Annotated in this window: 58 protein-coding genes, 1 tRNA gene and 3 pseudogenes (1 of these 62 cut by a window edge); 40 read left to right on the top strand and 22 right to left on the bottom strand. The window is 59.4% G+C overall.

The window, feature by feature from the left end; genetic code table 11:
• The 6 genes from pglX to RNZ50_25615 form a co-directional block, all read right to left on the bottom strand.
• A protein-coding gene (gene pglX / locus RNZ50_25640; GenBank protein ID MDT8858345.1) for a BREX-1 system adenine-specific DNA-methyltransferase PglX crosses the window boundary here: on the bottom strand, positions 1-3,432 show its 5' portion. It extends 165 nt beyond the left edge of the window; only the first 3,432 of its 3,597 coding nucleotides appear in the window; the start codon lies at positions 3,430-3,432; its stop codon lies off the left edge, out of view.
• Positions 3,432-6,953 carry a BREX system P-loop protein BrxC gene (gene brxC, locus RNZ50_25635; GenBank protein ID MDT8858344.1) on the bottom strand — a complete coding sequence of 1,174 codons (3,522 nt, stop codon included), beginning with the start codon at positions 6,951-6,953 and terminating at the stop codon, positions 3,432-3,434. Before brxC ends, pglX begins: the two co-directional genes overlap by 1 nt.
• 4 nt (positions 6,954-6,957) lie before the next feature.
• The gene (locus RNZ50_25630; GenBank protein MDT8858343.1) at positions 6,958-7,560 is read right to left on the bottom strand and encodes a DUF1788 domain-containing protein; all 603 of its coding nucleotides are present in this window, start codon (positions 7,558-7,560) and stop codon (positions 6,958-6,960) included.
• On the bottom strand, positions 7,557-8,177 hold the full coding sequence (locus tag RNZ50_25625) for a DUF1819 family protein (GenBank protein MDT8858342.1): 621 nt from the start codon (positions 8,175-8,177) through the stop codon (positions 7,557-7,559). Before RNZ50_25625 ends, RNZ50_25630 begins: the two co-directional genes overlap by 4 nt.
• On the bottom strand, positions 8,174-8,944 hold the full coding sequence (locus RNZ50_25620; GenBank protein MDT8858341.1) for a WYL domain-containing protein: 771 nt from the start codon (positions 8,942-8,944) through the stop codon (positions 8,174-8,176). The genes RNZ50_25625 and RNZ50_25620 overlap by 4 nt, the downstream gene beginning before the upstream one ends.
• Before the next feature lie 197 nt (positions 8,945-9,141).
• Positions 9,142-10,521: an exonuclease domain-containing protein gene (locus RNZ50_25615; GenBank protein ID MDT8858340.1), complete on the bottom strand. Its 1,380-nt coding sequence runs from the start codon at positions 10,519-10,521 to the stop codon at positions 9,142-9,144.
• 174 nt (positions 10,522-10,695) lie between these two features.
• On the opposite strand from RNZ50_25615, the gene RNZ50_25610 reads away from it, so the two are divergent.
• Both RNZ50_25610 and RNZ50_25605 read left to right on the top strand, forming a co-directional pair.
• Positions 10,696-11,172 (top strand): thermonuclease family protein, encoded by a 477-nt coding sequence (locus RNZ50_25610; GenBank protein ID MDT8858339.1) that lies wholly within the window; start codon positions 10,696-10,698, stop codon positions 11,170-11,172.
• Positions 11,169-13,346, top strand: a complete 2,178-nt coding sequence (locus RNZ50_25605) for an ATP-dependent RecD-like DNA helicase (GenBank protein MDT8858338.1) — start codon at positions 11,169-11,171, stop codon at positions 13,344-13,346. Before RNZ50_25610 ends, RNZ50_25605 begins: the two co-directional genes overlap by 4 nt.
• Before the next feature lie 332 nt (positions 13,347-13,678).
• Here RNZ50_25605 and RNZ50_25600 read toward each other — a convergent pair whose 3' ends face one another.
• The 5 genes from RNZ50_25600 to RNZ50_25580 form a co-directional block, all read right to left on the bottom strand.
• Positions 13,679-14,467: an SWIM zinc finger family protein gene (locus RNZ50_25600; protein ID MDT8858337.1), complete on the bottom strand. Its 789-nt coding sequence runs from the start codon at positions 14,465-14,467 to the stop codon at positions 13,679-13,681.
• Positions 14,468-14,472: 5 nt separating this feature from the next.
• The gene (locus RNZ50_25595; GenBank protein MDT8858336.1) at positions 14,473-17,100 is read right to left on the bottom strand and encodes a DEAD/DEAH box helicase; all 2,628 of its coding nucleotides are present in this window, start codon (positions 17,098-17,100) and stop codon (positions 14,473-14,475) included.
• Between the two features lie 596 nt (positions 17,101-17,696).
• A tRNA-Met gene (locus tag RNZ50_25590) sits at positions 17,697-17,826 on the bottom strand.
• Positions 17,827-18,012: 186 nt separating this feature from the next.
• Positions 18,013-19,776: a retron Ec67 family RNA-directed DNA polymerase/endonuclease gene (locus RNZ50_25585; protein ID MDT8858335.1), complete on the bottom strand. Its 1,764-nt coding sequence runs from the start codon at positions 19,774-19,776 to the stop codon at positions 18,013-18,015.
• A 261-nt stretch (positions 19,777-20,037) separates the two neighbouring features.
• Positions 20,038-21,030 carry a WYL domain-containing protein gene (locus tag RNZ50_25580; protein MDT8858334.1) on the bottom strand — a complete coding sequence of 331 codons (993 nt, stop codon included), beginning with the start codon at positions 21,028-21,030 and terminating at the stop codon, positions 20,038-20,040.
• 44 nt (positions 21,031-21,074) lie between these two features.
• On the opposite strand from RNZ50_25580, the gene RNZ50_25575 reads away from it, so the two are divergent.
• Complete coding sequence (locus tag RNZ50_25575) at positions 21,075-21,803, top strand: hypothetical protein (GenBank protein MDT8858333.1); 729 nt, start codon at positions 21,075-21,077, stop codon at positions 21,801-21,803.
• Positions 21,804-21,816: 13 nt separating this feature from the next.
• Here RNZ50_25575 and RNZ50_25570 read toward each other — a convergent pair whose 3' ends face one another.
• Positions 21,817-23,076 carry a tyrosine-type recombinase/integrase gene (locus RNZ50_25570; GenBank protein MDT8858332.1) on the bottom strand — a complete coding sequence of 420 codons (1,260 nt, stop codon included), beginning with the start codon at positions 23,074-23,076 and terminating at the stop codon, positions 21,817-21,819.
• A gap of 574 nt (positions 23,077-23,650) precedes the next feature.
• On the opposite strand from RNZ50_25570, the gene RNZ50_25565 reads away from it, so the two are divergent.
• The 7 genes and pseudogenes from RNZ50_25565 to RNZ50_25535 all read left to right on the top strand — a co-directional run bounded on the left by RNZ50_25565 (position 23,651) and on the right by RNZ50_25535 (position 27,552).
• Entirely contained in the window at positions 23,651-23,914 is a 264-nt protein-coding gene (locus tag RNZ50_25565) for a helix-turn-helix domain-containing protein (protein MDT8858331.1), read from the top strand.
• Complete coding sequence (locus tag RNZ50_25560; GenBank protein MDT8858330.1) at positions 23,911-24,180, top strand: hypothetical protein; 270 nt, start codon at positions 23,911-23,913, stop codon at positions 24,178-24,180. The genes RNZ50_25565 and RNZ50_25560 overlap by 4 nt, the downstream gene beginning before the upstream one ends.
• Positions 24,177-24,572, top strand: a complete 396-nt coding sequence (locus RNZ50_25555) for a VRR-NUC domain-containing protein (GenBank protein ID MDT8858329.1) — start codon at positions 24,177-24,179, stop codon at positions 24,570-24,572. Before RNZ50_25560 ends, RNZ50_25555 begins: the two co-directional genes overlap by 4 nt.
• Complete coding sequence (locus RNZ50_25550) at positions 24,569-25,594, top strand: helix-turn-helix domain-containing protein (GenBank protein ID MDT8858328.1); 1,026 nt, start codon at positions 24,569-24,571, stop codon at positions 25,592-25,594. The genes RNZ50_25555 and RNZ50_25550 overlap by 4 nt, the downstream gene beginning before the upstream one ends.
• A 5-nt stretch (positions 25,595-25,599) precedes the next feature.
• Positions 25,600-26,115: pseudogene (locus RNZ50_25545) on the top strand (DNA cytosine methyltransferase).
• The gene (locus RNZ50_25540; protein ID MDT8858327.1) at positions 26,111-26,857 is read left to right on the top strand and encodes a DNA methyltransferase; all 747 of its coding nucleotides are present in this window, start codon (positions 26,111-26,113) and stop codon (positions 26,855-26,857) included. Before RNZ50_25545 ends, RNZ50_25540 begins: the two are co-directional and overlap by 5 nt.
• A complete protein-coding gene (locus tag RNZ50_25535; protein ID MDT8858326.1) occupies positions 26,854-27,552 on the top strand; it encodes a hypothetical protein in 699 nt (232 codons plus the stop codon). Before RNZ50_25540 ends, RNZ50_25535 begins: the two co-directional genes overlap by 4 nt.
• Positions 27,553-27,641: 89 nt before the next feature.
• Here RNZ50_25535 and RNZ50_25530 read toward each other — a convergent pair whose 3' ends face one another.
• From RNZ50_25530 to RNZ50_25520, 3 genes are all read right to left on the bottom strand, one after another.
• Positions 27,642-28,919: a Y-family DNA polymerase gene (locus RNZ50_25530; GenBank protein ID MDT8858325.1), complete on the bottom strand. Its 1,278-nt coding sequence runs from the start codon at positions 28,917-28,919 to the stop codon at positions 27,642-27,644.
• Positions 28,916-29,350: a S24 family peptidase gene (locus tag RNZ50_25525; GenBank protein MDT8858324.1), complete on the bottom strand. Its 435-nt coding sequence runs from the start codon at positions 29,348-29,350 to the stop codon at positions 28,916-28,918. Before RNZ50_25525 ends, RNZ50_25530 begins: the two co-directional genes overlap by 4 nt.
• Positions 29,351-29,480: 130 nt before the next feature.
• Positions 29,481-29,639 (bottom strand): hypothetical protein, encoded by a 159-nt coding sequence (locus RNZ50_25520; protein ID MDT8858323.1) that lies wholly within the window; start codon positions 29,637-29,639, stop codon positions 29,481-29,483.
• A 158-nt stretch (positions 29,640-29,797) separates the two neighbouring features.
• Here RNZ50_25520 and RNZ50_25515 point away from each other — a divergent pair, with 158 nt between their 5' ends.
• The 13 genes and pseudogenes from RNZ50_25515 to RNZ50_25455 all read left to right on the top strand — a co-directional run bounded on the left by RNZ50_25515 (position 29,798) and on the right by RNZ50_25455 (position 40,215).
• On the top strand, positions 29,798-30,292 hold the full coding sequence (locus RNZ50_25515) for a hypothetical protein (GenBank protein ID MDT8858322.1): 495 nt from the start codon (positions 29,798-29,800) through the stop codon (positions 30,290-30,292).
• Positions 30,293-30,388: 96 nt separating this feature from the next.
• Positions 30,389-30,724 (top strand): DNA cytosine methyltransferase, encoded by a 336-nt coding sequence (locus tag RNZ50_25510; protein ID MDT8858321.1) that lies wholly within the window; start codon positions 30,389-30,391, stop codon positions 30,722-30,724.
• A gap of 94 nt (positions 30,725-30,818) precedes the next feature.
• Positions 30,819-31,127: a hypothetical protein gene (locus RNZ50_25505; GenBank protein ID MDT8858320.1), complete on the top strand. Its 309-nt coding sequence runs from the start codon at positions 30,819-30,821 to the stop codon at positions 31,125-31,127.
• A 435-nt stretch (positions 31,128-31,562) separates the two neighbouring features.
• The gene (locus RNZ50_25500) at positions 31,563-32,231 is read left to right on the top strand and encodes a hypothetical protein (GenBank protein ID MDT8858319.1); all 669 of its coding nucleotides are present in this window, start codon (positions 31,563-31,565) and stop codon (positions 32,229-32,231) included.
• A 115-nt stretch (positions 32,232-32,346) separates the two neighbouring features.
• Positions 32,347-33,678: a DNA cytosine methyltransferase gene (locus RNZ50_25495; protein MDT8858318.1), complete on the top strand. Its 1,332-nt coding sequence runs from the start codon at positions 32,347-32,349 to the stop codon at positions 33,676-33,678.
• Positions 33,596-34,453: an endonuclease gene (locus RNZ50_25490; GenBank protein MDT8858317.1), complete on the top strand. Its 858-nt coding sequence runs from the start codon at positions 33,596-33,598 to the stop codon at positions 34,451-34,453. The genes RNZ50_25495 and RNZ50_25490 overlap by 83 nt, the downstream gene beginning before the upstream one ends.
• A gap of 38 nt (positions 34,454-34,491) precedes the next feature.
• Entirely contained in the window at positions 34,492-34,626 is a 135-nt protein-coding gene (locus RNZ50_25485) for a hypothetical protein (GenBank protein ID MDT8858316.1), read from the top strand.
• A gap of 105 nt (positions 34,627-34,731) precedes the next feature.
• Positions 34,732-34,905, top strand: a pseudogene (locus RNZ50_25480) (transposase).
• A 317-nt stretch (positions 34,906-35,222) separates the two neighbouring features.
• Entirely contained in the window at positions 35,223-36,071 is an 849-nt protein-coding gene (locus RNZ50_25475) for a hypothetical protein (protein ID MDT8858315.1), read from the top strand.
• A 790-nt stretch (positions 36,072-36,861) separates the two neighbouring features.
• Entirely contained in the window at positions 36,862-38,124 is a 1,263-nt protein-coding gene (locus tag RNZ50_25470) for a site-specific DNA-methyltransferase (protein ID MDT8858314.1), read from the top strand.
• Entirely contained in the window at positions 38,121-39,485 is a 1,365-nt protein-coding gene (locus tag RNZ50_25465) for a site-specific DNA-methyltransferase (GenBank protein ID MDT8858313.1), read from the top strand. Before RNZ50_25470 ends, RNZ50_25465 begins: the two co-directional genes overlap by 4 nt.
• Positions 39,482-39,991 (top strand): hypothetical protein, encoded by a 510-nt coding sequence (locus tag RNZ50_25460; protein MDT8858312.1) that lies wholly within the window; start codon positions 39,482-39,484, stop codon positions 39,989-39,991. The genes RNZ50_25465 and RNZ50_25460 overlap by 4 nt, the downstream gene beginning before the upstream one ends.
• Positions 39,988-40,215: a hypothetical protein gene (locus RNZ50_25455; GenBank protein MDT8858311.1), complete on the top strand. Its 228-nt coding sequence runs from the start codon at positions 39,988-39,990 to the stop codon at positions 40,213-40,215. Before RNZ50_25460 ends, RNZ50_25455 begins: the two co-directional genes overlap by 4 nt.
• Positions 40,216-40,236: 21 nt before the next feature.
• Here the strand turns inward: RNZ50_25455 and RNZ50_25450 are convergent, their stop codons facing one another.
• From RNZ50_25450 to RNZ50_25420, 7 genes are all read right to left on the bottom strand, one after another.
• Positions 40,237-40,797: a DUF3489 domain-containing protein gene (locus tag RNZ50_25450; GenBank protein MDT8858310.1), complete on the bottom strand. Its 561-nt coding sequence runs from the start codon at positions 40,795-40,797 to the stop codon at positions 40,237-40,239.
• Positions 40,798-40,834: 37 nt separating this feature from the next.
• Entirely contained in the window at positions 40,835-41,062 is a 228-nt protein-coding gene (locus RNZ50_25445) for a hypothetical protein (protein MDT8858309.1), read from the bottom strand.
• 103 nt (positions 41,063-41,165) lie between these two features.
• Positions 41,166-41,528: a hypothetical protein gene (locus RNZ50_25440; protein ID MDT8858308.1), complete on the bottom strand. Its 363-nt coding sequence runs from the start codon at positions 41,526-41,528 to the stop codon at positions 41,166-41,168.
• Complete coding sequence (locus RNZ50_25435) at positions 41,525-41,824, bottom strand: hypothetical protein (protein ID MDT8858307.1); 300 nt, start codon at positions 41,822-41,824, stop codon at positions 41,525-41,527. The genes RNZ50_25440 and RNZ50_25435 overlap by 4 nt, the downstream gene beginning before the upstream one ends.
• Positions 41,825-41,835: 11 nt before the next feature.
• Entirely contained in the window at positions 41,836-42,054 is a 219-nt protein-coding gene (locus tag RNZ50_25430) for a hypothetical protein (protein MDT8858306.1), read from the bottom strand.
• 12 nt (positions 42,055-42,066) lie between these two features.
• Positions 42,067-42,282: a hypothetical protein gene (locus RNZ50_25425; GenBank protein MDT8858305.1), complete on the bottom strand. Its 216-nt coding sequence runs from the start codon at positions 42,280-42,282 to the stop codon at positions 42,067-42,069.
• Between the two features lie 2 nt (positions 42,283-42,284).
• Entirely contained in the window at positions 42,285-42,470 is a 186-nt protein-coding gene (locus RNZ50_25420) for a hypothetical protein (protein ID MDT8858304.1), read from the bottom strand.
• Between the two features lie 173 nt (positions 42,471-42,643).
• Here RNZ50_25420 and RNZ50_25415 point away from each other — a divergent pair, with 173 nt between their 5' ends.
• The 17 genes and pseudogenes from RNZ50_25415 to RNZ50_25335 all read left to right on the top strand — a co-directional run.
• The gene (locus tag RNZ50_25415; protein MDT8858303.1) at positions 42,644-43,183 is read left to right on the top strand and encodes a hypothetical protein; all 540 of its coding nucleotides are present in this window, start codon (positions 42,644-42,646) and stop codon (positions 43,181-43,183) included.
• Complete coding sequence (locus RNZ50_25410) at positions 43,131-45,173, top strand: phage terminase large subunit family protein (GenBank protein ID MDT8858302.1); 2,043 nt, start codon at positions 43,131-43,133, stop codon at positions 45,171-45,173. Before RNZ50_25415 ends, RNZ50_25410 begins: the two co-directional genes overlap by 53 nt.
• Before the next feature lie 10 nt (positions 45,174-45,183).
• Positions 45,184-45,393 (top strand): hypothetical protein, encoded by a 210-nt coding sequence (locus RNZ50_25405; protein ID MDT8858301.1) that lies wholly within the window; start codon positions 45,184-45,186, stop codon positions 45,391-45,393.
• Entirely contained in the window at positions 45,393-46,907 is a 1,515-nt protein-coding gene (locus tag RNZ50_25400; GenBank protein MDT8858300.1) for a phage portal protein, read from the top strand. The genes RNZ50_25405 and RNZ50_25400 overlap by 1 nt, the downstream gene beginning before the upstream one ends.
• Entirely contained in the window at positions 46,907-48,358 is a 1,452-nt protein-coding gene (locus RNZ50_25395; GenBank protein MDT8858299.1) for a S49 family peptidase, read from the top strand. The genes RNZ50_25400 and RNZ50_25395 overlap by 1 nt, the downstream gene beginning before the upstream one ends.
• A 96-nt stretch (positions 48,359-48,454) precedes the next feature.
• Entirely contained in the window at positions 48,455-48,835 is a 381-nt protein-coding gene (locus tag RNZ50_25390) for a head decoration protein (GenBank protein ID MDT8858298.1), read from the top strand.
• 92 nt (positions 48,836-48,927) lie between these two features.
• On the top strand, positions 48,928-49,950 hold the full coding sequence (locus tag RNZ50_25385; GenBank protein MDT8858297.1) for a major capsid protein: 1,023 nt from the start codon (positions 48,928-48,930) through the stop codon (positions 49,948-49,950).
• A gap of 45 nt (positions 49,951-49,995) precedes the next feature.
• Positions 49,996-50,274, top strand: coding sequence for a hypothetical protein (locus RNZ50_25380; GenBank protein MDT8858296.1), 279 nt, complete (start codon positions 49,996-49,998; stop codon positions 50,272-50,274).
• Entirely contained in the window at positions 50,271-50,900 is a 630-nt protein-coding gene (locus tag RNZ50_25375) for a DUF6441 family protein (GenBank protein MDT8858295.1), read from the top strand. Before RNZ50_25380 ends, RNZ50_25375 begins: the two co-directional genes overlap by 4 nt.
• Complete coding sequence (locus RNZ50_25370; protein ID MDT8858294.1) at positions 50,900-51,316, top strand: acyl-CoA transferase; 417 nt, start codon at positions 50,900-50,902, stop codon at positions 51,314-51,316. Before RNZ50_25375 ends, RNZ50_25370 begins: the two co-directional genes overlap by 1 nt.
• Before the next feature lie 26 nt (positions 51,317-51,342).
• A pseudogene (locus RNZ50_25365) lies at positions 51,343-52,285 on the top strand (phage tail tube protein).
• The gene (locus RNZ50_25360; protein MDT8858293.1) at positions 52,282-52,719 is read left to right on the top strand and encodes a hypothetical protein; all 438 of its coding nucleotides are present in this window, start codon (positions 52,282-52,284) and stop codon (positions 52,717-52,719) included. Before RNZ50_25365 ends, RNZ50_25360 begins: the two are co-directional and overlap by 4 nt.
• 41 nt (positions 52,720-52,760) lie before the next feature.
• A complete protein-coding gene (locus RNZ50_25355) occupies positions 52,761-52,955 on the top strand; it encodes a hypothetical protein (GenBank protein ID MDT8858292.1) in 195 nt (64 codons plus the stop codon).
• Positions 52,952-53,953, top strand: a complete 1,002-nt coding sequence (locus tag RNZ50_25350) for a hypothetical protein (protein MDT8858291.1) — start codon at positions 52,952-52,954, stop codon at positions 53,951-53,953. The genes RNZ50_25355 and RNZ50_25350 overlap by 4 nt, the downstream gene beginning before the upstream one ends.
• Entirely contained in the window at positions 53,847-55,391 is a 1,545-nt protein-coding gene (locus RNZ50_25345; protein MDT8858290.1) for a phage tail tape measure C-terminal domain-containing protein, read from the top strand. Before RNZ50_25350 ends, RNZ50_25345 begins: the two co-directional genes overlap by 107 nt.
• Positions 55,392-55,553: 162 nt before the next feature.
• Positions 55,554-55,994 carry a hypothetical protein gene (locus tag RNZ50_25340; GenBank protein ID MDT8858289.1) on the top strand — a complete coding sequence of 147 codons (441 nt, stop codon included), beginning with the start codon at positions 55,554-55,556 and terminating at the stop codon, positions 55,992-55,994.
• A 1-nt stretch (position 55,995) separates the two neighbouring features.
• Positions 55,996-56,548 (top strand): hypothetical protein (locus RNZ50_25335; GenBank protein ID MDT8858288.1); only part of this gene is annotated, 553 nt, incomplete at its 3' end.

Raw genomic sequence — 56,548 nt, 5'->3', positions numbered from 1 at the left:
GGCGCTTGCGTCCTTCAGCGCCTTGGTGCGCTGGGCCTGTGTGGCGCTGGCGTCGTCGGCCAACTGGTCCAGACGCGCGCGCTCGGCCTCCAGCTTGGACAGATAGGCGCGCAGGTATTCGTTCAGCAGCACCGACACCGTGTCGGGGCGATAGCGGTGCATGTAGATCAGCGCCTGAAAGCTGCCCTTGGGGCTGGCGAATTGCCAGTAGATCGGGCGCTTTTTATAGCGCTTTACGTGGTCGGCGTAGAAATCCTTGGTGAAATACTTGCGGATGTCCTTGCCCAGCGCGTCTTCGATAAAGCGCAGGTTTTCGCGAAAGGTGTCTTCGCCAAAACTCACGCGCAGGAACTGGCGGAAGCGGTCGGTGATGTCATCAGCGAACCAGTCGGCGTCGAGCACGGGGATGACGTTGTCCTTGTCCGGCATGAATTGCGGGTCGGGAACGCGGGCGAGGTAGTTGGCCAGCGTCTCGCCCTGATTGGCGAGGATCAGGCCGGGGGCGTCGAGGCTGTAGCGGCCGAACATGCAGCCCACGGCGTAGGACAGGTACTCGGCCACGGTATCGGCGCGCAGGCGGGTTTCTCGGTCCGCAATGCTGGCGTTGCCGCCATAGCGATAGGCGGGGTTGCAGGTGAGGGTAATCTCGTTCAGCGGCACCTCGGGGGTCAGCTCGTCTTGCAGACCGTAGGCGTCGATGAAGATACTGTTGTTCTCTTCCTCCAGCCGCTGCATTTCATCCGTCATGCCCTGCCAATGGGTGCGCAGGGTGGTGTAGGTGTGCTCCATCGTCTCGACGCGGTGGTCGGGGTGGAGCAGCGGGAGCGTGGTGAAATCCCAGGAGGTCTCGTAGGCGTCCCAGTCGGATTTGTGAGCGCTCACGACATTTCCTACGACATCCTTTAGTTTTTCCTCTCGCTGGCGTATTTCATTGGAAAAATACGGAAGGATATTTATCTCTGAGTTTTGAGTAGACATTGTCGGGTTAATGGCCTTGATAGTAACTTTTGGAATTTTCGAATTGAGGTAGCCAAGGACCAAATGCCCCTCGTCGTCACTCGGAAACATCATCGCGCCTTTGTTCGAATCAAAGAGAGCGCCATAGTCGGACCATCTGAAGCTTAGATCGGTTGACGACAGCCCGCCCCATGTGATGCCCGTTCGGAAGTAGCAGTCTTCGTTGCTTATTTTCCAAGACAGGTTATCGCCTAGTTCAGGGTAATTTTCACGAGTAAGCTCCTTGATCTCGGAGCCGCCTGACGCCCAATTGACAACAAGATCAGCATTGCCAAACCATTTTCTAAAATCGCCCCCCTTGTTGTAAGGGAACCATTTTTTTTCTTCTGCGTAGCCATCTGTTCCAAATTTGTCTTTCGATGGTTCATACCAGAACCTCAGAAATCTATTGTTATCGCCAGTTCTCATACCAGACAGGGCCCGAGCGTGATCCTTCAGTGGGCGTTTCGCTGTTAGCGCATTACGCAGACCAACGGAAATCCAGTACGCGATCGGTGCTCCGGGCACTTCAAGCAACGCAGAAGATTTGAAGCTGAAGTAGAGTTTTTCACCTTTGGTGTCCGAGTCTTCCGGAATTTCATTTGTACCGCTCTCGTCTCGATATTTACCGAAGTCAAAGTGGAAATCAGGATCGCGGAGCGCTCTACGGTACAGGGTGGCAATATCTTCTGGCTTTATATGTTGAAAATTCCTCTTATGCAGCCTGAAGAAACTCCCTGATTTGTTCTTGGATACAATATTGTTGAGCACGAACGCAGTAGACCCCCAATCAATTCCAAAGATTCCACGTCCCATATGTAGCAAGGAAACAATCGTGGTGTTTAAAAGTAATTTTTTCCGCAGCTTTTCGAATGAACTCAAAAATAACCAAGACGGTAGGTTTATTGCACCGGAAAACCCGCTCTTTTGGGTCATGGCCACCGTTCGTTCAAGGAACATGGCGAACAAATCAGCTTTACTATCTTTATAATAAGTCTTTGAGAAAATGATTAAGTTCGAGTTCATACCGCCAGCACCCATATACGGCGGGTTGGCCACCACCACATGATACTTCGGCGACAATGCCTCTGCCATGCGCAGCACCACCACCACGCGCGCCTGCACGTCTTTCAACAGCAGATCGCCCGCAAAATCCCGCGCCGCGACAACCCGCAGCGTCTCTGCCGGATCGCTTGAGTGAGGCACGATCAGCGAGCCGAAGTTCTTGGCCTGCTCGAACTGCCCCAGCGTCTCACGCAATTCATTCGTGAACAGATCGCGCCCCACCACGGCGGCCACGTCCTGCATCTCGGCGGCTGTAAAGCTCACGTTTTGCAACACGCAGATGTCGGGCGTCACCCCCATCCGCAGGAACCGCCGCCGCCCCAGCCTGGCCGCCGCCTTCATCACCAGCGCAAAGGCCGCCAGCGCGCCCGCGCGGTCGTCAATCTCGACCCCTGTCAGGTTATGGGTCAGGATCAGCGCCGGGATCGTGTCAGCCTCATACCCCTCTTCGGCGTAAATCGCGTAGAGCAGATCGAAGGCATAGGTCAGCATATGCCCCGACCCGCAGGCCGGATCGCAGATGCGGATGTCCTCAACGCGGGTAATGCGCAGAAAGTCCGTCTCAGCCTCAACCGGCGCGATGTAATAGTCCATCCTGGAGGCGAGCGTGCTGGCGGGCCGGTTCAGCAGCCACAGCCGCCCCAGCGAGTTTTCCACCAGATAGCGCACGATCCAGTGCGGCGTGAACAGCTGCGTCGCGGCGGGGATATTCTCGGCCGTGATCTTGACGTTCTTCTTCAGGCCGGCAAAGACCTGATCCTTTTTCTCCGAGATGTAGAACTGGTAAAGCCAGCCGATGATCTCGACATCCTGGCAGGCGCCCTCGGTCATCACCTTGCGCAACTCGGCCAGGATAGAGGTTTGCGACAGCAGATCCTCGGGCATCAGCAGTTCGGTGAAGTCGTCGATCTGTTCGAACAGAAAGGGCATCGGGCCGTGCCACTGGTTGCAGGCATGGACCAGCAGCAAACGGTATGCCTCGGCTTGCGGATCGTTCGAGGGCGTGCGCCCGGACAGCAGGGCGGCAATGGCATCTGGCGCGCCATCGGGCAGGTTGCCCGCCAGTGCCTCGGACAGGATTTCAGGGCGCGTGGCCCCATCGGCTGGCGAGACAACGCGCGGGTTGGTGTAACCGTTGGCATCCATGAAACGCAGGGCGGTGAAGCGGTTGAACCAGGTATAGGCGACCTGTTCGATGACCTGTTGCTTGCCATTCTGAGCGATGGCGGCATCCAGTTTTTTGATCGCAGCTGCGTGTTCGCGCCGCACGGGCGAGGACGCATCGAGGACGAGGGCCAGTTTCGCCGTGACCTGATCGATTGCCAGGTTGCGCGCCGATTGCGCAAATTTCTTGAGGGCGTTGGTATCCATCAGACGATCACCTTCTTGCCCTGCTGGATCTGTGCCATCAGGGTCTTGCGCAGTTCATTCACGTATTCGTCGACATCGGCTTCCTCGGCCAGATAGGTCCGCGGGTACGCCACCTTGATGTCGGACGCGTTGACATAGGTCGGGGGCTTGGGGGCCGGGGCTTGTCGGTCGTTCAAGCCCGGGGTTGCAGGTGCGGGTGTGGCGGGTTGCGCCATCCGCGAGATATCCGCCAGCACCTGCTGCATCATGCTGGAGCGCGCGCCATTCGCCCGGTCCCGCAGGATCGGGATCATGGTGACGGATTCAAGGCCAGCCTTGTGGTTGTCCAGACCGTGGCGAATTTTATCCTGCTGATCAGATGTCAAAGCGAGGAACTCCGCCGTTTGGGCCACTTTGCTGGCACATTCATCCACTGCCGTGATCACCGCCTTGCGTTCCTTGAGAACGTCGAGTTCCACCTTGTCTTTCAGAGCGTAGAGGTCGGATTTCAGGGACTGGATCGCGGTGCCCTTGTAGCAGTCAGGATCGAGCAGCGCCGCGCGCAGCTTTTCACCAGCAGCGGCGTCGACATAGCTGATATTGGCCTCCTGCGTCTGGAGGAAGTCGCGGACATCGTCATAGATTTCAAGCTGCGCCCCACCCATGAAGCTGCGGATCTTGTCGAGGATGCCTTCCTTGGCATCGAGTAGCTCATTTTCCTGTTTGACCGGTTCCGTTATGTACCAGGTCGCAGGCTTGCCCATCATGGCGACGATCTGATCGCGAAAGGGCTCGAGTGCTGCGAGGAACGGATACTTGAACTTTTCGATGACACGCTGGTTCAGCTCATCCGCGAGCTTGCGAATGCTGTCTGCCCATTCGGCCCCCAGAACCCGCGCATCCGACCCGTCAGCAGGCAGGCCGAACAGCTCTTTGTACATGTCCTTCGCGGCCTTGATTTGCGACGCGGTGAATTCCAACTGCGGGGTCAGAAGCACATTGCCCAGCATGTGGCTGTTGTTTAAGGCCCGCGCCAGATCGGCGCCTTCCAAAGAGGTGCCGTCCGAGCGGGCTTCGCATTTGCCCTTTCCGGACAGGCTGGCAGCAAGGCAAAGCGTCGCCATTGTGGGCCAGCCATAAGGCTTCGCACCGAAGCGCTCGGACAAGTACTTGGCCGATACCTTCACACCGTTACGCGCCTGACCCTGAACGTGGTTCAGAACATCCTGTTCGGCTTCGGTCAGACCAGTGCCTGCGTCTCCAAAGAGGCCCCCTGTCGGGCTGGCGGCCTTGGCAATGTCTGCCTCGACATAACTCACGCCGCGCAACATCGACAGGTTGACGTAAACCTTGTCAACGAGCGCTTGGAACGCCTTCACGACGCGGTCCTGCGGCTCGTCACCTCCGATGTCGAGTTCGTCACCGCGCACGAAAAGGCGCGCAGAGGCCATCAGCTTGCGAAGCCGCAGTTCAAGGTCTTTCGCGCGGCGACCATTCTGCTCGCCCTTTTCGAGGATGATCCGGTCACGACCAGGCTGTGGCGAGCCACTGCGCGACTGCCGGATGAACTTGTCGGTTTGGCGAAACAGCGTCAGATCGCGAATAAACCGGACATCGGGCTGCAGCACGATGGCCAGCTCTTCGCGCCCCATGTTGCGCATGCGAACAGCATCAGGTGCGGCGGCATCTTCGTTGAAGGGGCTTATGATGTTGATCGAGAGCTCGTATTCCCGGCCCAGCAGGTGATCGTCGAGCTTGCGGCTGAAGGCATACTCAAAGCCCGTTGCCAGATGCTTGATCTTGCGGTGTCGAAGGATCGTGTCAAAAGCAAGGGTTTCCAGCTCCTTGCTGATCTCTGTCGGATCGACATCAAGTGCCTTAACCTCGGCCTCGACGTCCTTTTCCTCATTGGTCAGGAATTCATAGACCTCACCGTTGCGCTGGATATAGGTGTTGCGCTCGAGAACGCCCAAAGCCTCCTCAATCTTGCGGCGCTGGCCCACTTGATCGGCTTCGAACTCTGAGAGCAGCAAAATGCTGATGTTGCGAACCGACGGCTTGAATTCCTTGACGTATTTAACAAGGAACAAGGCTTTTAGAACCCGAACCGCGAACGGATCATCAAGGTTCTTTTCAGCGATCTGGATCGATTGCTGAACAGCAGATTTCAGCGCTGTGCGGATCCCCTCGAACATCAGATCGAAGGTCGCAAGCCCCCCAACCGGGCGGTCAGCAAGGGCCTTGGCTACCTCCTGGAATACGCCCAGCATCGAGCGTTCCCCGACTGAGCTGTGCTTGCCCTCAAAGGCATTGTGCTGCGAGAGCGATATGATCGCCATCTGGAACAGCGTGTATTGATAGGGTGGGAACGGGTAGCTCGCGATGAAATGCTTGCGGTCCCGGTAGTTCTTCAAGCGGATCGAACCATCCGAAAAGTCGAACAAAGTCTTGAGGTTGTTCTCTTCCTTGTCATGCAGGTTGCCCAGCATGATCTGGGCTGCATCGTTCTTGAACAAAAGTCGGCGCTGGATCACCTCTGCCACATCGGCGGAGTTCAGGGGCATGCGGTTGCTGAACCTGGCTTGGATCTTGGAGAAGTCGTTTTCCTGCTGGGCGGTCATGTCGCCCACCACTTCGGTAATCGCCTGCTGCGCCGTCACAATTATCCAAGCCTGGCCCTTGCACTTCGTGTTCAGGCTTTCGGCAATGGTCTGAAGGTTGGTCATCAGTTTGATATTGTCAGCGATGTACTGGCCGACCTCATCCACGAAGAAGTTCAGGCGGAAGTTCGGGACCTGCCGGTCGATCCAGGTTTTTACCATGTTGGCGAAGTCCTCGATCGAAACCCGCGTGTCCTTGCGGTACTGCGCAAGAATATCCTTGGCATCAGCAGCATCCGTACCTGTCGCCTGTGCAAAAGCGGCAGCGATACTGCGCCCTTCAAGCAGAGCCTCTTCCCGGCCGCGCGTCTCCCAGGGCTTGCCGGAGATCTCCTGAAACGCTGACTTGAAGGCTTCGAACTGGTTTCGCTCATCCAGCTGGCGCTCGAACTGTGCGATATGAGGCTGCTTGCCATAATAGCCGCACATCTCGTCAAACACCTTCTGGAACACCGCCAGAAGAGCATCGACGTCAGTTTTTGAGATCACATCAGCCTTCTGGTCAATATTGAACAAGATCGACTTTGACGGGATCGACACGGCCTTGCGCAACGCGCCAGCCAGCATCGGCTCATCCTTCAGCTTTTCGGCGAAAATGTCGAAGGCCTTCACCCCGTCGACTTCCCGGTTTTCCAAAAGCAGGGCAAGCATCTTCAGGAGGTGCGATTTGCCCGAGCCAAAAAACCCAGAAATCCAGACGCCGTTCGCAGTCTTGTAATTGTTGTAGGCATCAAGGAACTGCTCGAGCCGCTGCCCGATTTCGCCGGTGATGACATACTCGTCGAGTTCAACCCGGAGGCTCGCCTCATCATCAGCCTTGATGACGCCATCAATGGCGCGGTCGACGGGCTTTTCAAAAATGTCACGCATCGAAATCGTCATTGGATCAAACCTCGTAGTTCAGGATGTTGAAAGCCCGGTAATACTTGTCGTCATGCAGGCGCCCGAAGAGATCGAGCGAGGCCCCTGTTGCAAGCGCATGAGTGTAGCTGCCCGGGAAAAACAGAACGGTCGGCTTGTCCTTGGCGGTGCTTTGCAAATTGTTCAGCACGTTGTGCGACCGGATGTAGGGATAGACCTCGCCTACGCCCGACAAAAAGATGACGTCGTGTGGCGTTGCATCAATGGCCTCGCCAATCCTCGGGATTAGATTGGCCTTGGGGTCCAGCACCGACTGCAGCAGCTCCCGGACCTCACGCTTGTCAGTATCGCGTTCGATCTCGAGGATCTGCTCCAGAATGCCCCGCTCCTCTAAGATGCCGAGAGACAGGTCGTACAGACTGAGGTCCAGCACGGCGATACCTGCATGGGTAATCCGCGTGACCAGATCCAGCCGATCCTCATTCATCGACAGCCCCTCTTCTGCCGGATAGGGGCAGATGAAAAACGGCACCTCATTGCCAAGGCCCTGCTTGGTCAAGAACCGCGGGCTGGTAACCACCTTGAAGAGATGTTCTGCACGCTCTCTGCGGCTGGTCGGTTTGTTCACGAAGCACCTCCATCACGGGCAATCCCCGGAAACAGCACGAGGTCAGCAGGGCAGTCCTGCTCGAGCATAGCCCTCAGCCGAGAAGAAACGATGGCAGACTGGATCCTGCTGTCGTCCGATATGACATGTGCCTCGCGCATCATCCGAAACAAGACTTGCCGAAGCTTTGCGCGGGTTGAGGGGCTGATGCTCGCCAGTCCGTCATCCCACTCCGCTTTGGCTGCAAACAGGATGTCGAAGCTTTCCAAAGGCAGATCGAGCTGAAACGACAGATGTCGCTCGCGCAGGACGTCGGTCGCGAATTCACGGACGAAACGATACGCACGGCAGGTGGCCAGCCAAAGCAAGGCGAGTTGATCGTCGCGATCAGCCTGAGTGAGAAGGTAGTCGCGCTCCATGTCAGTGAGCGTCGATAGACGATTCACGATTTCGCGCAACGTGCGACGCTGCGAGGCCGCCTTGGGCAGCGAGGTTGCCCCCTCAGTAAGCGCCCGGCTGATTGTTACCGACCATGGCTCGCCAGCCACGTGCAGCCGCGCGACAGCCAGCGTTTCATTCAGGAATAGGCCCCCTGTCGAGAAGGACATCTTATAATGTGGCGGATCGGCGGGCGTCATACAGAAGCCACGGTAGGTTGGCGCGCGAGCACTTCGGGGTTCAAAAGCACAATTTGCTGATCCTGCGGTCGCCGCGCAGCCGGATCCGTGTCGAGTCCGAGGCGTTTTAACGCATAGAACAGGAGCGCCCGGCGCACCGGAATCTGGGCCCGGCCATCTTGCATGCCGTAGTCCATCTCGATAGCGCGGCGCTGCGTCGGCGAGAGGTCTGGATGAGGGCCAATCTCGAGCACCACTTCGCTGTGCCAATCTGTGTCGCTTTGCTGGCCGGCCGTGACCGGTCCCCGCTTGCCAATCTCGACAATCCGCGAGAGCAAGAAATCCTTGAACACCTGGTCGTTTTGGCAAAAGGCGCGCGCATGCCAGCGAAAGCCATCAAACGCCAGTGCATGCGGCTCGATCCAGCGCGCGCTGGGCTCCGGTCGTGACATCGACTGGTATGTCACTTGAAGGGCTGCGGGTTCATGGATTGCGGCCAGCACGTCGCGCAGGGTCTCTGGCGCAACACCGCGTGCAGGGGTTGGCGTCGCACCATAGCCGGGAAACACGCTGATCCAGCTCTGCTCACGTGAGACCAGACCCTGATCGACAGCACGCAACTGGGCGAAATAATCCTCTGCGCTGGGCGTGATGAAATGTGGCGTGAAATTCTTTCGCCGGACATAGGCGCGCTGGCTCTTGTCATAGACGAGGTTGCGCTTCCACTGCTCGGAATAACCAGTCAGGTCGAGCGAGGCTTGCTGAAGCGAAATGCCGAATGTTTCCATCAGGTCAGACCGGTTGATCCGGCCATACCAAAACACCCGAAACTCGATGAACGCGTTGCGGCGCTCGGCGCTCCAGTTCAGCTGTTTGACCTGTTTTTGCGGCACGCAGTTCTTTTCCAATCACTTTCAGCAAATATAGGCTTAAAAAGTAGTTTATCGCAATAAGTTGATTCACAGGGAAGAACAGTCGTTGATCGCTAGCTCGCTTTTATATCAAAGCTTTGCAAGTAGACTTCGATCTCACCGATCAGTGCCTGATCCAATCCGTCGTTTCCACGGATTTCATCAAGGGCGCGCCGGGCCTTGTCTGCGGTCATCCACTCGGTCTCCGGCGCATCTGGCGCGGACCAGCGCTCGCTTAGCCAATCCTCAAATTGCGCTCGTTCTTTGGAGGAAAGCAGCTGCGGCGCATGAAACGCCACCAGGCGGCGGCCGAGCTGGCGCAAGCGGAGATCACCCAGCGCCGCCACGAGTTCCTGCCGATGCCGCCAGTCCGCGCGCTGGAATTCCACAAGCAGGGCTTTGTCGGCACGGCTGTAAAAGCCACCGAAGATCTGCTTTTCGACCAAAGGCGTCGGGGCTGCAGGATCCTCGGGAAACCGTGCAGCCAGTGCCTGTGCGACACGCGCGCGGAATTCAGGCGCATTGGCGATGACCTCGGCACGGCGCAACTGCAGGTCGGTGGGTGTCGGGAGAGACAAGAGTGCTGGCGTCTTGTTGACCGACAAGGAACGGATGATCTTCGGCGTGGCGTCCACGGCCGCGAAGAGCGCTGCATCATCGGCAGTCAGGAAATCGGCAGGATCGCCCGCCTCCAGGTCAAAGAAGGCTGCAAGGTTTGGGTTGCTGGCCGAATAGCCACAGAAGCAGCCAAGCGTTGCACGCGGCGGTCCACCACCAAAGCGTTCGACCAGCGCCATGGGCTGGAACGCCTCAAGCCGTGCCTGCACCTGCGCCTTGTCGCGATTGGCCAGCAACTCTGCCCAAAGCGCCGGGGCGCGCTGGGCGATCTCGCGCGCGATGTGAATGGTCGCCTCGACATCGCCGAGTGCATCATGCGCGTTGTGTGCTGCAAAGCCATTCAGGGGCGTGATAAGATCAAGCTTGAAGCGCACGCGCCCGGTTTCATCGACGGGCCACTCAAACAGGTCGGGTTGGCGGTGCCAGACGGCATAGAGAGCCGTCAGCAGATCAAAACGCGCATTGCCGTTGAACTGAGTGGCGAAGATGTCCGGCTGCAGGTTCTGGTAGAAGGCCTGGCGCAGCATCTCCTCGTCAAAGCGGATGCTGTTGAACCCGGTCCAGATCGCAGGCGACCAGCGATTGATCAGCGCGCAGATCTCTTGCGTGAACTCAAAGAGCGTCGGCAGGGCTGGGTCCAGCAACTGCGCTGGGCGCACGCCAGTTACAGCCAGTGCCCAAGGCGAAGGAATAATATGCGGGGCGATCCGGCAACGCAGATTGACCCGCTCGATCTCCCTGAATTCGTCATCCGTCAAAATGGCGGCGAATTGCAGGGGCTGATCGAAAGCAGGTGAAAGGCCGGTTGTTTCGAGGTCGTAGAAAGCGAAGGTCATGCCCCACTATAGCTTGGGTCTGCACCTGCGTCAGCAACCATAGTGCGCTGGAAACGAATGAAATCCTCGTCTGCACATCAGCGTTAACATTCGCGACTCGACCCATGGCCCCCTGCGTGACAAAAGGGATTTGGCGTAGATCGTCATTCCCTGAAACCAGACACGGACATTTTGTTGCTGCGACTCGCCCTGATCCTCTGCCTGCTGTTTTTGTCCATGCCGGTTACGGCACAGACAATCACGGGTGTTGCGAGTGTGAGGGATGGTGACAGCCTGGAAATCCGGGGAATGCGCATCCGTCTGCATGGGATCGATGCGCCTGAGAGCCGCCAGCTCTGCACGCGCCCTTCTGGGCAATCCTGGCGCTGCGGTCAGCAGGCGGCGCTGGCGCTTTCAGATCAGATTGGTCGCCGCAGTGTCAGCTGCGTGGCGCGCGATACTGACCGCTATGGGCGTACCATTGCGGTCTGCTCGCAGAACGGGGTCAATCTCAATGGCTGGATGGTCGCCGAAGGCTGGGCGGTGGCTTATCAGCAATATTCGCAAGACTACGTGCTGATTGAGGCCGAAGCACGGCGCACTGGGCGCAATATCTGGTCTGGCGCATTTGTCATGCCATGGGATTGGCGGCGCGGCGCTCGTAGCCCATGAAGCATCAGGCTGACAGCGTCACAGAAGTCTTGGCCGGTCTGGTGGAGCGCGTCACGTTTCACAGTCAGGAGAGCGGTTTTTGCGTGCTGAGGATTAAGGCGCGGGGCCATCGGGACCTGGTGACTACGGTGGGTCATGCCGCGATGATATCGGCCGGGGAATGGATAACGGCATCTGGGGTTTGGCTTAACGACCACAATCACGGCCTGCAGTTCAAAGCGCATTTCTTGAAGACATCCGCTCCTTCAACCCTCGAAGGCATCGAAAAATACCTCGGCTCGGGCATGATCCGCGGCATCGGCCCGGTCTACGCCAAGCGCTTGGTCAAGAGTTTCGGCAAGGACGTCTTCGACATTATCGAGGCCACGCCCGAGCGGCTGCGCGAGGTGGGAGGTATCGGGCCGGTGCGGGCCGCCAAGATCACCGCCGGATGGGCGGATCAGAAGGTTATCCGCGAGATCATGGTGTTCTTGCACCAACACGGTGTTGGCACGGCGCGCGCTGTGCGGATTTTCAAGACCTATGGCACCGATTCCGTACAAATCATGAGCGAGAACCCTTACCGGCTCGCCAAGGACATTCGCGGCATCGGGTTTCGCACGGCCGACCTAATTGCCGAAAAACTCGGCATAGAGAAGACGGCAATGATCCGGGTGCGCGCGGGGATTTCCTTTGCGCTGACGGAGGCGATGGGGAATGGCCATTGCGGCCTGCCCCGGGCAGAACTGATCGGACTGGCTGGTAAACTTCTCGAAGTGCCTGCGCCTTTGATCGAGAGCGCTGTTTTGGAAGAGTTGGCCGAAACAACGGTCACGGCCGACTTAGTAGGCGAGGTTGAGTGCATTTTCCTGACGGGCCTCTATCTGGCAGAGCGCGGGATCGCCGAACAGATCAGACGGATCCGAAACGCGCCTCTGCCTTGGCAGCTCATTGATGCGGACAAAGCACTTCCTTGGATTGAGAAAAAGACAGAACTGACGCTTGCCGCCAGTCAGGCTGAGGCCATCCGCGCCGCGCTAAGGTCGAAAGTTATGGTAATTACGGGCGGCCCCGGTGTGGGCAAGACCACGATCGTAAACTCGATCCTGCGCATCCTGGCAGCCAAAGGCGTAAAGCTCCTGCTCTGTGCGCCGACTGGCCGAGCGGCAAAACGCATGACGGAAGCGACCGGCATGGAGGCAAAGACAATCCACCGGCTACTAGAGTTTGACCCGAAGGTTTTCGGCTTCAAGCGCGACGAGGAAAACCCCCTCGATTGCGAGCTGCTGGTCGTTGACGAGAGCTCAATGGTTGATGTGCTTTTGATGCAGTCGCTGATGAAGGCTGTACCAAGCGCAGCCGCTTTGCTCATAGTGGGCGATATCGATCAGCTGCCTTCGGTGGGGCCTGGCCAAGTGCTTGCCGACATTATCAGTTCTGGCACCGTGACCGTGGCGCGACTGACTGAGGTGTTCCGCCAAGCAGCACAGAGTAAAATCATCACGACAGCCCACGCCATTAACGCGGGTCAAATACCAGATCTGAGGTCTTCCGACGAAAACACAGATTTTTACTTCGTGTCAGCCACCGACCCGGAGGAAGCCGTGTCCCGGATCGTCGAGTTGGTGTCCAAGCGCATCCCGCGCCGCTTTGGCTTGGATCCGATCAAGGACATCCAAGTGCTCTGCCCGATGAATCGCGGCGGCGTGGGTGCGCGATCGCTCAACATAGAATTGCAGGCAGTGCTGAACCCTGCTGGTGATAAAAAGGTGGAGCGGTTCGGATGGACCTTCGCACCCGGCGACAAAGTCATGCAGATCGAGAACGATTATGACAAGGATGTCTATAACGGCGACATTGGCATGATCGAAGATGTCGACCTGAGTGAGGGCGAGGTCGCAGTTAATTTTGACGGTCGGACCGTCACCTTCGCCTTTGGCGAGCTCGACACGCTGGTGCCCGCCTATGCCGCGACCATCCACAAGAGCCAAGGTTCGGAATACCCAGCTGTAGTGATCCCGGTCATGACGCAGCATTACGCGATGCTGCAGCGGAATCTGATCTATACAGGTGTGACTCGCGGTAAGAAGCTCGTGGTGCTGGTTGGGCAGAAGAAGGCCCTCGCGATTGCCGTGAAGAACGTTTCCGGGCGGCGGCGCTGGTCGAAGCTCAATGAATGGCTTGGATCGGCATAAAAAAGCAGGCAATGAGCAGTTTTGCACTGCGAAATAACCCTGAAGCCTGAGTGCGCAATATAAGACCCTTTGCAAAGTCCGGGTAGCAATGCACGGGCGGTTGACGCTACCGGCCCAAAGCGACCGGTCGAGCCGTTCAAAATGCCGCGGCGCAACTGTCCCTGAAGTGGTCATTCTAGCCCCGCGCAGCGTATTGCCGCTGGCAGCCTAGTCGCGGGGCATTCGGCGTGGTCTCTCAGCCCGACCACGCAGACTGTTCACACAGCAGCAATGAAGTACGTTTTCTAATGCGGGTCCCTGTGAAACGCTGCGCATTGTCGCAGCAACCGAAATCAGATCTTGGTATCTTTGCGAGCGCCGCGCTTTTTCTTCGTAGCCGGGGCGGTTTTCGGAATCGGCTCCTTTACAGGTGCAGGCGCTTCCATATCTAGGCCGAACAAGGCGGCCATATCATCGGTCTTCAGAATATTATCTGGCGACGAAGAAGGTTTCGCAAGTGGAGTTTTAAGGTTGATAGCGGTGATTAATTCCTCATACTTGACCCCGCGCAGAACAAACAGCAGTTCGGGCTGTTGATCAAGACGAGCACCAATAGCGTATACAGTTGCGGCAACATGTTTGCACATGGACGCCCAGTCAGGACAGCTACAGGAAAGTTTAATCTCTGAGGGCTTAGGAAACAATCCTTTGCCTGGCTGACATAATCGCTCCATAACTGGTTTTGACAATTTTCCCTGTAGTAGATCAACCAAAGAGTCTATGCCATTAGCGCAGTCCTCGCGCAGAGCTTTCCAATGGGCATTTGGCAGAGCCTCAATTGATATTTTAACCGTATATAGCAAGGATCCTGCGACTTTCGCGCTTACCTGTCCTGAGGTGATCTGGAGGTCGACTACAGAGCCGTTACGCACATAGGTGCGACCGCGTGGCAGACGGCTGTTATAATCCCCAAAACTCTCCATGGTACTGCACCATGCCTTGCCCCACGCCGTGGTTGCGATCGTGCGGCCAGAGAGAACAACTGGTGACACGGGGTGTCCCGTCTTGCGCTGTTTGGCCATTGCCTGTTCAGCTTTTTTTCTGCGTTCAGCCACTGGCACATAACGACCCCACCGCGACATGAATGTTACTCCTTCGAAACAGCCGCAAGATCAAGGGCGACGAGGCGCAGCAGATCGTCATCGTTCATTTCCGTTAAGTTTATTTCGGCTGATCCACCCAATACTTCTTCTGATAAGAATTTTTTGGCCTCGATCATAGCATCTATCTTCTCTTCAACGGTTCCGGCGCAGACAAATTTATGGACCAGTACGTTGCGCTTCTGCCCGATACGGAAAGCTCGGTCTGTAGCCTGATTTTCTACTGCCGGATTCCACCAACGGTCAAAATGCACCACATGCGAAGCGGCGGTCAGGGTGAGACCCGATCCACCCGCCTTCAAAGATAAAATGAAAAACGGCACATTTTCGTCTTCTTGGAATGCCTTTACCAGAGCCCCTCGTGCTTTGACTGGCGTGTTACCATGCAGCACTAAGCCAGGGCGTCCAAATATTTCGGCCAAGTAGTCGTGCAGGGGTGCGGTTACTGCACGAAACTGAGTGAACACAAGCATCTTGTCCTGCCGAGCAGCTACAACCTCAGCAATTTCGCGCAGACGCAACCACTTGCCGCTATCAGCCTCATCCCAACCCCCATCCATCAACCATTGCGAGGGGTGATTGCATATCTGTTTAAGCCGCATGATAGTGGCTAGAACCAACCCCTTTCTCTCAATACCCGACGCAGCACTTAACGCATCAGCCAACTGCTCTACGGTCTGGGCGTAGAGCGCCGCCTGCTTGCGGCTGAGCATGCAATGGGCCTTGACTTCGGTCTTGTCCGGCAGATCAGAAATCACCGACGGATCAGTCTTCATTCGGCGAAGGATGTAGGGTTGCACCAATGCCCGCAATGGGCCAAAGGCATTGTGTTCACGCGCAGCAAGGGTTTTAGCGTAACGAGAGAACTGCTTGTCACTTCCTAGCAAGCCAGGATTAATCACATCGAAGATCGACCATAAATCTCCCAAATGGTTTTCCACTGGCGTACCTGTGAGGGCGATGCGTGATGTAGCCTTGATAGTCTTAACGGCCTTGGTTTGTTTGGCCTTGGGATTTTTGATAGCCTGCGCCTCATCAAGAACCAAAAACTTCCAGTCAGTGGTCGTGAATACCGGTTGGCGCAGCAATGTGCCGTAGGAAGTGATAACCAGATCAATTTCATTGAAGTCAAAAAGGTTTGTCATTTGCTCCTTTGACATCGACGAGGGATGAACGATCTGGGCGCGTAGATCTGGGGCAAAGCGGTCGATTTCTGCTACCCAATTCGCTAGTAGAGAGGCAGGGGCCACCAACAGGGAGGGGCCTTTGCCCTGGTGCGCCAGCAATAGCGCCAGTACCTGAACAGTCTTTCCAAGGCCCATATCATCGGCCAAGCAAGCCCCCAAGCCCAGCCCAGTCAGTAGGTGCAGCCAGTGGACGCCGGCCTCTTGATAGGGCCGCAGGCGTGCCTTCAGCTTGACCCTGGGACATCCATGACCAGAAGGATCGCGCAGATTTTTAAGTGTCTCGGCCAGCCATGGGCCTGCAGTGATCTGTGACCATTGGCGTGTGGCTTCGTCAACATCATCTCCCGCAATGGCGGCTCCAGACATCAGGCGCATCGCTTCTGAAAACGACAACCCATCACTTGCGGCCAGTTCTTCAGCAGTTTTGAATCGCTGCATTTCGCGCTCAAGGCGATCGCGATCAATCTCCACCCATTGCCCCCGCAGCAATACCAGCGAGTCAGTGCTAGACAGCAGAGTACTCATCTCCTCATCCGATAGAGTCTCACCGTTCAATGTGACCTCCATGCGGAAGTCCAGCAGCCCTTCGAGTCCAACAGCAGAGGGTGTTTCACTGCCGATAGAGGCAGTGACCTTAGGCCGTGTTGGGCGGGCGGCAGCCCAACTTGCGGGCATGCGTAAAACAATTCCAGCAGCACCGAGATCCGGTGCGCTATCCAGAAAGCGTGCAGCATTGGCGGGTTTCCATCTTAAAGGATGGTATATTTCCCCACCCTCCACCATTTCCTTCAGCCATGGGCATGACTGACTTGCTCGGCTGACAGGGAGTAGCAAATTCAAGAGCCGTGAATGGTCTTCGGCATAGTCATGCAGAGCCTGTCCTAGCGGCACATGCCGCGCTTGGCCACTGGCCGCGAGTTCGGTCGTATAGCTGGCCATGAACGCAAAGGGAAAGTCGAGGTCGCCGCGGTTTTCTGCCAAATTGAAATGCACCCTCCCGATTGTGTTCCATGCTGGGTTCAGGGCAGACAGAAAACCCGGTAAGTCCGGCCCCGCTTCTTTCGCTACGGCTGCCACTATCTCCTGCCAAAGACGAGACAGCACATCGGCAGTCACATATTCCGCCCCTTTCATCATCGGCACTGTCGGCACCAAGGCCGCAAGTTCGGCTTCTGGTGGAGAAACATTCGTGCTCGCCTGATGGCACAAGGCTGAAATGGCGCGGCGGGAAAAATTGCGCCACCACGCAAGGTCAGGTGACAAGCCCCTGGTTGTGCCGGCGCCCAGACGCAGGAGGCCGTAGCCCGCCCCACGAACAAACGCTTCGACCAGCGGACCACCATCGCCTGTGTCTGCAATGAGGTGCCCATGCGGTGTCAGGCGTAGAGTAAGCGAAATAGTATCAGATTGATGCCGATGCTGTGCCAATGTAGCGACCTTTTAAACTACAGTGCTTAGACATTGGGTGTCTTGCTGCATGGTTACTTGGACCCCTATTTGGGGTCGATACCCTTGTTCGATTGGATAGCGCTGATGCAACAAATATTCAATGATCACATTTACTCGGTTAGCCCGGCTGCTGCGGCGGGCCCGATGCCGCACCATTAGGGCCGGGAAATCCTTGTGATCAATGCTGCATATCAGCCCGTGCCAACTTGCAGCGGTTCAGCGAACGCCCTCCTACCAAAATCGCGTGAATGTGTGCTTCCACTTGTCTGAGGGTGTGATCGCGCAGATGCAGCGATGGCGGCTCTCCGCCCTTAATGTTGGCGACACAAAGCGAACACGCGCTACGTGATGCCCCAAGAACGAGGCTGACAGCAGACAAAGGTCGATCGCTTTAAATGGTGGGCTGGACGATTGCCTCTCAGTTCACAGGCAAATGACTGTAGCGGGCGAAACGCCTTGTTTGCTTCGCTTTTTATGCGACTTGCCAAACGTTGACATGGCGTTGACATGAAATCGCACGCACAATCCCCCAGTGTTTTGCTAAGGAACTAAGCATCTGATATATTTCAGTAATTTGGTTGCGGGAGTCAGATTTGAACTGACGACCTTCAGGTTATGAGCCTATAATTTAACGATTCCAATAAGTTATGAAAATCAATCACTTAGCCCGCAAGCCTTTGATTTCGCAAAGTTACCGACCCCGCATTCGGCGACATTCGCCCACATTCGGCCGCAAACCCAGCGTCTAAACCACATTCGACTGTTGATGTGGCGTTGATGTAGACCTTCACCCTACCCCGCCCGATCTTGATCGCAAACGGCCCAAACCTGCCATCCGTGAGCAGCGCGGCGAACGGCTGGTCTCGACTTTCGATTGAATTGGATGAAACATCACAATTTTACTCGACCGTGGACCCGTGGGAGCGCCGAGAAATGGTCCAAAACCTCCTCTATAACGTCAAGGATTGCGGAGAAGGAGGCGAAATCAATGCTCGCTTGGTCTTTTGAAACCTTCTCAGCTAAGATGCGTTTTCCATAGTGCTTTTTCTTGTCGAACGTCTTCTCATCCGGGTTGAATATCTTTCCACCAAGAACTTGCGATACGACCGAGGAAGGAAGAAAGTCTTCTATCATGCTATCTTTTCCGCCGATCAGCTTAGGGGTCGGTACGACGTAAAGATTTTTGGTGATGTGATAAAATGTCTTTGTTCCATCAACGTTCTTCTTTGCGCCCGATGCAGTCTTGACTGCCCCCCAAAGACCATCTCTCGCCCCCTGATCATTATCGACCAAGAGGATAACGGGAGAAATGAATCCTCTGTCTGCCAAGCCATCTGTGCGACCCTTATATTTATAGATAAGTTCTTTAAGGTCCCCAGTGCCGCCATTGAGGTGCTGAACCGAGCTTGGAACTCTCAATTTGCTTCCGATTTTTGGATACTGGAACAGCTTAATAGCCAAGCCGCTTGAAGACCCGGCATCTTGCAGTTTCGGCCGTGCGACTTTGCTACGCTTAATTGCGCACTGGATGTATATATTGTCGGTTACCCCCTCGCAAAGAACTACGGGCTGGGGAGAAGCCACAAAAGTTTTGTAATCTAGGAAGCGTCGATACTCCCTGTAGAAACCTGGTTCTTGGGGGCCTGTAGGTTTATTAAGTCTCCTGTAGTTAAACTCGGCACCCTTTACCCAGAAAATGTGACTAAGCATTCCTTGGAGTGCGGCCTCTGACACTACCACCTCGGTTTCCACACCTCCGATCTTAACTTTCTTAGAGCAAACGTCATCTTTAATGAAACTATGCAGCTGAGCTCGAACCTGCTTGTAGAGCTCGCGCTTGACGTTTACTTTTGTATTTACGACGAGTCCGGTTACGTCTTGTCGAGACCTTCTGAAAAGCATTCGAGTTTTATCAGGATTTACTTCAAAACCCGATCTTTTAACTTCAGAGCGAATCTTTTTAGATAACTCCCAGTCTCCAGATGGGCTACCATCATTACGATCTGCAGCAACGCCTTTCGGGAAGTCACTTTTATTTGTGGAGAACGTTATGTCGTCAGCATAGCGTGTGTAGGTGCATCTGTTCTTCGTGGCAACTCTCGAAAGTCTAATGTCCAGATGGTTGGCTACGAGGTTGGATATTACCGGAGATGTGGGCGCACCTTGAGGAAGAGCATTATTATGGCACGCCAATTGCGCAACTATAGTGGCTGCCTTCTCCTCCAGCAAGAAGTGCTTGTTCTTCATAAAAAAGCCACGCACTCTGCCAAAATTTATCGAGGGGAAGAAGTCCTTCAGGTCAAAATTCAGAACCCACTTTTTATCGACATGCCGGGAGCCATTCGTTGAGATTGACAGATGGCGCTTGAAACCATGAGATATAATGCAATTTTCGCCACTGGCTTGCTCCTTCTCAATTTCCATCAGGCAATCTTGCAGAACGTGTGCCAACCGACTTTGGACGAGTTTAAGCTCGGAAATCGGAGCAGATATCTTTCGAACGCCCTTCGTCGCCTTTGGGATTTCAAACTCCACATACTTCGACTTGTCTGGGATTTTATAGAGAATGTAGGATAACGTCTTGGGCTGATATCCGACGAGATAAGCAAGATCAGAGATGTTTTTGCACGATCTAAATCTGGATAGAGAATTCATATGACCCATCAAATATCTGTTTTGGTGAGCCCGTGGGCACTCTTAGGCAACCGAAGGGTCACATAAAATATGCTGAAGGAAACCCGAAAGGGCATATCCACCTGACGATGGTTTCATCCGTCGCGAACACACAACGGTAAAATCTGCCCACGCGCTCGGAGTTAATCTTGCCACTTCAGTAGGAGGCGTGCAACCCATTATTGCGCATTGCTGCCTTTCAAGTGATGTGCAGCGAATGACGGCTTCCCGCCCTTAGCACCATCACGGCAACACCCCCAAATCCCCCCGCTGAAACCCCGTCACCATCGCGCGCAGCTCCACCGGCGCAATCACCTCGACCTGATCGCCCCATTGGTAAAGATGCCAGACCATCTCGATCCAACCTGAGGCGGTGAACTCGACGCGCAGGCTGCCATCGGGTTCATCGGTGATCTGCTGGGTGGGATGGAACTCGAACTCACGCGCAATGGGCGCCGCGCTGGGCGAGAAACGCCAGACGACCGGCCCATATTCAGCCTCAGAGTGGAACGACCCGAAGGCCTGTGCTGCAAACGCGTCGAGGTCGAACTCTGGATCCCGCGGGAAGGATTGCCCCGTGATCCTGGCGTCCACGATGCGATCCAGACGAAACCGCCGATATTCGCGGCCATTCTCTATATCGCGGGCAACCAGATACTGCCGCACACCAAGCAGCAAGCCATAGGGTTCGACCTGGCGCGGCTTGGGCTCAGTGTCCCGAGCCCCTTGGTAGACAATATCCAGCGAGAACGGTGCCTTGATGCCAACGGCAATGGTGCCAAGGATCATTGGAGCAATCTTCGTCCGTGGGCCTGGGCGACAGGCATAGCCCTGCGCCTCCAGCATTGCCGCCGCGTCGGCCTCGGCACGACGGGCATGCGAAGATGGCATTATGGCCAGGAGCCTGTCGCGCAACGAGACCAGCGCCTTGACATTAAGCTCCGCCCCATCGCGCTGGGCGCGCCGGATGCTCATGTCGAGCGCGGCAAGTTCGCTGTCGCGGACACCCTGCATGCGCAGGAGTGGCGTGTCATTCAGCTTCCACCAGCGCCGCCTGTCACGATCGGCCGATCGGAGAAAAGCCGGGAATGCCTCTTCGAACTCGCGCATCATCCGCTGTGCTGTCCGCTGATTGACGCTGAAGGCATCGCAGACGTCATTCAGGCAAACGCCGCGATAGCGCGACCCGGCCATCTCGGCCAAGCGCATCAGGTCCTGAGCTTTTCTGAAGGCCATGGCCCGCTCCACGTCAGCTTCTTACGCCAACGCTAGTGCAGAATATGAGCGCAAGCGAGTCGGAAAATGATTCGGGGGATCGAAGCCCGACCGTCGGCTTGCACTCCCGCAACCCCAAGGCCGCCGTTGATACGAGCGGCGGCACTGACGCAAAAACAGGAACACGCATGAAGCTGCCAAAACGAGAATTCCATACGGTCCATGAAGTCGCAGCGCGATGGGGCTATACGATTGCTGACGTTGCCGGATGGTCGGCGGCGGGGCATTTCGACATTCTGACCGGCATTCCGCCCGCGATGTGCGGCGACAAGATCGTCGCTGGTGAGGTGATCATCGCAGCATTTGACATCCTGCCGATGTTCCGTCGCAGCGGCACAGGTCCGCAAACGGCTAGGGTGCGCCGAGTGCGGATCAAGGGCCAAACCGACTGGATGTTGATCACCGATCCCGCAGGGGGCGTCGAAGTGTCCATTGCCGATCTTCTGATCTCCGGCCAGCAGATGTATCGGTTTGAGGATAAAAACCAGATGTTCCACCGGGTGAGCGGTAGCACGGGGTCGGTCTCGCCCTACGATTGGGAGGGGATGCTGCAGGCCCTTGTGCTGCGCATCTACGAACGGGGCCTGCCCGCCTCTCAAGGCGAACTGGTCGCCGAGATGCAGGAATGGTTCGTGGAACACTCCGATGGCAACGACGTGCCAGACGAGCGTTCGATCCGCCGACGGATTACACCGATTTGGCGCGCGCTGACCAAGACATCCCAAAAGGCCTGACCGGACGGTGCCCTCAGGCGGATTTCCGATCCGGCACCTGATCCTGAACGACCTTCAGCCGTGGCCGGATCGCACTGGCCACGGCATCGAGCCCCGCGCGCAGCGGCGCGTCCAGCAGATGCGCATAGCGCTGGGTGGTCTGCATCTGGGTATGGCCCAGAAGCTTGCCAATCATCTCGAGCGAGGCCCCGCCGTTGACCAGAAGCGATGCGAAGGTGTGGCGGAGATCGTGAATTCGCGCGTCTTCGATCCCGGCTTCCTTTTGGACCCGTAGCCAAAAACGGCGGATTTCCTTGACGGGCTGGCCCGGCACGTCGCCGGGAAAGAGCCAAGGGTTGCCCTTGGGCACCAGTAGATGGCGCTGGCGCACAATGGCGGCCACATCCTCGGAGATCGGGACACGGTGGACCTTACGCTGCTTGGTGGTAGCGGCGGGCTTCGACCAGATGCCAAGCTCGAGGTTGAACTGCTCGAACCGCGCCTGTCGCACCTCGCCAACCCGCGCGCCGGTCAGCATGCAGATGCGGATGATACCAGCCGCGCGCTGATCGGGGTCGGCATCAAGCACAGCGGCGAGCCGGTCGATTTCGCCCTTGGTCAAGAACCGCTCGCGCGGGCTCTCGATACGTCGATAAAAACCATTGGCCGGGTTGTCCTCTCGCCATCCCCATTCGATGGCAAGATTGAACATCTTGCGCAGCACCTCACCCACGCGATTGGCGCGCACAGGCGTGGGCTTTGGCCCCTGCAGCTTGCGCGCCCGGTTGTTGGGCTTGGCCTTGTGCGGCCGCGCCCTGCCCTCGGCGATCTTTTCCAGAAGCTTCCCGACCTCCGCTTTCGTGATCTCGGTGACCAGCTTTTTGCCCCAGTGCGGGGCGATCAGCTTTGCCACCATGGATTTCTGATCGGCCGCGTTCATCGTCGAAAGTCGGGTCACGTGCTCCTTGAGGTAACGATCGATCAGATCTTGCACGCGAGGGGCCTCGCGGATCTGGTCTCGCTCCGCCAGAGGATCGTGACCCAGATCGACCTCCCGGCGCAATTCCCGCGCACGGTCCCGCGCAGCTGTGACAGACCATTCTGGCGAGCGCGCAAAGGTCATCCTGCGCTGACGCCCGGCATGGCGATAGTCAAAGGTGAAAGCGCGCCCGCCGCCCCGATAGATGCAAGCTGCAAATCCCCGAATGTCATCATCGAAGATCTGGTAGTCGCGTCCCTCAGCAGGGATGGCGTCGCGTAGAACCTTCTCGGTCAAACGAATTCGGCTTGGCATCGATGCACCTCCTTTGCATGTTCATGACGCGTAGATTCGCGACACTATCAAGGTAATCATCGCACCCGCCCGGCAGGGTGGCAGTGACCGGCAGTGACTTCGAAAATGCGTGCCACCCCTTGTTTTATTGAGGATTTGTCACCGGGGGCTTTGGAGCTGACCTGGTGCCCCGATGGTTTAATGCGGGTGACTGTCGCCCAATGCTGCCAAAACCTCAAAAAACCCAATGAAAACAGCAACCGGCACGAATTCCGGCATATCACTGCCGGTCATTGCCACCCTTGCCACCCCTGAATGCGCCCGAAAATCGCCCAAAGTGGTCGAATGTTGGCGAATGTCGTCGATTTGGAGCTGAGGTCGGCGCTGGAGACGGCACAGGACGAGTTTGCAAAATCTGCAAATCGCGCTGCAGCGCAGCGAGAAACCCAACGAAGTCAATAAAACAAGGGGTGGCACGGGGGGTGGCAAGTCACTGCCGGTCACTGCCGGTCACTGCCACCCTGCCACCCCTGCGCATGTGTTTCTGCTTTCGAATGACATTCGCCCGCACTGGGCAACAATCGGGAGAACGCAGATGACACGACTTGAACAGAGCTTCACCGCGCCGCCCAGCGCCACTTCCAGCGCCCTGCTGCAGGGCTGGATCAGCCGCACCGACCTCGCCCAGGAACTCGGCGTCTGTGATGAGACGCTTCGGCGCTGGGCCGATGCGCGGCGCGGCCCTGCGTTTGTGAAGGCGGGCAGGAAGATCCTCTACCGGCGTTCTGTCGTGCTGGACTGGCTTGAGACGCAGGAAGATATGTCGCCGCGGCGCGCCCGCGCAGGGGGCCGTCGATGAGTATCCCCCTTCCCTTTCGCAAGCGCAGCGCGCGTGATCAGGCCCGCCAAGACTGGATCGATGAGCGGCGGCACGAGGCCCGCATTGTCGTGGCCGATGTTGTCCATCATTCAGACCATCTGCTGCGCATGGCCTGCAAGGTTCTGGTCCAGCATGGCGATACCCCAGCGGAGCGCGAAGATGCGCGGATTCTGCTGGTCGTGCTCGACGCCAAGCATCCATGGCGGGGTGACAATCACCGCTCAGACCCGGAGGTGCGGCGATGAAGCAGCGCGGCACACCGGAAGCGGATTTGCAGCGCGCTGTTGTTATCGCGCTGCGCTTTGCGCTGCCCAAGGGGGCAATTGTCCATCACTGCGCCAATGAGGTGACCGAGCCTGGCCCTCGCGGCGCCAAGCGCCAGGCCATTTTGGTCGGCATGGGCGTTCATGCCGGATTTGCCGATCTGATGGTGATCTGCGACGGGCGCGTGTTGTTCCTCGAGTTGAAAGCGCCGAAGGGCCGTCTGCGCCCTGAGCAAGAGGCGTTTCGCGATGCCGTGCTGGCGCAGGGCTTTGGCTGGGCACTGGTGCGCAGCCTCGACGATGCGCTGGGCACGCTGGCCGATCATGGCTTCACCACGCGCATTGCGCCGCCTGCGCGGAGGGCAGCTCCATGAGCCATGAAGCCACCAACTGGGCCATCAAACAGCGCGGGTTGAAACCTACCACCAAGATCGTGCTCTGGCATCTCTGCGACCGGTTCAACCCGGATTACGGCTGCTTCCCCTCGCAGGTCAGGCTGGCGCATGATTGCGAAATCAGCCGCTCGACGCTGAACGACCACCTCGGCCAGCTGGAAGCCACGGGTCTGTTGCGCCGCGTACCGCGCATTGATCCGGTGACCAAAAGACAGCTGCCCACGCGCTACATCCTGAGGTTTGAGCCAAGCTTCACACCGGCGGATGTGGTTCCATGTCCAGAAACCGGACACGGGTTTTCGCCCCCCGGCGTTGCCGCTGAAACTGCGGCTGAAATCGAGCCCAATGACCCCGTTTCAGTCGAGCCGTGTCCAGATTCCGGACACGGGATTAACGGACAAGCCGTGTCCGGATTTTGCCCCGACCCGTGTCCGAAAATTGGCCAAAGCCGTGTCCGAAATCCGGACACTAACCTTGTAAGGGAACCTTTAAGTAAACCAGTAAAGGAGGAGGAGGACGCGCAAGCGCGCGAGGCCGACTTTGATCGGTTCTTCGCAGAACTGCTGACTACTCTGGGCTTTGCCGCCAACGCCACCCTGCCCGCTTGGTGGCAAGGCTGGCCAGCCAGAACGCATGTTCACCGCTGGATCGATGATCTCGGACTGTCAAAAAAGCGGATTATCGAGACAGCCACCGAGACCCGAGCCGGTCACCCCAATCCGCCCGATGGCCCCAAAGCACTCGACCGGTTCATGGAACGTGCCGCCCAGCGCGATGCGCAGGCGACCATTGCGAACGCCAAGAGCCAGAAGACAAAACGGCGGCGCAAGCGCGAAGACCCTCCCCGGATCAGCGACGACGAGAAGGCGGCGTTTTATGCCAAGCTGGTCAACGCCGATGGCTTTCTGCCGGTCAGCTCGATCAACAATAGCATCCGCGATCTGATGTTGGTGCGCGGCCTCGTCACGCCCGAACGCCTCAAGATGCGAGGGGTGCGGTGAATGGCATGGTGTCACGTCCCCGGCATGGATTATCCCTCTGCGCAGGCGGCGGCGGCCTTGATCTGGGCCTCATGCTCGCCGAGCCCAGCTATCACACCCGCGCCTTTGTCGAATGGGAGGACTGGCCCCGAGCTGTGCTCATCGCAGCCCAGCGCGCAGGGTATTTTGCGCCCGCGCCAATCTGGGATGATCTGCGCAGTTTCGACGCTCGGCCTTTCCGTGGTGCCTTCGACACGGTGCTGGCCGGATATCCCTGCCAGCCCTTCAGCGCGGCCGGAAAGCGCGGTGGTGCGGCCGACCCCCGCCACCTCTGGCCCGAGGTTGCCCGCGTCATCCGCGAATGCGCTCCAGAGTGGGTGTTCCTCGAAAACGTCTCCGGGCATGTCAGCCTCGGCCTTGAAACCGTGCTGCGAGAGCTTCGGAGCATGGGCTACACGCCTGCGGCGGGCCTGTTCAGCGCGGCAGAAGTCGGCGCGCCACATCAGCGGCTGCGCATCTTCATCCTGGCCCACACCGATGAGCCTGCATCCGGGCACGGCCACCTACAACCCGGCGGGCAACAGCGACTTCACCCGCAAGGCGGAAGCGCTGGCGCTGGGCATCACGAACTGGTCGACGCCGAAAGCGACGGATGGCGCGAAGGGTGGGCCGGGGCAGAGTTATGGCTCGGGCGGCACCCCACCCCTGCCCGCGCAGGCAGCGCAATGGCAAACGCCGGTGGCGGACGACCATGTGGACAGGCTGCGCGGCAAGAACAACAGCCGGGGCGAGCCGAAGCTCAGCGCGTCGGCGATCCAGTGGCCAACACCGGCCGCGCAAAACTGGAAGGGATCGAGCGAAGCCAGCATCACGCGGGCGGATGGCAAGTCCCGGATGGATATCCTGCACTACCGGGCCGAACAGGGCTTCATCCCCCCTGCCCCGGTGATCATGCCGGATGGGCGGCGGTTCTCGCTGCACGCCCCGATCTCGCGCCCGCTGTGGGCTTCAATGATTGCCTCGCATGGGCGGGTCGTCTCGCGGCGGATTCTCAAAGCCCGGGCGCGGCGGCGGCTGAACCCGCTCTTCGTCGGATGGCTGATGGGATGGCCTACCGGGCACGCGCTCTGCGATTGCTCGGCAACGGAGTTCACCCTCTGGCAGCAGCGCATGCGTGGCGCACTCTCGCAGCTGCCCATGGCCTTGGGCCCGTGGATCTGGCGACCAAGCGAAGGACCGAAAAGCCCAGCGCAGATGATCCTCTTTGAAGGAATGCAGCCATGAGCATGCAAGAACGGATCGGCCGGATCAGCGGCACAAAGGTGAAACGCCCGCTAGGCGTACAAGCGGCGCTGGAATGGGCGTTTCGGGTGGAAAGGGCACAGCTGGAGCTGCCGGTGCCAAAGAATGTCTCAGAGGAGGGCTTTGGCTTTGGACTGGAATATGTCTTGCTGCAACGCGGAGCGCTGGGCTGCAAGGTCGACGGCGGGCAGCACAAGATGGGCAGTTACACCCATGCCGACGCAGAGGTGATCGCCGCCACCGTCGCGGGAATGCCTGACAGCCTCGGCGGCATCCGGATGGCAATCAGCTTGGCAGAAATGGCCCAAGCCGGAATCACGCCCAACTGGATGCCCGGCGCTGTGCCGCACTGCGTGCCCGTCGACATCAAACGCAACCGCCATGGAGATCGTGCCGTCAGCGTCGTTGTCGGAACGGAAAGGGTGATGGTCAGTGGCAAATGGCGGACAATCGAAGTGCGCGCCTGTCCGGTCACCTGGCGGCCTCATCCAGAGCAGATCACCTCCGCTCGTCGCGGCTATGAGGATTGGTGGCAAGCGCTGGCTTGGGTGCGGGATGGGCTGGTGGCAGGCGGGATGCTGCGGGAGACGCTTGTGGGGGCGGCAATGCCAAAGGTACGGCCTTGGACATCAAAGCAAGTGAGACAGCCCAAAATAACAATCCTTGATCCATCATAAAAACTTAACACGCAAAATGCGGCAGCTTACTGACGCCAATCATGTGGAAATGTAATAAAAGCACTATCAGCACCCTGCTTTTACTATTTTCACCGCACCACCGGCAAGTCAGAAATACGCGTCGTATAGCGTGGGCTACGGTGTGCAGACCGCATCGCCCAAGGGCGATCCATACCTTCGGAGGCGAGCACCATCGTCTTTTTGCCGAACCGGGCATTGACCGCATCCAGCGCCTGCATCACCGCATGCGGCCGCTCAGTGGATACGTCGATCACGTCAAACAGGGTGCGGGGCCGGTCCGCCTCGGCCACCAGATCATCCAGCATCACGCCGGACTTCGCGAAGGCGTAGGGTCCGCCCTGTTTCGGCCAGGCCGCCTCCACGCAGGCCCGAACCACTCGCACAAGGTCCATTGCATCAGACGTCATCGGGGTGAGGGTCACCGTTCTGGACGCGGCATGCTGCGGCTTGCCCGTGTTGAACCGGCTGGTCTGGAAAAACACCGTGATGGAACCAGCAACCAGACCGTGCTGGCGCAGCTTTTCAGCAGCGCGGGTCGCGTGGGCGGCCAGCGCGCTCATCACCGTCTCAATATCCCGCATCGGGGCACCGGAGGATCGAGTAACCGCCATCCCCTTGCGCGGTGGCGGGGCTTCATCCAGCGCCAGGCAGGGCTCCCCTTGCAGTTCCCGGACCGTCCGCTCAAGCACCACAGATCCCAAGCCCCGCGCCTGGCGGGTGGGCATGTCTCTCAAGTCCGCCGCCGTATGAACCCCGAGCAGGGCAAGCTTGGCCTTTGTCTTACCGCCGACCCCCCAGATGTCTCCCACCGGGACGCGTGGCAACACCCAGTCCGTCACGGACCGGTCCATCATGTCCAGCACGCTCTTGAAGATCGGGTTGCGTTTGGCCACCTCATTGGCGCATTTCGCAAGGGTCTTTGTTGGGCCTATCCCGACGCGGACCGGCACGCCGACCTGCAACAGGACTTGCGCCCGCATGGCTTGCGCGTGCGCATCCCGGTCCCGGATACCACCAAAGTCAAGAAAGCTCTCATCGATCGAGTAGACTTCCACCACTGGAGAGAAGGTCTCATAGACCTCAACCACCCGGCGCGAGATATCGCCGTACAGGGTGTAATTGGACGAAAATACCCGAATCCCATGCGCTGCGATCTTGTCCCGGATCAAATGCAAAGGGGCCCCCATTTTGATCCCGAGCGATTTCGCCTCGTCCGAGCGGGCGACAGCGCAGCCGTCGTTGTTGGACAGGACAATCACAGGTACGTTCTTGAGAGAGGGGTCAAAGATCCGTTCCGCGCTGACGTAGAAGTTGGCGCTGTCCGAAATTGCGATAGGCCGGTTCATTCGATGGGGTAACGCCGAACAACACCCGCGATCACCCCCCAGATTTCGCTGTCTGCGGTAAGCTCTATGTCCGGGAATTGCTCTTTGGCGTTGGCGCTGGACAGATAATAGCGGTTGGCGGCCTTGCGCAGGATCTTTGCGGTCACAGCCCCCTCGACCACAGCCAGAACTGCTCGGCCGACCCGGCGCTTACCCGCCCGGTCCACAGCAATCAAATCTCCGTCCCGAATACCCGCATCCCATAGACAATCCCCCTCTACCCGCCACCAGAAAGTGGACGTCGGATGGCGCACAACCCAACTGATCGGGTCTATCTCCTCCTCAAGATCGTCCGCTGCAGGCGAAGGAAACCCTGCGCTCGCCGTCATCAGCGCGAGCCGTTGAGGCGCGCCAGGCAGACGTACTGGGTTCTCGATTCGATGAACGGGCATAGGACCACACTGTTCTTGATATGTTCTGATTGAGTCATCCATATCAGATTGCGGTGTCGATCCAAGCGATTCTGAGCGCGTCCCATACAAGTGAAGGATCTCAGAGCTTTTGAAGCTGCTGAAGTTCGAATTATTTCTCAAGAGATCCGAGCTTATCTCGCAGCCTGCACTGGGCATCAATCCTAAGCGTGGCGAAAATGACGCGCGTCGGAATAACGGCCAACTGAATGCCTGGCGCGGTGTCATTTTGCGTGCCGTCGAAATGCAACCCAATCGACAGGGGGATCATGCCATCAGCCCCTGCACCAGACCAAGAACTGCTATGAGTGCCGTTGGGCCCTCGACCAGAACGCGACGGCCGTCTGACAGAGTGATGTCAACGCGGATGGTCGTAAGCGGTGTCCTGTGCTGGGGGCACCTCGGCCTCCATCAAGGGAGCAAAGGCCAATGCCGACGCTTCAACCTCAATGGGGAGAAAGTCGCATTCGCCACCCCCTGCGTCTGGGGCCTCAGCAACTGGACCAAACCGTGGATCACGCAGCCATTTATGGATCAGGTTCGCATTCATTCCGTAGCGTTGCGCAACCTGCGCTACGGACACACCTGCCATCGTTGTTTGTGCACAAATTGAGCGCTGCTCGTCGTCAGGCCAAAATCGCTTCTTCTGACCGATATCAAGGTGATGCCTGGGACGGGCCGATCCGCCACTATCTCGAATACATCACAGCACAGAACGAGGGTGTGACCGTCGCGGAAATCCTCGAAAAGGCGCTGGGTATGAAAAAGACGCGCTGGACGCAAGCTGATCAGAACCGGGTTGTGCGCACCCTCACCAGCATGGGCTTTAGGCAGTACCGCGCCCGCGTAGGCGGCCACGGAAACAGCGCCCAGCGCGAACGTCGGTATCGGCGCAACAGCCTCGGCTGGGACCAGACCGCGTGATTGGGTCCGGGTCTGCCAGCTCTGGGTCCGGGTAGGGTCCGGGTAGGGTCCGGGTAGGGTCCGGGTCTACACCTCTAAAATAATCCAACAAAATCAATGCTGGGTCCGGGTGGGTCCGGGTGGGTCCGGGTCTATTACAGAAAACTTATCAGGGGGGGGGACAAGCAGACCCCCTATAAAAAGGAAGTGAAAAGACCCGGACCACCCGGACCCACTAAACAATTTCAAGGGGTTATAGTGTGCCCTATACCCGGACCCTATCCCTGCCAGCCGTTCAGCGCAGCTGGAAAGCGCGGCGGGGTCGACGATGCCCGTCACCTCTGGCCCGAGGTCGCCCGCGTCATCCGGGAATGTGCCCCGGAATGGGTCTTCCTTGAAAACGTCGCCGGTCACGTCAGCCTCGGCCTTGAAACAGCCCTGCGAGAGCTTTGAAGCGTGGGCTACACGCCTGCGGCGGGCTTGTTCAGCGCGGCTGAAGTTGGCGCGCCGCACCAGCGGTTGCGCATCTTCATCCTAGCCCACACCGATGAGCCTGCATCCGGGCACGGCGACTTACAACCCGGCGGGGAACAGCGATTTTACCCGCAAAGCGGAAGCGCTGGCGCGGGGCATCACGAATTGGTCGACGCCGAAAGCGACAGATGGCGCGAAGGGTGGTCCAGGTCAGAGTTATGGCTCAGGCGGAGCACCACCCCTGCCTGCACAGGCGGCGCAGTGGCAAACGCCAGTGGCGGACGATCAAGTCGAACGGCTGCGTGGCAAGATCAACAGCCGGGGCGAACCCAAGCTGAGTGCGCAGGCGATCCAGTGGCCGACCCCGGCGGCGCAGAACTAAAAAGGGATCGAGCGAGGCCAGCATAATGCGGGCGGATGGCAAATCCCGGATGGATGTCCTGCACTACCGGGCGGAACAGGGCTTCACCCGCCCGGACCCGGTGACCACGGCGCATGGGGAGCGGTCCTGTCCACACGCCCCGATCTCGCGCCCGCTGTGGGCTTCAATGATGGCCTCACATGGGCGAGTCGTCTCGCGACGGATCCTGAAAGCCCGGGCACGACGGCGGCTCAATCCGCTCTTCGTCGGATGGCTGATGGACTGGCCCATCGGGCACGCGCTCTGCGCCTGCTCGGCAACGGAGTTCACCCGCTGGCAGCGGCGCATGCGTGGCGCGCTCCCGCAGCTGCCCATGACCTTGGGTCCGTGGATCTGGCGGCCGAGCGAGGGGCCGGAAGGCCCAGCGCAAATGAGCCTCTTTGACAGATCGCTGCCATGAGCATGCAGGGACGGATTGGCCGCCCGGGTGGTACAAAGGTGAAACGAGCGCGGGGCGTACAAGCAGCGCTAGAATGGGCTTTTCGGGTGGAACAAGCGCAGCTGGAACTGCCTCCACCAAAGAATGTATCCGAGGAAGGCTTCGGGTTTGGCCTCGAATACGTCCTGCTGCAGCGCGCGGCGCTGGGATGCAAAGTGGACGGTGGTCAACACAAGATGGGCAGTTACACCCATACGGATGCGGAGGTGATCGCCGCCACCATCGCTGGAATGCCTGACAATCTCGGCGGCATCCGTATGGCGATCAGCGTGGCCGAACTGGCACGCGCGGGTATAACGCCAGACTGGATGCCTAGCGTCGTGCCACGCTGCGTGCCAGTCGACATCAAGCGCAACCGCCATGGCGATCGCGCTGCCACCATCGTGGTGGGCGTTGAGCGCATACGGGTTCCAGGCCCGACTGCACGCGGCACTTGGAAAACCATAGAGATCCTCGCCTGCCCAGTGACCTGGCGGCCTCACCCAGAACAGATCGCAGCCGCCCGACGCGGCTATGAGGATTGGTGGCAGGCTTTGGATTGGGTGCGCGATGGGTTGGTGGCGGGCGCCATGCTGCGGGAGGTAGAAGTGGCGGCAGCGATGCCGAAGATACGACCGTGGGCTTAGCAAAAAAATACTGGCGAGCCTCCGCGAAATAAATCTCTGTAGCCAGAACCATTCGCTTTCGCTGGCAAAATCAACCAAGCGCCTGTAACTTGACTGAGAACAAAGGGAGTGTGGCATGGGCAGACCTATCGGAGTAGACCTTTTCGCAGGTGCAGGCGGAATGAGCCTAGGCTTCGAACAGGCTGGCTTCGATGTTGCTGCTGCTGTGGAAATTGATCCAGTTCACTGTGCCGTACACAAGTTCAACTTTCCCCAGACCGCTGTAATTCCTCGTTCTGTCGAGCGACTGACAGGACGGGAAATTCGGCTGGCGGCCGGGCTTGGCACACGGACGGTCGACTGCGTCTTCGGGGGGGCTCCATGCCAAGGTTTTTCAATGATCGGCCATCGCGTTCTCGATGACCCCAGAAATCGGCTTGTCCTCGAATTCGTTCGGATCGTCAGTGAGTTGGACGCCCGCACATTTGTGTTCGAAAACGTGAAAGGCCTGACAGTTGGGCATCACAAGCAAGTTCTGAATGAGTTGGTCGCTGCCTTTGACGAAAAAGGCTATCAGGTGCGACTGCCTTGGCGCGTACTGAACGCGGGGAACTTCGGCACGCCGCAGTCGCGGGAAAGACTTATCCTGTTCGGCGCCAAGAAGGGCGAAGCCTTGCCAGATTACCCCGCAGCGTCGACTGCAATTGCTGGTCGAAGGGCAAACGGGGACCTGAACTATGGTCCGAACTGCGCAGATGCGCTCGCTGACCTGCCAGATGCAGAAATCTTCCACGAATTGACAAACGGCGACTCCGTCAAGCCCCGTCGTTTTGGCAAGCCGTCGCCCTACGCCGCAGAGTTGCGCTGCCTCTCCAATGATGCATGGCATTTCGCTCACCCGCGCAAGTGGGATCCAGCGGTCTTAACGTCCAGCGCGCGCACGGAACACACTGACATATCACGACGCCGATTTTCGGAAACAGCGGAAGGTGAAGTTGAACCTATCAGTCGACTGTTCAAGCTTCCCCAGACTGGAGTTTCCAATACGTTGCGCGCAGGAACGGATGGCGCACGCGGGGCTTTCACCAGTCCTCGTCCCATTCACTTCAAGTTCGACCGCTGTATCACGGTGCGCGAGATGGCACGGCTGCACGGATTTCCAGACTGGTTTCGTTTCAACGCCACAAAGTGGCACGGGGCGCGGCAAATCGGAAATGCCGTACCTCCTCCGCTGGCGCGCGCCGTCGCCAGCCAAGTCATCGCCGCTCTAGGGTTTTTGCCTTCACGGCCGTCAGAGGCGATAGCCTTGGGTAGCCCGGCCCTGCTTGAAATGGACGTCACAAAGGCATCGTCCCATTTTGGAATCGAACCGCCAAGATCGGGGCGTGACCGAAAAAGCGGCGCGAAGAAGCGCAAGCAAACCGACATCGAGGCAGAACGGATTTCTGCGCGCGTGGCCTATGGTTAAGTCAAATCGCTATCAGGCATTGATCTCGAAGATATTCTTCGACGGTTATCAGCCCGGCGTTCCTGCGTTTGGATTCGAACGCATTGCACTTGAGCATGGCGCAGAGACGCTGGGCATCAAGTTGCCGAAGAACCTCGGCGATGTAATCTACTCCGTCAGGTTCCGGACGGCTCTTCCAGATGACATTCTCGCCACCCAGCCACCGGGAATGGAATGGATCATCGAAGGCGCTGGCAGGGGCGCATATCGTTTCAAGCTTGTTCGCGTTAACCGAATAGTTCCGCGTACAGACCTCGTCCGTGTGTCCATCCCAGACGCAACGCCCGAGATCATTCGCGCCTATGCGCTTGATGACGAACAGGCCTTGCTTGCGATCGTCCGGTACAACCGATTGATCGACACGTTTCTGGGGTTAACGACCTACAGCCTTCAGAACCATCTCAGGACGACGGTCAAAGGCATCGGTCAGATTGAGATCGACGAGCTTTACATTGGGCTCGACAAGCGCGGCTGTCACTACGTCATTCCCGTGCAGGCGAAGGGTGGCAAAGACCAGATTGGTATTGTTCAGACGACGCAGGACATCCGCTTCGTAGAGCAGAAATTCCCGGGGCTGAGCTGCCGGGCAATAGCTGCGCAGTTCATGGAGGATCAGGTGATCGCCCTGTTTGAACTGACGCTGGAAGATGACGAAATCCGCGTTGTCGAAGAACGGCACTACCGGCTTGTCCCAGCTCGCGATCTCGACCGCCAAGCTATCCGGACCTATCGGTAATCTTTCGGGCATTCTGGAACATCGAACGATTCAAAGTAATGGAACCGGTTGTTCCCGAAAAAGGCATTTCACCGGCAACATTTCTGCGTCTGCTCGAAGACTACCAGTTAAGTGGCAAATCGCCGCACCGGGAAGTTGTGATCGATGTAACGGGCGTTGTTACACAACTCTGACCGTGGACGATTCACATCGTAAATCCATGCGGTTAGACAAGCCACATAAGCAAGCCATCACCCGCCCGCTACCGCACCACGAACTGATCCAGCTATACAGCCTCCCTGAAGAAGCGAGGCTCGCTGCTAATCTGGCTGGACAAGGAAATGACCTGGCTTGCTCCGCATGATGGCAGTCCCGGTCGGCCCGCTCTGTTCTCCGATGCGGCGATCCAGTTTTGCCTGACGATCAAAGTTCTGTTCAAGCCGCCGTTGCGGCAGACGACCGGCATGGTGGCCAAGGACGCAGATCGCCCTGCGCATCGCAAAAAACGGCACTGAATCGAAGGTCCGCGAGGCGAAATGGGCAGCAGATCATAAAAACCACGGCAACAATCGGCCAGCTGAAGGTCGCTGACGCGCTTCAGGCGGAACCTGCTCTGCCGTTGCCGCGAAAACAGTCAAAAATCGAGGTGCCCATACGTGAGTTGCGCAACAACTCCGTTCTGACCCATGCAAACGCCGCTTAGGGCCCAAAACGCTTGATCAGCAAGCGAAATCAGGAGATATTGGTGTTAATCGGCATGCCACTTGGGGAATGTCGGGTGGAGTTCGCAATGACTAATACCACAACGATAAGTCCCGGACTTTATCGTAGCCATCAAGACGAACGTGGCTTTGTATGGTTGAATTTAAAATATGAATCTGGTCGCAGCGGTTATTCTGGCAGGATTGAAGTACATGGAGGTGGGGGCGGGCGTTATCGTATTTATAGAGTCGGATCGGTTGGGCCTGAGACTTCTAGTGGCTTCGAAATGGTTCGTATTGGAAGTGCCGGTGTTGTCTTTGAGAGACGCAAGGATGCAGAAAACTATGCACTAATCGCGGCTCTGGCTATCAATGGTGATGTACGCCGCCGCGCACTTGTTGATCCGGAAGTCTTCGGCGGTGTGCGGGAATGGGAAACACCTGGGGTCGCAAGTTGGCGTACAGACTTTTGGAAAGGCGCCGACCATATTGATCCTTGCTCTGGCTGGAACAAAATAGATCCTGACAGTCTGTTGTTAAATCTACCCAAGGATAACCTTTTTTTTATTGACGAGGAAGATGATGAGTTTTCTGAATTGGCAGAAGACAGTCCGATCTTGGAAGAGGCAAGTATCTGGAGTTTGGCCGTTGCAATCAGATTATACTATTCTGAACATTTGCAGCTAGAAAGCTTAAATCGTCCGTACGATACTATCGTCCAAGAAATTGCTGAGCGAAAAGGATGCTATTTCGATCCCAAGGATGGAGAATTCACATATGCAAAGTTATTGGCACTATCGTTCCTGCGCGACAGTGCGCCAACCAATTGGCTTTTCCCGTGTCAAGAGGATAATATGCCAGCCATCATTAAGAGACTTAATGCCGAGCTGCCTATAGAGGCCCAAGAGGCCATCGCTGCTTATCGAAACCGCAAGTGAGGCTTTGCGCGTTGACATGGCCGCTGAAGATCATTGCTTCAAAAAATGCGAACTTCCACATTAGTCAATATCCAACGCGGACAAGCCGTCCACGAGCTTCACGGCCTCAAGGCTTACGTGCACAATCAAAGGGATTACCATGTACCGCGCCATTTATCTATTTTGATGACGGCGTTCGATGCGGTCAACAGTCGGTTCGGCAAAAAGACGATGGTGCTCACCAGTGAAGGGCTGTCGCGCTGGGCAGACGCGTGCAGATCATCGCAGCCCGCGCTAAATGACGCGGATCTCAGACTTGCCAGTTTTCAGGTAAAGCATAGCCAACAGCCTCAGCGCCCCCCCCTGGCATGGTTCCTCCCGGGCCCTATTCGTATACGGGGGGGCGCAGCGCGCCATTTCGCTAGCGACAGGCACTTTCACCGGGGAATCCAGGCGGAATCCACCTGCCGCTCGATTTTGGAAAAAGCGACTCATTATCAAAGGCTTGCGGAATCATGATCTTGGCGTGCTGGATTCTTTTCGGAATCCAGGGAATCCACTTTGTGGAAGCCACCCCGCCGGAAGCCAGCCAGCGGAAGCCACCCCGTAAGAAGTCATTGAATCCACGTCATTTTTTCACTTGACATTTCTAGCCCCCTTGACCTACCTATAGATCATTGAGAAATTACGCCCGGAGGATAAACCTCGCGGGCGTTTTTGTTTTCCCCACATCGCGGATGCCGATCCTGTCGCTGGCCATGTTGCCCGCGCGCGTTGGCACGTCCGCCCTGCCCCGAATGAGAACCGCCCCATGGACCTGGTCTTCGCACCGAGCCAGATCGAGACTTGGCCTCTCGACCGGCTGCGCCCCTATGCCCGCAATGCCAAAATCCACGGCACCGACCAGGTCGCCAAGATCGCCGCCAGCATGGCGAAGTTTGGCTGGACCGTGCCCTGCATGGTAGCTGACGACGGCGAGCTGATTGCCGGGCATGGCCGCGTGCTGGCGGCGGCAATGCTGGGGCTGAAGGATGTGCCGGTGATCCGGCTCAGCCACCTCGACGAGGCCGAACGCCGCGCCTATCGCATCGCCGACAATAAATTAACCGAGCTTGGCGAATGGGACGAGGCAATGTTGCGCGACGAGATCGCGGGGCTGCTGGCCGAGGATTTCGACCTGTCGCTGCTCGGCATCACCGACGAAGATCTGGATGCGCTGTTGCGGGATCCAGATGCGCTGGGCGGCGACGGGCCGGTTGAGGGCGAAGACGACATTCCCGAACCGCCGGTCACGCCGGTGTCGGTTGCGGGTGACCTCTGGCAGCTGGGATCACACCGGTTGATCTGCGGCGACAGCACCTCCGCTGATGTGGTCGGGCGGTTGCTCGGTGATGTTCGCCCCCTGCTAATGGTGACCGACCCGCCCTATGGAGTCGAATACGATCCCTCCTGGCGCAACCAGACGGGCGCGGCGAAGACCAAGCGCACCGGCCTTGTGCTGAACGACGACCGGGCCGACTGGCGCGAGGCTTGGGCGTTGTTCCCCGGCGATGTCGCCTACGTTTGGCACGGTGCGCTGCACGCAGCAGAGGTGGCAGAGAGCCTCATGGCGGTAGGCTTCAACGTCCGGTCGCAGATCATCTGGGCCAAGGAGAGCCTCGTTTTCAGCCGTGGCGACTACCACTGGCAACATGAACCCTGCTGGTATGCCGTCAAGAAGACCGGCAAGGGCCACTGGGCTGGCGACCGCAAGCAGACCACGCTATGGAAGATCGCCAACAAGGACCAAGACGCTACCACCATCCACAGCACCCAGAAGCCGGTCGAGTGCATGCGCCGCCCGATGCTGAACAATTCCAACCCCGGTCAGGCGGTCTATGAACCCTTCATGGGATCCGGCACCACGCTGATCGCGGCGGAAACCACCGGGCGGGTGTGCTTCGGGATCGAGCTGAACCCGGTCTACGTCGATGTCGCCATCGAGCGCTGGCAGCAGTTCACCGGCGCAAACGCGGTCCTAGCCGAAACCGGTGAAACCTTCGCCGACCTGAAGGCGAAGAGGCTGGCGGCATGAATGCGCCTCTGCTGCCCGGGCGGATTGAACATTGGCCCCTCGCCCGTCTGAAGCCTTACGCCCGCAACGCCAAGACCCACGATGCCGATCAGGTCGCCAAGATCGCTGCCAGCATGGCCGAGTTCGGCTGGACCGTGCCGGTGCTGGTGGCCGCCGATGGCGAGTTGATTGCTGGCCATGGTCGCGTCTTGGCGGCTGCCCATCTTGGCCTGTCCGAGGCACCGGTCATCATTCTGGGCCATCTGACCGAGGCGCAGCGCCGGGCTTATCGCATCGCTGACAATAAGTTAACCGAGCTGGGCGGCTGGGACGAGGCCCTGCTACTGCAAGAATTGCAGGCGCTGTTAGCAGAGGACTTTGACCTTGGGCTAATTGGCATCCCCGAGGATGAGCTGGAAGCTTTGCTGGCGAACGCCGACGACCGCCCGGCGATTTCAGACGATGCCGCTGATGCCATCCCCGAGCCACCCGCCGATCCGATCACCAAGCCGGGCGACATCTGGGCGCTGGGCAAACACCGCCTGTGCTGCGGCGACGCAACGGATTCTGCCGCCGTGGCCCAGCTGATACAGAGCGAACAGGCGACGCTGATGTTCACCTCGCCACCCTATGCCCAACAGCGCGACTACGGCGCGGCCAAGGAAAAGGTCAGCAATTGGGATGCGCTGATGCAGGGCGTGTTTGCTGCAGCACCGGTCACCACCGACGCGCAGCTGCTGGTCAACCTCGGTCTCGTGCATCGCGACAGTGAGTGGCAGCCCTATTGGGAAGGATGGGTCGAATGGATGCGCACCTCTGGCTGGCGACGCTTTGGCTGGTATGTCTGGGATCAGGGCCCGGGTCTGCCGGGCGACTGGAACGGCCGCCTGGCCCCGTCGCACGAGTTCATTTTCCACTTCAACCGCGCGCCCCGCAAACCGCACAAGACCGTCCCGTCCAAACACGCGGGCGAAACCCTTGGCGGCGGTGGTCTGCGCGGGGCCGACGGCATCGTCCATGCCAAAACCGGAACCGGCAATGCGATCCAAAGCCACCGCATACCGGACTCCGTGTTCCGCATCATGCGCCACAAGGGCGGTCTGGGTGCCGCCGGATCACACCCGGCAGTCTTTCCGGTGGCGCTGGTCGAGGCAGTGCTAACCGCGTTTTCGGATCCCGGCGATCTGATCTATGAGCCGTTTTGCGGCTCCGGCACCCAGATCGTCGCTGCCGAACGCGCTGGGCGGCGCTGCTTTGCGATGGAGCTGGACCCGATCTATTGCGACGTCGCGGTGCGGCGGTGGGAGATGGCGACGGGGCGAAAGGCACAGCTGGAAAATCGTAACGAGATCACCATTGGCAGGGAGACACGACAGAAATGATTATCGACGTCCCAATCTGGCGAAACGCCGACCTCATACGGATCATTCCGATCACACGCGCGGACCTGAACCAAGCCATATCCCGGAACGACTTTCGGCCGGAAGACACGCCAAAGCCCGGAAAGGCGCGCTGGTATAGCTGGAGAGATGTTGTGGCGGTTGCGGCGGCACAGGACCTGCGCAAGCTCGGCTTTGGTCCGTCTGTCGCATTCGGGCTGGTGCAAGAACACCTGTCACCTTTTCTGCAGGGTCGGATCGACGCGCCGGATGATTGCGCCGGCGTGCTTTGGCTGATCCGCCCGAGTGACGACCACCTCACCTTTGAGGCCCCGTGTGAGTTCCTGCGCCATACCGAATACGAGGAGCTGCTGATCCCGCCAAACGAGAACGCCTGCATCATCGTGAATGTGGGCCGCATTGCAGCGCGCGTGTTCAATGAATTGCAGGCGACCGAGACCGCCAAGGTCATCCGAGAGAAATTTCAGATTCTGGGACCGGTAATATGACCCAGTCGCGCCGCATGTCGCTGATCGAGGCCATTACCAATGTGGCTGTGGGCTACGGGCTGGCGGTTGCGACGCAGATCGTGGTGTTCCCATGGTTTGGGCTGCATCCGAGCTTGGGCGAGAACCTCACCATCGGCGCGATCTTCGTGGGCATCTCATTGCTGCGCAGCTACACGCTTCGCCGCTTGTTCGAACGCTGGTGCTCTCGTCCACATCGCAGGTGATCCGTGCGGTGATGCAGGGCGTCAGGCCGCATCCAGCTTGTACACGGTGCCTCTGCCCTCAACCTTTTCAGAGGCAATGGAAAGGCCCAGCTTCTTTTTCAGCCCACCTGAGATCAAGCCACGAACTGAATGAGGCTTCCAGCCAGTCTCCGCCACGATCTCGGTGATCGCCGCACCCCCGGGGCGCTGCAGCAGAGCGATGATCTGGGCCTGCTTGGTGCCTGCGCGGATATTGACCGGTGTCGGCGTCTCCGCTGCGGTCGGCTGCGGGTCAGCGTCCAGCTGCGTCTTGCGCAACGCGGTTACGGCACTGGCCATCACCGGCTCGATCCCGATGGCCAGCAACCCCGCGTCGGTAACCACCAGCGTGGTGCCAAGCCCATCGCCGGTCTCGCGCCAGAGGGGTTCGCCGCGCCGCAGGTTGGCGTCGACCTCTTGCAGCCAGCCATGTGCGATCATTTTGGTGACGGCCATCTTCGCTGCCGCACCGTGCAGCCCCTTGGGCAGCGGCAGGGCGAGGTTGTCGGGGCGCTGGGCCCCGGCGCTGAGGATGATGGTCTGAGTGTCGGTGAGTTTCGTCATGACGGGGTCCTGTTCGATCTGTTGGCGTTGGACGGGATCAAGCGGCATGTTCGCCCTCCTTGAATGCGCTGTCGGCAATCTGGCGCAGCAGGCTGGCGTAGTGGTTCAGGGTGCCAACGTCACCCCAGTTGATCTCGTCCGGGTGGGTGTTGAAATGGTCATCGCTGAGGGCCTGCAGCCGTTCCAGCATTGCGTCGATCTGGAACTTGGTGGTCATGAATGCGTCGAGGGCTTTGGTATTGTCGGTGGCGCGGCGGATGGTCATGGCTTGGTCGTCCTTCGCTGAGTTGCATCGTTTTCGTGTGACAACCATCGCTCTAGTGCAGCGATTGTCGTAGTTAAATCCAAGCAATTTCATTGCTTTGCAATTATGATATCTGGTGGGGATCGGTCAGCGCCGCCTGTTCGGCCTCGTGGCGCTGTGCCGCATCGGGTGGATCACGCCGCGCGTTGATCATGGCGACAAACAGCGCACGGGCGACGGCCGCCACCTCGTCCGCCCCTGCGTTGGAGAGCTCCACATCATGGATGGCGATGGCCTCGCCCAGATCGGTCAGGGCGTAAAGCGTGGCAAACTCCGCCTCGGGCGGGTCGCAGGTGATGGTGTCGCGGTCACCGGGCGAGACAACGACGCTGCGGCAAAAGCGCAATTCAAAACCGATGGCACACTCGCGGCGCGCTAGTTCTACGAGAGTCTCGCCTTCGGGCAGGCAATTGGGAGGCAGATTCATGGCAGGGACCTTTCCGAGAGCTCGGGGATGATCTCGGCCCAAGCGCCGTCCTGCCAGATGTAGAGGTGGCAGAACTGGCAGGTCGGGCGCGACAGCAGGATTGGGTCTCGGGGGTGCTCAAACCCCTCGATCTGATCTGCGCGCACCTGCCGGATCTCGCGGGCGGCGAGGATGTCTTCGGGGGTCCATCGCGCCAGTGCGGGCAGCATGTGGCGGGGATAGCCATCGTAGTGGCAATAAACATGGGCCCATGCATCGGGACCAATCTGAATTGCAATCTGTGCGCGGGTGCTCATGGTCGTTCCCCTCAGATCAGCTTAAGATCAGCCAGCACCGCGCTGGCGGCGGCAAGCTGGGCGGTCGGCAGCTCGATCTTGATGTGCGAGAACACATCCGAGGCTTCAGCCGTGATCCCATCCTCGCGCAGCGCGGCCTCGATGGCCTCGGCCACGGCGTTCGGTCGCGAGCGGTCGAAATGTACGGGCAGCGTTACGTAGTCGATGCGGATGGTGGTGGTGGCGGTCATGATCTTGTCCTTTCAGGATTGGGGTTTTGCAGCAGCGCCTGCGCGGCGTCCGGCTTCAAAGGCGTCTTCAAGTGCCGCGTGGATCGCCCAGACCGCGACATCGTGGAAGTCGAGACGGTCGCGGTTGCGGGTCTCCAGCGTTTCAATGAAGAACTGGCGTTGGGCGATCCCAAGGATCAAGGCCTCGCGGACGTCTTCGTGTGTAGGGGTGGTTTTGCGTTTGGCCATGATCACTCCTCCCACCGGTGCTCAGGGTGGGTCGTGCGCGCGCAGGCTCCCTCGCGCATCATCTCGTGGGCGCGTGCCATCTCGACCATTCCGCCTTCCTGGCTCATCCGCCCCGACATGACTTCGTCCATCACCCAGTTCACCCGCTCTTGCGCGGGGCTGGTGTGGTCCCGCCATCCGTCGCTCATCGAGCTGTGTCCCATCTTTTCCTGTGCGCGCATGGTGGTCTCCGATCCTCATTTAAGGGGTGCGATGCACCCGTTTGCCTTGCACCATGAATCGCTCTATCGAGGAGTGTAATCAACTGAATAAGGTCGTTATTTTCGTTTAATTACAATATCTTGAGGTTAATGAAATCGCCATGGAAGGTATGTCAGAACGCGAGTATTCCGCTCATACCGGCCTGTCGCGCGGGGCGATCCAGAAGGCACGCAAGGCCAGCCGCTTGGTGGTCTACAGCGACGGGTCGATCAACGCGGCGGCGTCCGATGTACGGCGGGCCGACATGACCGACCCCGACCAGCAGCGGCGCAGCACTGGCGGCGGCGATAGCAGTTTCAGCGGCCCCGCCGACAGCTCGTCATACCTGAAGGCCCGCACCGCGCTGACCGTCTACCAGGCGCAGGACAAGCAACTTGGCATCCAGAAGAAGAAGGGTACGCTGGTCGACCGCGCCCGCGCCGAAGCGCTGGTGTTCCGGTTGGCGCGTCAAGAACGCGACACATGGATCACCTGGCCCAGCAGGGTGGCGGCATTAATGGCCGCCGAAGTGGCGGCAGAGGTGGAGAAACAAACGGCCAAACCGGTGACAATCGAGGCCGCGATCCTGCAGAGGGTGCTGGAAGCCCATGTCAGACAGCACCTCGAAGCCCTCGCCGATCTCAGGGTCAGCCTCGGATAACGACAGCACCGCCAGCGATGACCTGACCGCAGACCTCGACCTTGGGTTTGATGGGGCCGAGGATATCTTGCGCAGCTGGCGCAAAGGCATGCGCCCGGATCCTGACCTGACGGTATCGGAATGGGCGGATGCACATCGCTGGCTGTCGTCGCGCGGCGCGGCCGAGCCGGGGCGGTATCGTACCGCGCGGGCGCCCTATTTGCGCGAAATCATGGATGCCCTGTCGCCCCGCCATCCGGCGCAACGGATCAGCTTCATGAAAGCAGCGCAGGTTGGCGCGACGGAGGCTGGCAACAACTGGATCGGCTTCGTGATCCACCACGCGCCGGGCCCGATGCTGGCGGTGCTGCCGACGGTGGAGATGGCAAAACGCACCTCGCGCGGGCGATTGGACCCCTTGATCTCGGAAAGCCCGGTGCTGCGTGCGCTGGTCAATCCGGCCCGGTCACGCGACGCGGGAAACTCGATGCTGTCGAAGGAATTTCAAGGTGGCATCCTGGTGCTGACCGGGGCGAACTCTGCCACCGGCCTGCGCTCAATGCCCGCGCGCTATATCTTTCTGGACGAGGTTGACGCCTATCCAGCCTCTGCCGATGAGGAAGGCGATCCGGTCACGCTGGCCGAAGCCCGGACCACGACATTCTCGCACCGGCGCAAGGTGTTCATGGTTTCCACCCCGACCATCCGGGGCATCAGCCGGATCGAGCGCGAGTATGAGGCATCAGACCAGCGGCGCTACTTCGTGCCCTGCCCACGTTGCGGGGCGATGCAATGGCTGCAGTTTGAGCGCCTGCGCTGGGACAAAGGGCGACCCGACACCGCCGCCTATCATTGCGAGGGTTGTGAGAAGCCCATCGCCGAGCACCACAAGACGCAGATGCTGGAGCGCGGCGAATGGCGCGCAACGGCCGTGTCGTCCGACCCGCATTCCATCGGCTTCCATATCTCCGCGCTCTATTCGCCTTTGGGCTGGAAGAGCTGGCAGCAGATCGCGCGCGAGTGGCTGGCGGCCCAAGGCTCGGAAGAGATGCTGCGCGCTGCGCGCAACACCCTGCTGGGCGAGACATGGGTTGAAAGCGGCGATGCACCGGAATGGCAGCGCCTTGCTGATCGCCGCGAGACGTTCGTGGCCCAAATCCCAGCGCGAGGACTGTTCCTGACCGCTGGGGCGGACGTGCAGAAGGACCGCATCGAGGTCGATGTCTGGGCCTGGGGCCGTGGTTTGGAAAGCTGGCTTGTCGATCACATCGTCATTCCGGGCGGGCCGGATGATCCTGCCTGCTGGGACAAGCTGACGGCCCTTCTTGGCCAGACATGGGTTCATGAACACGGCGCTGTCATGCCCCTGGCGAAGCTGGCCATCGACACAGGGTATGAAACGGCAGCCGTCTACGCTTGGGCCCGCACCCAAGGCATCGCACAGGTGGCCCCCGTCAAAGGCATGGAAGGCTTCAACCGAACAACGCCAGTCTCGGGGCCAACCTTTGTTGATGCGACAGTAAACGGTCGAAAGCTCAAGCGGGGCGCGCGTCTCTGGACGGTGGCCACCGCCACTTTCAAGGCGGAGACCTATCGCTATCTGCGGCTGGAGCGGCCGAGCGATGTAGACCGTGCCAGTGGCGCGCCAAATCCTGCGGGCACGATCCACCTGCCAGACTGGGCAGACAGCGAATGGCTGAAACAGCTGGTGGCCGAGCAACTGGTCACGATCCGTAACAAGCGGGGCTATGCACGCCAGGAATGGCAAAAGATGCGCGAACGCAACGAGGCGCTGGATACTCGGGTTTATGCCCGTGCCGCCGTCTGGATCCTAGGGGCCGACCGCTTCGATGAGCGGATGTGGCGACAACTCGAAAAACAAGCCGGAGTTGAAACGACCACGGTTGCAGCCAAAGCCGACACTGAAACACCGTCCGAGCCTCAGGCCGGGCGGATTGCCGCCCCGCGCAAGCGCGGTTGGCGGGTAAGCACGCCCAAATACATGGAATGATGGATCCCCAATGACCCTCGATGATCTCAAATCCCGCCACAGCGCGTTGCTCGCGGCCCGGTATAGCGGCACGCGCTCTGTAAGCTATGATGGCAAAACCCTGACCTATGGCACTGATGCTGAATTAGCGGCTGCCATCTTCGACATAGAACGGCGCATTGCAAAGGCCGAGCGCGGCGCCGGGCGGATCTCTCGCCCCCATGCCGTAAAGGACCTGTGATGAACTGGCGGCAGCGCCTCGGTGCTTTTGTCGGTGGCTTTGATGCAGGCCAGCATCATCGCCGTCTGCGCGGGTTTCGAGCAACGCGCGCCCATGTGAATGCGCTGATTGCGGCGTCAGGACCTGATATCACCGCTCGCGCCCGCTGGTTGGTGCGCAACAATGGCTATGCGGCCAATGCTGTTGAAAGCTGGGCTGCCAATACCGTGGGCGATGGGATCAAACCGATCTCGCAAATCGCGGACGCAGCGCGCAAGGAAGAGCTGCAACGCCTTTGGCTGGCCTGGACCGATGAAGCAGACAGCGAAGGTCTGACCGATTTCTACGGGCTGCAGCGGCGCGCGGCACGTGAGGTGTTTCTGGCCGGTGAGGTTTTCGTCAGGATCAGGCCACGCCGCGCAAACGATGGGATCTCCGTGCCCCTGCAATTGCAAATGTTGCCCGCCGAGATGCTGCCACTGCACCAAACGGGAATGGCTGCAAATGGGAATGCCGTCCGTCAGGGGATCGAGTTTGACCGGGTTGGGCGGCGCGTGGCCTATCACTTCCTCCGGCGGCACCCCGGCGACAGTACTGATCCGGGGCTGGCGGGCGAAATGGTGCGGGTTCCAGCAAGCGAGGTCATCCATGTGATCGATCCGGTGGAAGCGGGTCAATTGCGCGGAGTGTCAAAGCTGGCACCGGCCATCGTGAAGCTGTTTTTGCTCGATCAATACGACGATGCCGAGCTGGACCGCAAAAAGGTGGCGGCAATGTATGCGATGTTTGTCACTTCCCCCGCCCCGGAAAACCCCCTGCTGCCGTCCGAGGATGACGACATGTTGGGTGGCTTCGAGATCAGCCCCGGCCAGGTCGTGCGGCTGGATCCGGGCGAGGATGTGACCGTGGGCCAGCCTGCGGATTCAGGGGCAACCTACGAGCCGTTCCAATACCGCACGCTGCTGCAGGTCGCCTCGGCGCTGGGCATTCCTTATCCTTATCTGACCAATGACATGGTGAAGGGGAACTTTTCGAACTCGCGACTAGCCCTTATCGAATTTCGGCGTCGCGTTTCGGCCTGGCAGCACTCGGTGATGGTCTTTCAACTGTGCCGTCCCGTCTATGCGCGCTGGATGGACGCTGCCGTGCTATCGGGCGCATTGGTTCTGCCCGGCTATGAGGCCAACCGGTCGCAGTTCCTTGCGGCCAACTGGCTCCCCACCAAATGGGATTGGGTTGATCCCCTGAAGGATGCCAATGCCGAGATTGCCCAGATCGAGGCAGGGCTCAAATCCCGCACCCAAGCCATCGCCGAGCGTGGCTATGACGCGGAACAGGTCGACCGCGAAATCGCCGCCGAACGCCGCCGCGAGCGATTGCTCGGCCTCGACTTCCGCCGCCCCGGATCGCCCGCGCAAGGTGTGCAGGCTTTGTCGGGCCCAACAGAGAATGGGGAAGAAGAAGACGATAATGACCCAACAGATGAAACCGATGACGCGCAAGACCCTTCGCGCAAGCCTGAGGACCAGACCTGATGCTGCATGCCCGCATTGCCGCGCGCGCCTTCAACACCCCGCTGCTGGTTGAGCCCTCCAAAGCCATGGCGTTTCTTTCCGGCCTTGGGCCACGTATCCTTGGGCGCCGGGTCGAGATTGGTGACGGAAACGGCGGCTTGGAAAGCACCGGCGTCCCGCCAGCGCGCGCCAGCATCCTTATCGGTGGGATGCTGGACGATTACCGCCAGCATGGTGAGGCCCCCTACGCGGTGGTGGATGGCATCGCTGTGATTGAAATTTCTGGCGTGCTTATCCATCGTGGGGGCTGGATCGGACAGTCCTCGGGCCAGACCAGCTATGAAGGGATCGCAGCCCAGATCGAGGCGGCTGCAAACGACCCGTCCGTGCGCGGCCTTGCATTGGAAATTGATAGCTTTGGTGGCGAAGTTGCGGGTGTTTTTGACCTAGCAGATCGCATTCGTGCGGTTCGCGCTAGCAAACCGGTCTGGGCTTTTGTGGCAGAACACGCCTTCTCTGCAGGTTATGCGCTGGCCAGCCAGGCCGACCGCATCTTACTGCCGCGCACAGGGGCGGTGGGCAGCATCGGTGTTGTGGTGATGCACGCCGATCTCAGCGGACAGCTGGATCAAGACGGGGTGCGCGTCACGCTGATCCACGCAGGATCGCACAAGGTCGATGCCAATCCCTACACGCCCCTGCCCGCTGATATCCGAGACGACATCCAGCGCGAAATCGATGTGCTGCGGTTTCTCTTTGCGGAAACGGTGGCCGCGGGACGCGGCGCGCGACTTAGCCAAGCGGTAGCACTCGCCACTGAGGCTGCCAGCTTTCGCGGCGCTGAGGCTGTGGCGGCGGGTCTTGCCGACGAAGTCATTGATCTTGCGCGTGGGTTTGCCAGTTTTCGGCAAAGCTTGTCTCCGATCCGCGCATCCGTCTCATCCCGCATGGCCACCACGGCCCAAATTCAATCCCGAAAGGATCCTCTCATGCGCAACGACACCTTGCCACAGACCGAACCCGTCACCGATGAAGCTCAAGATAGCCAATCGCAGAGTGATATTGCCACAAATGGCGGCACGGATCCCCAAGCGCCGCCCACTACAGCCCTTGTTTCCCAATCGCTCGCAGCCCCTCCCGCAGCTTCAAACTCCCCAAAAGCTGACCCCATCTCCGCCCTTCAGACATCCCTGCGGGCCGAACTTTCCGCCCAGCTTCGCCTTGAAGCGGCAGAGATCACCGAGATCGCAGCGCAAGCGGGACGGCTTGGTATTGCAATAGACGCCGCAAAGGCCCTGCGCGAAGGCACGGCCCCCGAAGCCTTGCGCCGCATGGTTCTGGAACGCGCCAGCGCTGCGGCGGATGCCCGCGATATCGTGGCAGCGCCGCCATCGCCGGTCATCCCCAAAAGTGCAGAAAGCCCCATCGTCGCCGCCGCAAAACGCGCGGCCTCTGCAGGTGCAAAGGGCTGAAAACCCTTTCATCCCTCAAACCCTGCCCCCTGATCCCCCGCCGCTCCTCCCCGGCGGGGGATTTCTTTTTGCAACCAGTTCACAAGGATCCCCGATATGACCGTGCTCCGCCAGCCATCCACCATGGGCGATGTTCTCAAATATGAGGTCAACCCGAACTTCACCCGCGAGAGCGTGACACTTCTTGCGGGCACCACCTATACCGTCGGCGCTGTGCTTGGCCGCATCACCGCGAGTGGCAAATATAAGCTGGCAACTTCGGGCGGCACGGATGGCGCGCAAACAGCTGCCGCCATGCTGCTCTACCCGGTCGATGCCACCGGTGCCGATGCCATCGGCGTGGTGATCATGCGCGGCCCCGCCATCGTCTCCAAAGCCGCCCTCGTCTTTGACACCACCGTCGATGATGCCGCCAAAACCGCGACCAAGCACGGCCAACTCGCTGCCCTTGGCATCATTGCGCGCAATACCGCTTAAAGCAGATCGCGCAACGGCGCATCAGCCGGGCGGCTTCGCTGCCCATGATCCCCAAACCAAGGCTATCCCCACCCTTTTTGCCGGAGTTTCCTATGACCCTCACCCGTAACCCGTTTGACGCAGGCGGCTATTCGCTCGCCGAGATGACGCAGGCGATCAACATCCTGCCCAATCTTTACACCCGGCTCGGCCAGATCGGCCTCTTTCGCTTTGAGGGTGTCTCGCAACGCGCCATCGTGATCGAACAGCATCAAGGCGTGTTGAGCCTCCTGCCCTCGGTCCCACTCGGTGCCCCTGCCACCGTCGGCAATCGTGAAGCCCGCTCCATGCGCTCATTCGCGCTGCCTTGGATCCCGCATGATGATGTGATCCTGCCTTCGGATATTCAGGGCATGCCCGCACTCGGCGTCTCGGACGCAGCCGACCCGCTGGTTGAGGTGATGAACCGCAAGCTGCAGCTGATGCGGCGCAAGCATGCCCAGACCCGCGAATATATGGAGATGAACGCGCTGCGCGGCATTGTGAAGGATGGTGCTGGCACCACGCTTTACAATTACTTCACCGAGTTTGGCCTTGAGCAACTTGCCATCGACTTTGTCTTTGGCACTGCGGGCACAAACGTGCAGGGAAAGGTCCGCTCTGTGTTGCGCGCGATTGAGGACAACCTTTTGGGCGAGACCATGACCACCGCGCATGCGCTGGTCAGCTCGGAGTTCTTTGACAAGCTGATCAGCCATCCCAAAACCGAAGAAGCCTACAAGTTCTTCTCCGCAACGGGCGGGCAGCCCTTGCGCGAGGACATGCGCCGCGCGTTTCCTTTCGCGGGCGTTCTTTTTGAAGAGTACAACGGCTCTGTCACCCTCTCGAATGGGACGGCAGAACGGTTGATCCCGGCGGGCGACGGCATTGCCTTTCCCTTGGGCACGTTTGATACCTTCACCACCTATGGCGGGCCAGCCAATCTGCTGGAAGCCGCCAATACCATCGGTCTGCCCCTCTATGCCCGCCAGCATCTCGATGAAAAAGGCCGCTGGATTGATCTGATGACGGAAAGCTCGATCCTGCCGGTCAACAAGCGGCCGCGCATGGCAATCCGACTGACGAGTTCAACTTAAGGCCGTTTGACATGCACGCATTTGCAATGGCCCTGGATCTGCTTTTTGCGGATCCCAAACCTTGCCCAGGAAGCTTGGTATCGTGATTGCGAAGGCCAGTTCACCAAGCTCCGCATCATTACGCGCAGTGCCGACAGCATTACGCAGTTTGGGGCCGCAAGGCTCTGGTCAGAGACCTTCCGCTTTGATGTGCGCGTATCAGAACTGCCCAATCCCCGCCCGCAAGAGCAAATCCAGATCGGGGGTGAGACGTTTCTGATCCAAGGGGAAGCCGTGCGCGACCGGGACCGGCTGATCTGGACCATTGAGGCGGCCCCAGCATGAAGATCAAACTCGATCTTGCGCCTGATCTGATCGCGGCGATGGCCGCCGAGATCAAAGCAGGCGAAAAGGCTGTCTCAACCGCCATGCGTGAGGCGGGTACAGGTCTGAAGACCGCTTGGCGTGCTCAGATCACTGGTGCGGGGCTTGGGCGGCGGCTTGCCAACTCGATCCGTAGCCAAACTTACCCAAAATCTGGTGACAGCCTAAGTGCGGCCGCCTTGGTGTGGTCGCAAGCGCCGGTGATCCTGCGCGCGCATGACACCGGACCGTTGATCCGGTCCAAGGACGGGTTTTGGCTGGCGATCCCGACAGCGGCCGCGGGCAAATCAGCCCGTGGCGGGCGCATCACACCCGGGGAATGGGAACGCAGGCAAGGTCTGAAGTTGCGGTTTGTCTATCGCAGGCGGGGACCCAGTTTGCTGGTGGCTGAAGGGCGGTTGAACAGCCGTGGGTTGGGTGTTGCGTCAAAGTCAAAGACCGGGCGCAATGTGGCGACCATGCCGATCTTTTTGTTGGTGCCCCAAGTGAAGCTCACAAAACGCCTTGATCTGGCGCGCGATGCAGAGCGGGCCGTGGACCGCGTGCCGGGATTGATTGTAGCGAACTGGGTGGAGGGCAAAGTCTGATGACACGCGAAACCATTCTAACCGCCCTTGCGGATCTCTTGCGGCTGATCCCGTTTGTCCCGGTTCTGCGCGGCGAGGTCCTGCCGGAACGCGTGCCAGCCGCTGGCCTCATAATCTTGCGTGATGGCGATCCGGGCGATCCGGCGGTGACGCTGTCGCCGCTTTTATATCACTTCCAGCATCGCGCGGAGCTGGAGATTATCGTGCAGGGTGTGGCCCGAGATGCGGCTTTTGCCACGCTCTGCGGCCAGATTGGCGCTGTGATCTCTGGCGACCACACGCTTGGTGGCCTCTGCGATTGGGTTGAGGCGGAAGCGCCGCGCCCGGTCGATCTGCCCGTCGAGGGCGCGGCAAGCCTCAAGGCGGCGGTGATCACCATCGTCCTGCATTACACCACCACCGGCCCTCTGGCCTGACACCCCACCATAATGAGGAGACTACCATGGCACGAGCGCAAGGCGCGCGGGCGCAGATGGCGCTTGCGTTTGAGACGATGTATGGCACCGCCCCGACCACGTGGGTTCAAGCTGATGCCCTTTGCCAGTACCTCGCTGGGGGCTGAGCAACCGCTGCTGGCCTCGGACCTTTTGGGCTATGGTCGCGATCCGCTGGCCCCGATCAAAGATGCGGTGACGGCGGACGGTGATGTCTCGGTGCCGATTGATATCGAGGCGTTCGGGTTTTGGCTCAAGGCCGCCTTTGGCGCGCCCGCCACCAGCGGCACCACGCCAAAAACCCACACCTTCACCTCAGGGTCTTGGGCGCTGCCGAGCTTCTCGGTGGAAACCGGCATGCCGGAGGTGCCGCGCTATGCGATGTATTCGGGCTGCATGCTGGATCAACTGAGCTGGACCATGCAGCGCTCGGGGCTGTTGACGGCAACGGCAAAGATCATCGCGCAAGGCGAGACGATTGCCACAGTCTCAGGTGCGGGCACGCCAGCCGCAATCGCGCTGCAGCGCTTTGGCCACTTTAACGGCTCCATCAAGCGCAATGGCACAGCCCTTGGCCATGTGGTCTCGGCAGAGATTAGCTATGCCAACAACCTTGAGCGGGTGGAGACCATCCGCGCAGATGGCAAGATCGATGGGGCGGATCCGGCGATGGCGGCTTTGACGGGCAAGATTGATGTGCGCTTTGCTGATAGCGCGCTGGTGACCCAAGCCATTGACGGCGCACCTTGCGAGTTGGAGTTCAGCTACAGCCTTGGGGCCAGTGCCAGCCTCAGCTTTACGGCCCATGCGGTCTATCTGCCCCGGCCCCGGATCGAGATCCAAGGGCCGCAGGGCATTCAAGCCTCGTTTGATTGGCAGGCGGCGAAGGGGACAACGCCTGCACGGCTTTGCACCATTGTCCTCACCAACTCAGTCGCGAGCTATGCATGATAGAACTCAACCTTTCCAACGGGCCGAAGTGGCTTGATCTCATCGCAGGCCTGCGTTTGCAGCTGCGCCCGCTGACCACCTCGCTGATGGTGGCCGCGCGCGCGGACCCTGCGATCCAAGACCTTGCCACTGGTGCCAGTGATGATGAACGCGCGGTGGCCTTTGCCAAAGCGCTGGCCCGCTTGGCCATTCTCGATTGGGAGGGGGTGGGCGATGCGGACGGCGTGCCACTTGCACCTTCGGAGGCTGCCATTGATGCCCTGCTGGATCTCTGGCCGGTGTTTGAGGCGTTTCAGACCCAATATGTTGCCAAAGGCCTGTTGATTGATGCGGAAAAAAACGGCTTTGCGCCCTTGCCGAGTGGTCCTTCGGCGGGGGTGACGCCTATTGCGCCGCCTGTGAGCAAGACTGCCTCGACTGCCCCAGCCGCGTAAACGCACCGCAGACTTATGAAGGCTGGCAGGTTTGGGACCTGGTGCAGCGCTTGGGCGGCCAGCTGCGGCTGGCGCAAGGGGCGTCAGGCAATGCGGTGATTGGCTGGGACATGGCGGCGGCCTTTGCGCTGGCCTCTGCGCTTGGGCTTTCGCCGCTGGCTGTGGCCGAGATGTTACCGGCTGTTGAGGCGGTGATGGTTCAGAAACTTAACGAGAGGATGGAACAAGGGCTATGACCGAAAAACGGGTCTCTGTGCGCCTCTCTGCCAGCGGCGGGCGGCAAGTGCGCGCTGAACTGGAAGGTGTGGGCGATGCGGGCACGCGTGGCTTTGGGCGTTTGTCCCGCGAGATGGATCTGGCCAATGCGCGGCTTGCGGCCTTATCGCGCCGGGCGGCCCTTGCCGCGGGCGTTATGGCTGCGGCCACAGTGGTGGCGGGGGTGGCCATGATCCGCTCTGGCCTGCAAACCGTCGATGCGCAGGCCAAAATGGCGCAATCTCTGGGCACCACGGTGGAAAGTCTGCAAGTGCTGGACCGGGCCGCTGATCTCTCTGGCGTCTCGATGGGCAATGTCGAGCAGGCCACGGTGCAGCTGACAAGGCGTCTGAGCCAGGCAGCGGCAGGTGCTGGCCCTGCCGTCGAAGCGCTTGACCGCCTTGGTCTGTCAGTCAGCGCGCTGCAAAGCCTGCCGCTTGATCAGCGTATTGCCTTGATCCAGGACAGGCTGGCAGAGTTTGTGCCCGAGGCCGAGCGCGCGGCGGTTGCGTCACAGCTCTTTGGCGACCGCGCAGCCCTCGTGTTTACGCGCATTGATACCGCCACGCTGCGCCAAGCCACCGCTGACGTGACTGATTTTGGCATTGTTGTCTCCGAGCAGGACGCAGACCAGATTGAGCGCACCAATGATGCGCTGTCACGCCTCGGGCTGATCTGGCGGGGTGTGTCAAACCAGCTGGCGGTGGCAGCGGCACCAGCCCTTGAAGCGGTGGCCAACGCACTGGCGGCGGTGTCCAAGACCACGGGACCGCTGGGCCAAGCGATTGCGGGTGTTTTCGACAATCTGGGACGGCTTGGCGCTTATGCTGCAACCTTTGCGGCCTTCTTTGCCGGGCGCTGGGTTGCGCGCAATGGCCATAGCGGCGCTGTCGGTGCGCGGGCTTGCCACAGCCCTTGTCATCGTGCGGGGCGCGCTGATCCGCACAGGCATTGGCGCGCTGATCGTGGGCGCAGGTGAGTTGGTCTATTGGTTCACCCGGCTTGTTGCAGGTGCTGGCGGCTTTGGCGCCGCGATGGGTCTTTTGAACGACGTCGCGGTCGAGGTCTGGGGCCGCATTAAAATGGCCGCCAGCTCGGCCGGGGCCGCGGCCACCGCGATGTTCTACGATCTGAAGGCGGATGCGGCCATGGGCATGGCATCCGCAATCGAAAGCGTGGTGGGGTTTGGCAATGCGACAGCCAACACCTTTGAAGGCGCTCTTCTGGCCGTGAAAGAAATCTGGTCGCGCCTGCCCGGCGTGATTGGCGATCTGGTGTTCACAGCGGCCAACCGCATGCTCGACGGCATTGAGGCGATGCTGAACGGGGCCCTCGGGCAAATTGACGCTTTTACCGGCAAAATCCGGGATGCGCTGGCAGCTGTTGGGATCGAGACAGCCTTTGGTCAGATTGGCGAGATCAGCCTTGGCGATATTGCAAACCCCTTTGCCGGGGCCTCAGCCGAGGCGGGCACGGCGGCGGCCGAAGCGTTCCAGCGCGCCTTTGCCAAAAATCCCCTGACCGCCCCTGATCTTGGTCTGAGCGGCCTTGCCACTGACGCGCTTGCGACCGCGAACAGCTACCGCCAGGCCGCGAGCGATCTTGCCGCAGGGGCCACAGCGCCGCTTGCAAGTTGGCAGGCGCTCAAAGATGCCGTAAGCGGCAGTGGTGCTGCGGGCGCTGATGCGCTTGATGAGGCACAGGCCTCGGCCTCAGGCGTTGCGGAGGCCTTGGACGGTGCAACAAACGCGGCCAACTCTGCAGGTGGGGCGGTCAAGACCGCCGCCGAAGTGGCCAAAACCGGCTGGGCGGCCGTCTCACAATCCTTGGCGGACTATTCCAAGCAGGCGATGGACTGGGGCAAGGGCCTTGGCAGCACTTTGGTCAGCGGCTTTCAATCGGCGGAAACTGCGTTCAAGCAATTTATCACCACCGGCAAGTTCGACTTCAAGTCCTTGGTGTCTTCCATCCTTGCTGATCTGGCAACGCTGGCGTTCAAGCGCGCGGTTCTGGGCCCGATCGCCAACGCGCTGTCGGGGGTCTTTGGGGGTGGAGATATATTTGGCTCGGTTTTGCATGCAGGCGGCATGGTCGGGACTGGCGGAACCAGCCGCAGGGTTCCAGCGCTGGCCTTTGCCGCAGCCCCGCGGATGCATGCCGGAGGCTGGGCGGGCCTGAAACCCGATGAGGTGCCCGCAATCTTGCAACGCGGCGAGCGGGTGTTGAGCCGCAGGCAGGCAGCGGGCTATGGCGCAGGTGGTGCCGCACCAAACATGTCGATCTCAATTGACGCGCGCGGCGCACAAATTGGCGTGGCCGAACAGATTGAGGCCCGCCTGCGCGCGGCGCTGCCCGAAATCGCGCGCATCGCCAAGCAAAGCGTCGCGGACGGGCGGCGGCGGGGTCAGGCGATATGACAATTGCGGTGTTGCCACTGGTGCTGGTGTCCGCACTTGAGCGGCGTCTGGTTACTTCCGTGGCCGAGGCACGCTCACCCTTTACCGGCACGTCGCAAATCCAAGACTGGGGCGCATCATGGTGGGAGTACCAGATTGAGATGGCGGTAACGCAAGGCGCCAATGGCCGCAGCCTGTCTGCGTTCTTTGCCGCTTTGGGCGGTTTGCGGGGGCGGTTTTTGTTTCCTGACCCAACGATTGAAGTGCTGGCCGGGGCTGGGCAATCCTTATGTTACCGAGACGCAGGCGGCGGGTGGCACAACGCTGCGCACCGCAGGCTGGGGACTTGGTCTGCGCGCAGGGGATTTTTTCCAGTTGGGATTGGACGCGACGACACGGCTTTATCAACTGACGGCGGATGTGACGCCAGTGGGTAGCGAGGCCGAGCTGGCGTTTGTGCCGTCCTTGCGCAGCTGTTGTTCAGGTTGGCACGCCGATCGGCCTGAATGCCCCGTCCGTTCTTCTTCGGCTAACGGCGCCGGTGCCGACGGTCATTGGCCGGGCGGATCAGCATCGGTTTACGATCTCAGCCCGAGAGGCGCTTTGAACTGCGAGGAAGTCTGACATGAGCCGAGATGTAACCGCTGCTTTTGCTGCGGCACTGGCAGAGCAACACCTTCGCCCGGTGATCTTCTTCGAGGGCCAATTTGCCACGGGCTGGGTGCGGATTTGGTCGGGGCTGGGCGAGATCGTGTGGAATGGCCAAACTTGGGCTGGGGCTGGATCGCTTCTGGGCATCGGTTCTCTTGATGAAACCGGCGAGGTCGTGGCGGGTGGCACGGCGGTCTCGTTGTCTGGCGTACCGCTTGATTTGGTGCAAATGGCCATTGAGGAAGCGCGTCAGGGTTTGCCAGGCCGGATCTGGCTTGGGCTTTTGTCTGAAACAGGCCAGATTATCGCCGACCCGGTGCAGGCCTTCTCGGGCCGTCTTGATGTGCCAGAAATCAAGGATGATGCTGACAGCTGCACGATTACCATCAGCTATGAAAGCCGGTTGATCGACCTGACCGTGGCGCGGACCTGGCGCTATACCCATGAAAGCCAGCAGGTGCTGTATCCAGGCGATCTTGGCTTTGAATATGTCACCGCCATTCAAGACCGCGAGATTACCTGGGGAC

The sequence above is a fragment of the Paracoccaceae bacterium Fryx2 genome (assembly GCA_032334235.1).
GTDB lineage: Bacteria > Pseudomonadota > Alphaproteobacteria > Rhodobacterales > Rhodobacteraceae > JAVSGI01.
The sequence above is the reverse complement of the archived record's forward strand: the minus strand, read 5'-3'. Positions and strand labels throughout refer to the sequence as shown.

Coding starts and splice junctions, on each gene's coding strand:
- RNZ50_25450 (MDT8858310.1), bottom strand. CDS start 40,797: ATGACGAAACTCACCGACACTCAGACCATCATCCTCAGCGCCGGGGCC.
- RNZ50_25580 (MDT8858334.1), bottom strand. CDS start 21,030: ATGGCCTTCAGAAAAGCTCAGGACCTGATGCGCTTGGCCGAGATGGCC.
- RNZ50_25465 (MDT8858313.1), top strand. CDS start 38,121: ATGAATGCGCCTCTGCTGCCCGGGCGGATTGAACATTGGCCCCTCGCC.
- RNZ50_25615 (MDT8858340.1), bottom strand. CDS start 10,521: ATGACCTTCGCTTTCTACGACCTCGAAACAACCGGCCTTTCACCTGCT.
- RNZ50_25435 (MDT8858307.1), bottom strand. CDS start 41,824: ATGAGCACCCGCGCACAGATTGCAATTCAGATTGGTCCCGATGCATGG.
- brxC (MDT8858344.1), bottom strand. CDS start 6,953: ATGACGATTTCGATGCGTGACATTTTTGAAAAGCCCGTCGACCGCGCC.
- RNZ50_25405 (MDT8858301.1), top strand. CDS start 45,184: ATGACCCTCGATGATCTCAAATCCCGCCACAGCGCGTTGCTCGCGGCC.
- RNZ50_25495 (MDT8858318.1), top strand. CDS start 32,347: ATGGGCAGACCTATCGGAGTAGACCTTTTCGCAGGTGCAGGCGGAATG.
- RNZ50_25475 (MDT8858315.1), top strand. CDS start 35,223: ATGACTAATACCACAACGATAAGTCCCGGACTTTATCGTAGCCATCAA.
- RNZ50_25585 (MDT8858335.1), bottom strand. CDS start 19,776: ATGAATTCTCTATCCAGATTTAGATCGTGCAAAAACATCTCTGATCTT.
- RNZ50_25385 (MDT8858297.1), top strand. CDS start 48,928: ATGACCCTCACCCGTAACCCGTTTGACGCAGGCGGCTATTCGCTCGCC.
- RNZ50_25605 (MDT8858338.1), top strand. CDS start 11,169: ATGAAGCATCAGGCTGACAGCGTCACAGAAGTCTTGGCCGGTCTGGTG.
- RNZ50_25425 (MDT8858305.1), bottom strand. CDS start 42,282: ATGGCCAAACGCAAAACCACCCCTACACACGAAGACGTCCGCGAGGCC.
- RNZ50_25570 (MDT8858332.1), bottom strand. CDS start 23,076: ATGCCAAGCCGAATTCGTTTGACCGAGAAGGTTCTACGCGACGCCATC.
- RNZ50_25625 (MDT8858342.1), bottom strand. CDS start 8,177: ATGACGCCCGCCGATCCGCCACATTATAAGATGTCCTTCTCGACAGGG.
- RNZ50_25510 (MDT8858321.1), top strand. CDS start 30,389: ATGCTGGGTCCGGGTGGGTCCGGGTGGGTCCGGGTCTATTACAGAAAA.
- RNZ50_25550 (MDT8858328.1), top strand. CDS start 24,569: ATGAGCCATGAAGCCACCAACTGGGCCATCAAACAGCGCGGGTTGAAA.
- RNZ50_25410 (MDT8858302.1), top strand. CDS start 43,131: ATGTCAGACAGCACCTCGAAGCCCTCGCCGATCTCAGGGTCAGCCTCG.
- RNZ50_25620 (MDT8858341.1), bottom strand. CDS start 8,944: ATGGAAACATTCGGCATTTCGCTTCAGCAAGCCTCGCTCGACCTGACT.
- RNZ50_25345 (MDT8858290.1), top strand. CDS start 53,847: ATGGCCATAGCGGCGCTGTCGGTGCGCGGGCTTGCCACAGCCCTTGTC.
- RNZ50_25470 (MDT8858314.1), top strand. CDS start 36,862: ATGGACCTGGTCTTCGCACCGAGCCAGATCGAGACTTGGCCTCTCGAC.
- RNZ50_25350 (MDT8858291.1), top strand. CDS start 52,952: ATGACCGAAAAACGGGTCTCTGTGCGCCTCTCTGCCAGCGGCGGGCGG.
- RNZ50_25515 (MDT8858322.1), top strand. CDS start 29,798: ATGCCGACGCTTCAACCTCAATGGGGAGAAAGTCGCATTCGCCACCCC.
- RNZ50_25340 (MDT8858289.1), top strand. CDS start 55,554: ATGGCCGCAGCCTGTCTGCGTTCTTTGCCGCTTTGGGCGGTTTGCGGG.
- RNZ50_25460 (MDT8858312.1), top strand. CDS start 39,482: ATGATTATCGACGTCCCAATCTGGCGAAACGCCGACCTCATACGGATC.
- RNZ50_25420 (MDT8858304.1), bottom strand. CDS start 42,470: ATGAGCGACGGATGGCGGGACCACACCAGCCCCGCGCAAGAGCGGGTG.
- RNZ50_25540 (MDT8858327.1), top strand. CDS start 26,111: ATGAGCCTGCATCCGGGCACGGCCACCTACAACCCGGCGGGCAACAGC.
- RNZ50_25560 (MDT8858330.1), top strand. CDS start 23,911: ATGAGTATCCCCCTTCCCTTTCGCAAGCGCAGCGCGCGTGATCAGGCC.
- RNZ50_25530 (MDT8858325.1), bottom strand. CDS start 28,919: ATGAACCGGCCTATCGCAATTTCGGACAGCGCCAACTTCTACGTCAGC.
- RNZ50_25485 (MDT8858316.1), top strand. CDS start 34,492: ATGGAACCGGTTGTTCCCGAAAAAGGCATTTCACCGGCAACATTTCTG.
- RNZ50_25395 (MDT8858299.1), top strand. CDS start 46,907: ATGCTGCATGCCCGCATTGCCGCGCGCGCCTTCAACACCCCGCTGCTG.
- RNZ50_25360 (MDT8858293.1), top strand. CDS start 52,282: ATGATAGAACTCAACCTTTCCAACGGGCCGAAGTGGCTTGATCTCATC.
- RNZ50_25505 (MDT8858320.1), top strand. CDS start 30,819: ATGAGCCTGCATCCGGGCACGGCGACTTACAACCCGGCGGGGAACAGC.
- RNZ50_25525 (MDT8858324.1), bottom strand. CDS start 29,350: ATGCCCGTTCATCGAATCGAGAACCCAGTACGTCTGCCTGGCGCGCCT.
- RNZ50_25400 (MDT8858300.1), top strand. CDS start 45,393: ATGAACTGGCGGCAGCGCCTCGGTGCTTTTGTCGGTGGCTTTGATGCA.
- RNZ50_25500 (MDT8858319.1), top strand. CDS start 31,563: ATGAGCATGCAGGGACGGATTGGCCGCCCGGGTGGTACAAAGGTGAAA.
- RNZ50_25565 (MDT8858331.1), top strand. CDS start 23,651: ATGACACGACTTGAACAGAGCTTCACCGCGCCGCCCAGCGCCACTTCC.
- RNZ50_25520 (MDT8858323.1), bottom strand. CDS start 29,639: ATGATCCCCCTGTCGATTGGGTTGCATTTCGACGGCACGCAAAATGAC.
- RNZ50_25445 (MDT8858309.1), bottom strand. CDS start 41,062: ATGACCATCCGCCGCGCCACCGACAATACCAAAGCCCTCGACGCATTC.
- RNZ50_25455 (MDT8858311.1), top strand. CDS start 39,988: ATGACCCAGTCGCGCCGCATGTCGCTGATCGAGGCCATTACCAATGTG.
- RNZ50_25535 (MDT8858326.1), top strand. CDS start 26,854: ATGAGCATGCAAGAACGGATCGGCCGGATCAGCGGCACAAAGGTGAAA.
- RNZ50_25575 (MDT8858333.1), top strand. CDS start 21,075: ATGAGCGCAAGCGAGTCGGAAAATGATTCGGGGGATCGAAGCCCGACC.
- RNZ50_25440 (MDT8858308.1), bottom strand. CDS start 41,528: ATGAATCTGCCTCCCAATTGCCTGCCCGAAGGCGAGACTCTCGTAGAA.
- RNZ50_25375 (MDT8858295.1), top strand. CDS start 50,271: ATGAAGATCAAACTCGATCTTGCGCCTGATCTGATCGCGGCGATGGCC.
- RNZ50_25430 (MDT8858306.1), bottom strand. CDS start 42,054: ATGACCGCCACCACCACCATCCGCATCGACTACGTAACGCTGCCCGTA.
- RNZ50_25600 (MDT8858337.1), bottom strand. CDS start 14,467: ATGTCGCGGTGGGGTCGTTATGTGCCAGTGGCTGAACGCAGAAAAAAA.
- RNZ50_25415 (MDT8858303.1), top strand. CDS start 42,644: ATGGAAGGTATGTCAGAACGCGAGTATTCCGCTCATACCGGCCTGTCG.
- RNZ50_25390 (MDT8858298.1), top strand. CDS start 48,455: ATGACCGTGCTCCGCCAGCCATCCACCATGGGCGATGTTCTCAAATAT.
- RNZ50_25555 (MDT8858329.1), top strand. CDS start 24,177: ATGAAGCAGCGCGGCACACCGGAAGCGGATTTGCAGCGCGCTGTTGTT.
- RNZ50_25370 (MDT8858294.1), top strand. CDS start 50,900: ATGACACGCGAAACCATTCTAACCGCCCTTGCGGATCTCTTGCGGCTG.